We start from the raw sequence: 54,438 nt of genomic DNA on the forward strand, positions 1-54,438 counted from the left end.
CCTCCCAGCTGAGGTGGCCGGGCTTGGGCATCAGCTGGTTGGACTTCACCAGCGCGATCTCCGCGAGGCCGCCGAAGTTGGTCTCGAAGCCCCAGATCCGCTGCTCCGGGTCGAGCATGGTGTCGTTGTGACCGTCGGAGGACTCCAGTTCGACCGACAGGCAGTGCGCGACGACCTCGTCGCCCGGCTTCCAGACGTTGACGCCCGGGCCGGTGCGCAGGACCACGCCCGCGAGGTCCGAGCCGATGACGTGGTATGGCAGGTCGTGCCGCTTGGCCAGTTCGTTGGTGCGGCCGTAGCGCTCCAGGAAACCGAAGGTCGCCAGCGGCTCGAAGATCGAGGTCCACACCGAGTTGTAGTTGACCGAGGAGGCCATGACGGCCACCAGGGCCTCGCCCGGGCCGAGTTCGGGCAGGGGGACATCGTCGATGTGCAGGGACTTGCGGGGGTCCCTGTCACGGGTGTCGAGCCCCGCGAACATCTCCGTCTCGTCCTTGTGGACGGTGACCGCGCGGTACGACTCGGGCAGCGGGAGAGCGGCGAAGTCGGCGGATGTGGCGGTCCCCGACTGGATCGCGTCCAGGATGTCCTTCACGGTATCGCCTCCGGCGGAAGAGCGTCTTGGGTGTCTTGGGCGAGACGCTGGGATACGTCGGTGGTGCTCCTGCTGGGTGCTGGGTGCGGGGTGCCGTCGGTTCGGCGGAGGGGTGCTGCGGCAGCGCCGGGTGGCGCGGGAGGGTGCCTGTGACGCAGGCGTCCGGGCGCGCTCGCCTGGGGTTTCCCGGGGGTGCCCGGGTGAGGCTTGCGGGGACAGCCGACGTACGAAGGTGCTCTGCACGCCGGCCGCCCGGACATGACCAACGTATGGCACTGTGTGTCACTCCGCAAGGCACTGGGTGCCAGATCGGGGGCCTCAAATGAAATCTTTACGTAACAAATGAGCGATGATCGATCGTGGCTACCGGTGAGTACGCGTAGAGGCGCGCGGGCGCGGGGAGGGGACGCGGGCGATCGGGCGGGGGCGGGCGATCGGGCGGACGCGCGGAGTGGGGGGGGCCGGGAGTCGGCGGGGGCGGCTGTGAGGCCGAAGTGGCTGCGAGGGCCACATGTGAGGGCCGCAAAGGGAAAGGGCCGGGAGCGGCAGTGGGTGCCGCGCCCGGCCCGCCGGAGCCGAGGGGAGGGGCGCTAGGAGTGTTCCTTGAGGGCCTGCTCGATGGTCCGCATGACCTCGTCGAGCGGCGCGTCGGTCCGGGCCACCGCGACCAGCACCTCGCCCTGGGCGGTCACGGCGGCCGGGGCGGTCCGGGGCGCGGTCGAGCGGCCGGCGCCGATCCCGGTGCCGAAGGTTCTGCGTACGATCGCGAAGGCGTGGTCGAGCTGGGCCTCCAGGTCGCCCTGGCCGCCGGCCCGCAGCCAGCGCCGCAGGACATGGTTGTGGGCGGTGACGACCGCCGAGGCGGCGACCTCCGCGAGCAGCGGGTCGTCGTTCGCCGCGTCGTCGTGTGCGTGCTCGTCGAAGTGGCCCAGCAGATAGCGGGTGAACAGCCGCTCGTAGCGGGCCACCGAGGCGATCTCCGCCTCCCGCAGGGTCGGCACCTCCCGGGTCAGCTTGTAGCGCTGCACGGAGATCTCCGGCCGGGCCGCGTACATCTTCATGACTTCTTTGATGCCGCGGCAGACGGTGTCCAGCGGGTGCTCGTGCGCGGGCGCGGCGTTGAGCACCGCCTCGGCCCGGACCAGGGTGTCGTCGTGGTCGGGGAAGATCGCCTCTTCCTTGGAGCGGAAGTGGCGGAAGAAGGTGCGCCGGGCGACCCCGGCCGCCGCCGCGATCTCGTCGACGGTGGTGGCTTCGTACCCCTTGGTGGCGAAAAGTTCCATCGCAGCGGCCGCCAGTTCTCGGCGCATCCTGAGCCGCTGGGCGGCCGAGCGGGTGCCTGCGGCACTCTCCGGTGCGTCGGGCGTAGCTGGTGTACGTGCGGACTTGGCGGGCTGGGACATGACCTGAACGTACTGCATGTGTGAAGGATGGTGCGCATGTCCCGGGATTCCCCCGCCCTGCCCGGGCGGGGGGTCGTCCGGCGGACCGAGCAGTCCGCCCCACCCGGCGCCGCCCGGGAACCGGTCGCCGGACCGGTCAGCGCTTGGCATACTCGCGGAATCCCCGGCCGGTCTTGCGGCCCAGACAGCCTGCGGCCACCAGATGCTCCAGCAGCGGCGCGGGGGCCAGACCGGGGTCGCGGAACTCGTGGTGCAGGGCCCTCTCGATGGCGAGCGAGACATCCAGACCGACCACGTCGAGCAGTTCGAACGGCCCCATCGGGTAGCCGCCGCCCAGCCGCATCGCCGCGTCGATGTCGTCGGGGGACGCGTAGTGCTCCTGCACCATCTTCACCGCGTTGTTGAGATACGGGAACAGCAGCGCGTTCACGATGAACCCGGCGCGGTCGCCGCAGTCCACCGGGTGCTTCCCGATCGCGGCGCACAGCTCGCGGACCGTGCGGTGTGCCTCGTCGGAGGTCAGCACGGTGCGGACCACCTCGACCAGCTTCATGGCCGGGGCCGGGTTGAAGAAGTGCATGCCGATCACGTTCTGCGGGCGCGAGGTGGCGCGGGCGCAGACGATGACGGGCAGCGAGGAGGTGGTGGTCGCGAGCACCGCCCCGGGCCCGCACACCTTGTCGAGCGTGGTGAACAGCTGCCGCTTGGCGTCCAGGTCCTCGGCGATCGCCTCCAGGGCCAGGCCGACGTCGGCGAGGTCGTCGTAGCTGCCCGTAGGGCGGATCCGGTCCAGGGCCCGCCCGGCCGCCTCTGCGGTCGTCCGGCCCCGGTCGGCCGAGCGCGCCAGTGAGGCGCCGATCCTGGCCTTCGCGGCCGCCGCCTTCTCCTCGGTGCGGGCGGCGAGGACCACCTCGTGCCCGGCCCGGGCGAAGACCTCGGCGATGCCGCACGCCATGGTTCCGGACCCGGCGACCCCGACCGGGCGGACCGGGTGGGCCGGGGCCTGCGCGGCGGTCCCCTCGGGCGTGAGCGTGTCCCGCACCGCGGCGGGGCTGCCGGGCGCCTCGTAGGTGTAGAAGCCGCGCCCGGACTTGCGGCCGGTCAGGCCCGCCTCGCTCAGCTGCTTGAGGACCGGCGCGGGTGCGTGCAGACGGTCGTGGGAGGCCGCGTACATGGCTTCGAGCACGGTGCGCGCGGTGTCGACGCCGATCAGGTCGAGCAGGGCGAGCGGGCCCATGGGCAGACCGCAGCCCAGTCGCATCGCGGCGTCGATGTCCTCGCGGGAGGCGTATCCCGACTCGTACATCGCGGCCGCCTGGTTGAGATAGCCGAACAGCAGTCCGTCGGCGACGAAACCGGGCCTGTCGCCCACCGCGACGGGCTCCTTGCCCAGGTCGAGGGCGAGGCGGGTGACCGCGGCGACGGCGGCGGGCGCGGTCAGCACGGAGGAGACGACCTCGACCAGCTTCATGGCCGGGGCCGGGTTGAAGAAGTGCAGTCCGAGCACCCGCTCGGGGCGGGCGGAGTCGGCTGCGAGCCGGGTGACGGAGAGGGCGTTGGTGCCGGTGGCGAGAATGGCGTCCGGGCGCACGATCCCGTCGAGAGCGCGGAAGATCTGCTGCTTGATCTCGTACGACTCCGGGGCCACCTCGATGACCAGGTCGGCGTCCGCGGCCGCGCCCAGCTCGGTGGAGGTGCGGAACCGGGCGAGGGCTGCCTCGCGCTCCCGCCCGGTCAGGCGTCCGCGGCGCACGGCGCGGGCGGTGGCGGCCCGAAGGGTGGTGACGGCGCGCGTGGCGGCGGCCTCGCTGATGTCGATGCCGGTGACCCGGCGGCCGTTCCGGGTCAGCACTTCGGCGATGCCGGTGCCCATGGTGCCGAGACCGACCACGGCAATGGTCCTGAGCGGGGACAGCGGAATGTCGGAGCGGGGAGTGGCCATCGCGGGACTCCAGGAGAAGAGGTGACGACTGCGGGAGGGCGCGGCTGGATGCGCCGGGGGCGCACACCGTGCGGAGAACGCGGATGTCCGTCACGCCGAAGGGCGCACACGCCCGGGGCGGCCGCGGACAGACACGTCCGGGAGCGGTGGTCCGGCCGGCCCTGTCCCGGAGCCGGGTCGTGCGGAGATACGCGATGTGCCGAACCGGCGGCCGTCCGCCCGGCCTTGAACGGCGCGGGGGCTGCCTTCTTGCGGTGGCCGCGTCACCAGACCACCGCACGCCGCGAGGGGTCACCTCGCTCGACTGAGCTTAACCCGTGGGTAACGGGCGTGCCACTCCCCGAGTTTGTGATGTGGGTCCCGAGGTTCCCCCGGCCGCCATAGTCTCGGCTCATGGACGAAGCGTTGCGATCACTCACGGAGCGTTTACGGACCGAGGCGGGGAACTCGCCGCTGTACGGGCGGCTCGTGGCCGTGGACGGCCCCGATGAGCTGGCCGCCGTGCTGACCGAGCCCGCACAGCCGCTGTGGGCCCGAGAGCTGGCGGCCTTCCGGCTGGGCGTCGCGGGGGACCGCAGGGCGTTCGAGACGCTGGTCCTGCTGCTCAACCACCGCGATCCGCCGCGCTGCGCCTCGGCCGCGTACGCCCTGGCCCGGCTCCGCGACCCCCGCACCGCCCGCGCGGCCGCCGCCCTCGCCACCAATGAACTCCGGGTCGCCTACGCGCTCCACCCCGTACGCCTGCTCGTCGCACTGCGCGCCCCCGAGTCCGTGCCCGCGCTGATCACCACCCTCCGGCGCAGACTGGGCCCCCACGATCCCTACCGGAAGGTGGCGCTCGCCTGCGTGGAGGGACTCGGCGAACTGGGGGACGCCCGGGCCGGAGCCGTCCTCAACGAGGCACTCGCCCACCCCGCCCTCGCCGAGGCCGCGGTACGCGCCCTCGCCCGCATCCCCACCCCACGCTGACGCACCCTCAGCCGGACAGCGGCAGCGCGACCGTGTACCGCACCTCGGGCACGGCCGCACCATCCATCTCGTACGCCTCCTCGGCGCCGTCGGCGCGGAATCCGGCCCTCTCGTAGAAGTGCCGCGCGCGGGTGTTCTCCTTGAGCACCCAGAGCCGCATGCGCGGACGCCCGTCCCCGGCGCACCCACGGACCGCCTCCGCGAGCAGCGCCCGGCCGATCCCGCCGCCCAGTAGACCGGAGTCCACATAGAGGGCGTACAACTCCCCGTCCTCGGCGTCGGTTTCGCCGTCCCGGTAGGGTCCGTACGCGGCCCAGCCCACCGTCTCGCCGTCCAACTCCGCGACCAGATTCACCACCCGGCCATCACCCTCCGCCAGCCGGGCGCGGCGCGACTCGGCGTCGGCGTCCACGTCGAGTCTGTCGAGATACGACCGGGGGATCAGCTTCCGGTACGCCGTCCGCCAGCCGCCGATACGGATCTCACTGACCCGTCGGCAGTCGGCGGACGACATGGCGCGGATGAGCGGTCGGCTGTCCATGGCGGAACCGTAGGTGGACTCGGGCCGCCGGTCCACGGGTTATTCCGGGAGTACCGCGAACGCCTCGACCTCCGTGCGGGATTCGGGGGCGGGAATCCTGGGCGGCTCACTCATGGGGCCAGGGTGGACCATGGGTGTGGCAACGCCCCCGACGGGCCGCGTGGGCCGTTCAGCCCCGGAAGCCGAGCAGGCCGTGCAGGGTGGAGCCGTGTCCGGGGGCCCGGGCCGCCTTGGTGGTCGCCGGTTCGGGGTCGGGGAGTTTCGGGCACACCGCGTCGATGCCGCCGTCGCCGTGCGGCAGGGTGCCGTCGGTGAGGTAGGCCGCGAGGTACGTGTCGAGGCAGGCGTTGCCGCTCAGTGAGATGCCGTGGTTGCCGCCGCCCTGCTCCACCACCAGACGGGAACCGCGCAGCAGATGATGGACCGTCACACCGCCCTGGTAGGGGGTGGCGGCGTCGTCGGTCGCCTGGAAGAGGAGCGTCGGCGGGAGGGCGTCGTTGGCCACGTCCACCGGCCGCAGTCCGGTCGTGGGCCAGAAGGCGCACGGCGCGTTGTACCAGGCGTTGTTCCAGGCCATGAAGGGCGCCTTCGCGTACACCGCCCAGGTGTCCCGGCGCCACCGCGCCCAGCCGCGCGGCCAGGAGACGTCACGGCACTGCACCGCCGCGTAGATGCTGTAGCCGTTCTCGCCCGAGGCGGGGACCGCGCCCAGGGTGCGGTAGGCGTCGACCAGCGGTGCGGGATTCCCGTCGTTGCTGTAGGCCGCGAACGCGGTGGCCAGGCGCGGCCAGTAGCCGTTGTAGTAGCCGCCCGGCATATAGGTGTCCTCCAGTTCGGAGGCACCCACCGTGTTCTGCGCGGGATTCCTGGCCAGGGCAGCCCGCATCGCGTACCACTTGGCCTCCACCGCGGCGGGGTCGGTGCCGAGCCGGTAGGCGCTGTCGTGCCGGGCGACCCAGGCGAGGAAGGCGCGGTGGCGGTCGTTGAAGGCGTAGTCCTGGTTGATGTTGTCGTCGTACCAGACGCCCGTGGGGTCCACGATGGAGTCCAGCACCAGACGGCGCACCCGCTGCGGGAACAGCTTCGCGTAGACGGCGCCCAGATAGGTGCCGTAGGAGTAACCGAAGTAGCTGACCTGCTCGGCGCCCAACGCCCGGCGGATCATGTCCAGGTCCCGCGCGGCGTTGATCGTGTTGATGTACGGCAGCACGCTCGCGTACTTCAGGGCACAGGACCGGGCGAACGCCGTGGCGCGGTCCAGGTTGGCCCGCTCCAGGGCGTGTGTCGCGGGCACCGAGTCCGGGCGCACCGGGGTGAAGTGGCCCGGGCGGCAGTTCAGGGCCGGTTCGCTCTTGCCCACGCCCCGCGGGTCGAAGCCGATGACGTCGTACTGCGCGGCCACCGCCTTGGGCAGCGCGGACGCCACGAACCCGGCGAGCTTCAGACCGCTGCCGCCGGGCCCGCCCGGGTTGACCAGCAGCGGTCCCTGAGAGATCGCCGCGGTGTGCGGGACGCGTGACAGCGCCACCGTGATCTGCCGTCCGCGCGGGTCGGCGTAGTCGAGCGGCACCGTCACGGACGCGCACTGGAGCGTCGGATGCGTGGCGGTGGCGCAGTTCTTCCAGGCGGGTCCGGCCACTTGCGCGGTGTCCGCGGCGGTGCCCGGAGGGCTCGCACCGGCCGGGACCGCGGTGAGCATCCCGGCCACCATCACGGCAGCGCCGCACAGCGCGGCTGCGCCTTTTCTCATGTCAGTCCTCCCAGGACGGAGGGGGTGGACCACGGCTGTCGGGTCCTCGCCGCATCGTCCAGGAAGGGGCGGCCGGGAAGGGTGTGGTCGGGCGGTGCTTGAGCCGATCGGGTCGCCGGAAGCCCTCGGATGCCCGGATGCCCGGATGCCCGGATGCCGGGATGCCGGGGTGCCGGGATGCCCGGATGCTTCGATGTGCGGCTGCGCGGCCGGAATCAGAGCAGGGAGAGCTGGGTCGGGCCGGTCACGGCGGGTGCGGGTGCGGGTGCGGGTGCGGGTGCGGCGGCCGGGGGCTCGGGGCGCCGGAGCCTGCGCGGCATCCCGGCGGCCGCGGGCCCGATGCCGTACTCCCGTGCCAGTTCGTGCACCTGACGGGTGATCCGGCGCTGGTACCACTTCGGGGCGTACGCGCCGTCCGCATACAGCCGCTCGTAACGGCGTACGAGCCAGGGGTGCCGCTGCTCCAGCCAGGCCATGAACCACTCGCGGGCGCCGGGGCGCAGATGCAGCACCAGCGGGGTCACCGAGGTGGCCCCGGCCGCGGCGATCCCCCGTACGGTGGCGCGCAGTTGGTCCGGCTGGTCGCCGAGGAAGGGGATGACGGGGGCCATCAGCACACCGCAGCCGATGCCGTGCTCGCCCAGGGTGCGCACCACGTCCAGACGGCGCTCGGGGGCGGGTGTGCCCGGCTCGACGGTGCGCCACAGCTCAGGGTCGACGAATCCCACCGAGACGGAGATCCCGACGTCGGTGACCTCCGCCGCCTGCCGGAGCAGTTCGAGGTCGCGCAGGATCAGTGTGCCCTTGGTGAGGATGGAGAACGGGTTGGCGTGGTCGCGCAGGGCCGAGATGATGCCCGGCATCAGCCGGTAGCGGCCCTCGGCCCGCTGGTAGCAGTCGACATTGGTGCCCATGGCGATGTGCTCCCCGTGCCAGCGCCGGGAGCCGAGCTGGGCCCGCAGCAGCTCGGGGGCGTTGACCTTCACCACGATCTGGCTGTCGAAGCCGAGGCCGGTGTCGAGGTCCAGATAGCTGTGCGTCTTGCGGGCGAAGCAGTAGACGCAGGCGTGGCTGCACCCGCGGTAGGGGTTGACGGTCCATTCGAACGGCATCCGGGAGGCGCCCGGCACCCGGTTCACGATCGACCGGGCCCGGACCTCGTGGAAGGTGATGCCGCGGAACTCCGGGGTGTCGACGGTGCGGGTGGTCACCGTGTCCGCGTCGAACAGGGTGGTGTCACGGGCCGTGGCGTCGTTTCCCGCCAGATGGTCCCAGCGCATGGGCACCTCCTCGGTAGCACTGGCCACAGAATAGAACACATGTTCCCATGATCGCGAGGTCGATTCGATTGGGAGTTCGAGTTCATGGGATATCGGCCCTGACCTGCGGCTTTCCCCCCGGGGCGCCCCGCTCGGGGAGCGCACGGCCGCCGAGTCGGCGCGTCCCGCGTCCCTCCCGCCGCTGTCTGCGTCATAACGGACGGGTGGAAACGTCGACACCGCCGCAACCGCCGCAGCCCCCGTCCACGGGCGTGCGCCCCCTCACCCTGGACGCCGCCGGCGTCACCCTGTCCTGTCTGCTCGCCGAGCCGCCGGACGGACGGCCCCGGGCCACCGTGGTCGCCGTGCACGGCGGCGGCATGACGGCCGGCTACTTCGACGGACAGGCGCACCCCGACCTGTCCCTGCTGACGCTCGGTGCGCGCCTCGGCTTCACCGTGCTCGCCCTCGACCGGCCCGGCTACGGCCTCTCCGCCGGACAGCTGCCCGCCGGACAGACCCTGGCCGAGCAGGCCGAGGTGCTGGACACGGTCATGGAGGACTTCGCCCGGCAGCACCCCACGGGAGCCGGGTTCTTCCTGCTGGCCCACTCCTACGGCGGCAAACTCGCTCTGGTCACCGCCGCGCACCACCCCCGGCTGCTCGCCCTCGACGTATCGGGCTGCGGCCACCGCTACGACATCGAGCCGGACGAACTGCCCCAGGTCCTCGGCCGCTCCTCCTGGGGCCGCAACTGGGGTCCGCTGCGGCTGTATCCGCCGGACACCTTCCGCTCGCTCGGTGCGCTGGTCGCCCCCATGCCGACCCGCGAGGCCGAGGAGGCGTCCCGCTGGCCGGGACTGTTCGAAGAGGTCGCGCCCCGCGTCCGGATCCCGGTGCGGATGACCTTCGCCGAGCACGAGGCATGGTGGCTGCACGGGGAGCGGGACATCGCGGAGATCACCGCCCTGCTGTCCGCGGCCCCCGTGCTCCGGATCGGACACCAGCCGGACGCGGGACACAACATCAGCCTGGGCTGGGCCGCCCGCGCCTACCATCTGCGCGCCCTCGGCTTCTTCGAGGAGTGCCTCGCGGCCCGCCAGGCCCGGCGCGGCCGGACGGTCCTGCACGAGAGCCCGGTGACGGCGGCCCCGTCCACCGTGCTCCCCGGGGTGTGATGGGATGGCGGACGCCCCATCACACGTACAGGAAGAGGATGGTCATGGCGCAGGTCGAGGCCACGACGGAGCGGATCGTCGCGGCGGACGCGGAGGCGGTGTTCGACGCCCTCGCCGACTACAGCGGCACCCGTGCGCGGCTGCTGCCCGAGCAGTTCAGCGAGTACGAGGTCCGCGAGGGCGGCGACGGCGCGGGCACCGTGGTGCACTGGAAGCTCCAGGCCACCAGCAAGCGCGTCCGTGACTGCCTGCTCGAGGTCACCGAGCCGACCGACGGGGAACTGGTCGAGAAGGACCGCAACTCCTCGATGGTGACCACCTGGCGGGTCACCCCGGCGGGCGAGGGCCGTTCCCGGGTCGTCGTGACCACCACCTGGAAGGGCGCCGGAGGCATCGGCGGCTTCTTCGAGAAGACCTTCGCCCCCAAGGGCCTCGCCCGTATCTACGACGCGGAGCTGGCGAAGCTGGCCGCCGAGGTGGAGAAGTGACCTCGGGGACGTGACCCCGCCCGGGCGCCCCGGTGCCCCCCGTGCACACCCGGTACGCCTTGTACGCTCCGGGGCGCGAAGCCCCCGTTCCGAGCTCCGGAGCGCACACCGTCAGTCCTGCGGATGAATCGCACGCTCACCGTTTCGGGTGGTTTTCCGCAGGGCACCGCTGTACGCCGTAGGGCTCCCACCGGCGGATACCTCCGGAACGCTACCCTCCGCGCCAACTCGCCGCGCTTGAACCGGTTGTCGCCCGATGCGAGAAATGGGCAGCGCAGCGGCGACGAGGGGAGCGGCAGTGGGCGGGACGACGGTGATGGACGTGGACAGCGAGCGGCTCGTGCCGCCCGTGGCCCTGGACGCGCCCCGGCAGCCGGCCGCCGCCGAACCCTCCGCGGCCCTCGGCCCCCGTCAGGTGCGCCTCGTCTTCGTCGGGCTGATGCTGGCGCTGCTGCTCGCCGCCCTCGACCAGATGATCGTGGCCACCGCACTCCCCAAGGTCGTCGGTGAACTGCACGGCCTGGACCGGATGTCCTGGGCGATCACCGCCTATCTGCTGACCTCCACCGTGGGGCTGCCGGTCTACGGCAAATGCGGCGACCTGTTCGGCCGCAAGGGCGTGTTCCAGTTCGCGATCGCCGCCTTCGTCCTCGGCTCCGCGCTCGCGGGCCGGGCGCAGAGCATGGACCAGCTGATCGCCTTCCGCGCCGTGCAGGGCATCGGGGCGGGCGGGCTGATGATCGGGGTGCAGGCGATCATCGCGGACATCGTGCCGCCCCGTGAACGCGGCCGGTACATGGGCCTGATCGGCGCCTCCTTCGGCCTCGCCTCGGTCGCCGGGCCCCTGCTCGGCGGCTACTTCACGGACCATCTCTCCTGGCGCTGGTGCTTCTACATCAATGTGCCCTTCGGCCTGATCACCCTGGTCGTGGTCACCGTGGTGCTGAAACTCCCCAGGCCCACCACCAAGGGCAGGCTCGACCTGCCCGGCACCCTGCTGCTGGCCGCCGCGTCCACCTGCCTGGTGCTGCTCACCAGTTGGGGCGGCACCGAGTACGCCTGGGGCTCACGCGTCATCCTCGGACTCGGCGCCGGATCGGTCGTCGCGGTGGCCCTCTTCCTGGCCGCCGAGCGCCTCGCCGCCGAACCCCTCATCCCGCTCCGGCTGTTCCGGGACTCCGTCTTCAACGTCACCGCCCTGGTGGGCCTGGTGGTCGGCGTGGCACTGTTCGGCGCCGCCAGCTATCTGCCCACCTTCCTCCAGATGGTCGACGGGGCGAGCGCCACCGAGTCCGGACTGCTGATGCTGCCGATGATGGCCGGGATCGTCGGCGCCTCCGTCATCTGCGGCCAACTGGTCAGCCACACCGGCCGGTACAAGCTGTTCCCGGCACTCGGCAGCGCGGTGTCCGCCCTCGGCATGTGGCTGCTCTCCCGGCTCGGCACCGACACGCCCCGGCTGGAGTACAGCATCTGGATGCTGGTCCTCGGGGCGGGCATCGGCATGGTGATGCCGGTGCTGGTCCTCGCCGTGCAGAACTCGGTACGCCCCTCCGACCTGGGCACCGCCACCAGCGCCAACAACTACTTCCGGCAGATCGGCGGCAGTGTCGGCGCCGCCGTCTTCGGCACCCTGTTCGCGAACCGGCTCACCGACGCGCTGGAGCAGCGCCTCCCGCCGAACGCCGGGAGCCGGCTGCCCGACCCGGAGTCCATCACCCCGCAGCTGGTCCACGCGCTGCCGCCCGCCCTGCGCGACCCGTACATCGAGGCGTACGCCGACGCCATGCCGAGGATCTTCCTCTACCTCGTGCCGGTGCTTGCCCTCGGCCTGTTCATCGCCTTCTTCCTCAAGGAGAAACCGCTGGTGTCCCACAACGCCCCCGTCGAGAGCCCGCCCGCCTCCCAGGTCCCGCAGGCGCGTTCGCCGTACGCCGCGGGAGTGCCCGTCTGCGGCACGGTCCAGCACCCCGACGGCACCGTGGTGCCGCGGGCCGCGCTCACTCTCATCGATGTCGCGGGACAGCAGATCGGGCGCGGCGCGAGCGGCGAGGACGGGCGGTACGCGCTGTCCACGCCGGGATCCGGGTCCTACGTCCTGATCGCCGCGGCCGGCGGCCACCAGCCCCAGGCGGTCTCGGTGACCGTGGGGGAGCGCCCCGTGGAGCTGGACGTGGTGCTCGGCGGCGCGGGCCGGCTGGCGGGCAGCGTCCTGACGGCGGACGGCACACCGGTGCGCGACGCCTCCGTCACCCTCACCAATGTGCACGGGGAGGTCGTCGCGAGCACCCGCAGCGGACGCGAGGGGAGCTATGTCATCACGGAGCTGGTGGCGGGGGAGTACACCCTGGCCGCCAGTGCGCCCGCCTTCCGCCCGGCCGCGCTGCCCGTGACCGTCCAGGCCTCCCGGGAGACCCGGCAGGACGTCGAACTCGCGGGCGGTGCGGTGCTGCGCGGCACCGTGCGGGCGAGCGGCGGACGGGCCGTCGAGGACGCCCGGGTCACCCTGCTGGACGCGGCGGGCAATGTCGTCGACACCCTGACCACGGGCGCCGACGGAACGTTCCGGTTCGTCGATCTGTCGTCCGGTGAGTACACCGTGATCGCCGCGGGTTACCCGCCGGTGGCCACCGTGTTGCAGGTCGCCGGGGGCGGCCGCACCGAGCGCGATCTGCAACTGGGGCACGAGGACTGAGGGAGCGCGGGCGGGGCCCCCGAGGCATCCCGCCCTCCGCCGATGCGTCCCGTCCTCCCGGCGGGGCGCGTCAGCGCTCCGGGGCGGCCGTCGTCCCCCGTACCTCCAGCGCGGGTGTGGTGAGGACCAGTTCGGCGGTTCTGGCGGGCTCGGCGAGGCGGTCCAGCAGGCACTGGGCGGCGCGGCGGCCCACGTCGTGGCTGCCGTTGTCCACGGTGGTGAGCCACAGGTGCCGCAGCCGGGAGACCGAGGTGTTGTCGTAGCCGACCACGGAGAGGTCGCGGGGGACCCGCAGGCCGAGCTGCCCGGCCGCCGAGAGGGCGCCGACGCAGGCCATGTCGTTGAAGGCGAAGAGGGCGGTGGGGCGTTCGCGGGCCGTGAGCAGGCGGACCGCCGCCCGGTAGCCGCCCTCCTCGGTGAGGTCCCCCTGCTCCACGACCGCCGTGTCCGTGAGGCCGTGCTCGCGCATGACCGCTTCGAAGCCCTGTCGGCGCAGCTCTCCGACCACCCCCTGCCCGGCGATGTGCGCGATACGGCGGTGACCGAGGCCGACCAGGTGTTCGGTGGCGAGCCGGGCGCCATGGGTGTCGTCGCCCGCCACGATGTCCACCGCGGGCAGTTGCGGCTCGCGGGCTCCCGCGACCACCGTGGGGATGCGCACCGCGGCCGTCACAAGCGCCTCGGAGGACGGCAGGGTGCCGACCGCGACCAGCCCGTCGACCCCGAGGTCGGTGAAGGCGCGGGTGAGGTCCTCGCCGAGGCGCCGGTTGAGCCGCCCGTCGGCCATCAGCATGCGCAGCCCGGCGTCGTGCAGGCGCCCGTTGAGACCGTCGAGCAGCTCCACGAACCAGGGGTTGCGCAGGTCGTTCAGGAGGACGCCCACGGTGCGGGTGCGCCGTTCGCTGAGGCTGCGGGCGGCGGCGTTGGGCCGGTAGCCCAGCTCCTCGACGGCTGCCAGCACGGCCCGCCGCTTCTCGGGGCGCACCTGGTCGGAGCCGCGCAGCACCAGGGAGACCAGGGATTTCGACACTCCGGCCCGCTCGGCCACATCGCGGATCGTGGGCGGTCTCATGGCCTGGACCGTTCCATACGGCCCGGGCCCCTGTCAAAGGATTGACAACCCCATTCAGGGCCCGCAGGGTGAGGCCGGAAGGCTTCTGGACCGGTCCAAAAGGAGGCAGTCATGGCACAGGCGCTGGGCGTCGCCGTCGTGGGGTTCGGCTGGATGGGACGGGTGCACACCCAGGCGTATCTGCGCCTGCCGCACCACTTCCCCGGGCTGCCGCTGCGGCCCGAACTGATCGCCGTCGCGGACGAGGTGCCGGGCCGGGCCGAGGAGGCCGCCGGGCAGTACGGCTTCGCCACCGCGGTCCGTGACTGGCGGCAGATCGCCGCCGACCCCCGCGTCGGGGCGGTGAGCGTCGCCGCGCCGAACTTCCTGCACCGGGAGATCGGCACGGCCATGGCCCGGGCGGGCAAGCACCTCTGGATCGAGAAGCCGGTGGGGCTGACCGTCGAGGACGCCCGGGCGGTCGCCGAGGCCGTCGCCGGGGCCGGGGTCCAGGCCGCCGTCGGCTTCAACTACCGCAACGCACCGGCCGTCGCCGCCGCCCGCGAGCTGATCGCCTCCGGCGGGATCGGCACCGTCACCCATGTCCGCATCCGGCTCCTCAGTGACTACGCCGCCCACCCCGAGTCCGCCCTGACCTGGCGCTACGAGCGGACCCGGGGCGGCAGCGGGGTCCTCGGCGACCTCGCCTCGCACGGGGTGGACCTGGCCCGCTTCCTGCTGGGCGAGATCGCGTCACTGGCCGCCGACACCGCCGTCTTCATCCCCGAACGGGCCCGCCCCGCCGCGGCCACCGCGGGCCATGCGCGCGCGAGGGGCGGCGCGCCCGGGCCGGTGGAGAACGAGGACTACGTCAACTGCCTGCTGCGCTTCGCGTCCGGGGCCCGGGGCGTGCTGGAGGCGAGCCGGGTCGCCGTGGGCGAGCAGAACGCCTACGGCTTCGAGGTGCACGGCACCGAGGGCGCGGTCTTCTGGGACTTCCGGCGCATGGGCGAACTCGGCGTGAGCCGGGGCACGCTCTATCAGGACCAGCCCGTGAGCACCCTCCACGTCGGCCCGGGCCACGGCGAATACGCCGCCTTCCAGCCCGGGGCCGCCAACGCCATGGGCTATGACGACCTGAAGGTCATCGAGGCGTATCACTTCCTGCGCTCGGTCGCGGAGGGGACACCGTACGGCCCCACCCTGGACGACGCCGTGCACAGCGCCCTCGCCCTGGACGCCATGACCCGGTCCGCGCACCGGCGCGCCTGGGTGGACCTCGGCTGATCCGCGGGGCTGCCCGGAGGCTCTCCCGAGGAGTCGGGGCCCGGCACGCTGCACCCCGGTCGGAAGTGGGTAGGGATCGGCCCCGGGCGCGTCCCGCCGTGACCGGATCGGAACAAGGGACGGGCGCGGGGCACGTGCGCCGTTTCCGCCGCACTTCCGCCCGTACTCGCCGTACTTTGTACTTACATTCGGACCTGCTTCTGAAATGATGTCTTAACAAAGTATTGACAGTGGGGTGCGGGAGGGACTTGTATCCCGTCCCAGCGAAACAGCCGGTTTCCCCGGCGACACGACCCGGACACCGTGCCCGGGCCCCGCGTGGGGCTCCCGCCCGGCGCCGTCCCTCTCCCTTTCCCCTTCCCCGGCCGCACAGTGAGGTGCAGGAAAGATGGACCGCACGTTCCACCCCCGCCGCTCCCGCAGCATCGCCCCCCTCGTCGCGGTGGCGGCGGCGTCCGCCCTCCTTGTCGCAGGCTGCTCCAGCAGTACGGGCGGGAAGAAGGCCGAGGAGAAGGCCTCCGGGATCGCCGCAGGCAAGGCCACCACCCCCCGGATGACGGTCGCCCTGGTGACCCATCAGGCACCGGGCGACACCTTCTGGGACATCGTCCGCAAGGGCGCCGAGGCGGCCGCGGCCAAGGACAACATCAAACTCGTCTACTCCAGCGACCCCAACGCGGGCAACCAGGCCAACCTGGTGCAGAACGCCGTGGACCAGAAGGTCGACGGCATCGCGATCACCCTCGCCAAACCGGACGCCATGAAGGACGTGGTCGCCAAGGCGACCAGGGCCGGCATCCCGGTGGTCGGCCTCAACTCCGGTGTCAGCGACTGGAAGAAGCTGGGCCTGCTGGAGTTCTTCGGGCAGGACGAGAGCGTCGCGGGAGAGGCGTTCGGCAAGAAGCTGAACGAGGTCGGCGCCAAGAACGCGGTCTGTGTGATCCAGGAGCAGGGCAACATCGGACTCACCCAGCGCTGCGACGGGGTCAGGAAGACCTTCCGCGGCACGACCCAGATCCTCTACGTCAACGGCACCGACATGCCGTCCGTGAAGTCCACCATCACCGCGAAACTCAAGCAGGACAGCTCCCTGGACCATGTGGTCACCCTCGGCGCGCCCTACGCCCTGACCGCCGTGCAGTCCGTGGACGACGCGGGCAGCAAGGCGAAGGTCGCCACCTTCGACCTCAACAAGGACCTCGCCCGCTCCATCCAGAAGGGCGACATCCAGTTCGCCGTAGACCAGCAGCCCTATCTCCAGGGCTATCTGGCGGTCGACTCGCTGTGGCTGGAGAAGAACAACGGCAACTACAGCGGCGGCGGCGAGCAGCCGGTGCTGACCGGCCCCGCCTTCGTCGACAAGTCCAATGTCGACGGCGTCGCCGCCTTCGCCGCCCAGGGCACGAGGTGATGACCATGAGCCGGCAGGCCACCGGGGCGCCGGCCGCGCCGCCGTCCTCCGGCCCCGGGGAGCGCGACGGCCGGACCGCGCGACGGCCCCTGGTGCTCCGGATGCTCGCCCGGCCCGAGGTCGGCGTCCTCCTCGGCGCCGTGGCGGTGTTCGTCTTCTTCTGTGCCGCGGCGCCCACGTTCCGCACCGGCAGCGCGATGGCCACGGTCCTCTATCAGTCGTCCACCATCGGGATCATGGCGCTGCCGGTGGCGCTGCTGATGATCGGCGGCGAGTTCGACCTCTCGTCCGGCGTGGCGGTGATCACCTCCGCGCTGACCGCGAGCATGGTCAGCTACCAACTGACCATGAACGCATGGGTGGGTGTGATCGTCGCCCTGGTGGTGTCCCTCGGGATCGGGGCGTTCAACGGCTGGCTGGTGATGCGCACCGGACTGCCGAGCTTCCTGATCACTCTGGGCACCTTCCTCGGCCTCCAGGGCGTGAACCTCGCGGTCACCAAGCTGATCACCGGCAATGTGGCCACCGATGACATCAGCGACATGCAGGGCTTCGGACAGGCCAAGGCGCTGTTCGCCTCCTCCTTCACCGTCGGCGGGGTCCAGTTCAAGGTCACCGTGCTGTGGTGGCTCGGCTTCGCCGCCCTGGCCACCTGGGTGCTGCTGCGCACCAAGTACGGCAACTGGATCTTCGCGGTCGGCGGCAACCAGGACAGCGCCCGGGCGGTCGGCGTGCCCGTCCGGTTCACCAAGATCACCCTTTTCATGCTGGTCGGCTTCGGCGCCTGGTTCGTGGGCATGCACCAGCTGTTCGCCTTCAACACCGTGCAGTCCGGGGAGGGCGTCGGCCAGGAGCTGATCTACATCGCCGCCGCGGTCATCGGCGGCTGCCTGCTCACCGGCGGCTACGGCTCCGCGATCGGCCCGGTCTTCGGCGCGTTCATGTTCGGAATGGTCAGCCAGGGCATCGTCTACGCGGGCTGGAACCCCGACTGGTTCAAGGCGTTCCTCGGCGTGATGCTCCTCGGTGCCACCCTCATCAATCTGTGGGTCCGCCAGTCCGCGACCCGGAGGTGATCCCCATGACCCAGGCCGACCCCGGCAACGACCGCACGACACCCGCCCCCGCCGACGGGACACCCCTCGTCGAACTGCGCGGCGCGGGCAAGTCCTACGGCAACATCCGCGCCCTGCACGGCGTCGACCTCGCCGTCCACCCCGGCAGGGTCACCTGCGTCCTCGGGGACAACGGCGCGGGCAAGTCCACCCTGATCAAGATCATCTCGGGACTGCACCGGCACACCGAGGGCGAATTCCTCGTCGACGGCGAGCCGGTGCGCTTCTCCACGCCCCGTGAGGCCCTGGACCGCGGCATCGCCACCGTCTACCAGGACCTCGCCACCGTCCCCCTGATGCCGGTGTGGCGGAACTTCTTCCTGGGCTCCGAGCTGACCCGGGGACCCTGGCCGGTCCGCCGCCTGGACATCGCCCGGATGAAGCAGACCGCGGACGAGGAACTGCGGAACATGGGCATCGTCCTCGACGACCTGGAACAGCCCATCGGCACCCTCTCCGGCGGCCAGCGCCAGTGCGTGGCCATCGCCCGCGCCGTCCACTTCGGTGCCCGCGTCCTCATCCTGGACGAGCCCACCGCCGCGCTCGGCGTCAAGCAGTCGGGTGTCGTCCTCAAGTACATCGCCGCCGCCCGTGAACGCGGTCTCGGCGTCATCTTCATCACCCACAACCCGCACCACGCCTACATGGTCGGCGACCACTTCGGTGTGCTGCGCCTGGGCACCATGGAACTCAGCGCCGACCGCAGCCGGGTCGGCCTGGAGGAGCTGACCAACCACATGGCGGGCGGCGCCGAACTCGCCGCGCTCAAGCACGAACTGGCGCAGGTCGGCGGCGTCGACGTCGGGGGACTCCCCGAGGCGGCGGACCTCCCGGCACCCGCGGCCGCGACTCCCGAAGGGAACTCCTGACATGACCCCTGCCCTGGACCGCATCCGGGTCGGCTCGGCCCCGGACTCCTGGGGCGTCTGGTTCCCCGACGACCCGCAGCAGGTGCCCTGGGAACGCTTCCTCGACGAGGTCGCCGACGCCGGCTACTCCTGGATCGAACTCGGCCCCTACGGCTACCTCCCCACCGACCCGGCCGAGCTCACCGACGAGACCGCCAGGCGGAACCTGAAGGTGTCGGCGGGCACCGTCTTCACCGCACTGCACCGGGGACCCGCCGTCTGGGACTCCACCTGGGAGCACGTCGCCCAGGTCGCCGCACTCACCCGGGCGATGGGCGCGCGGCACCTGGTGGTCATCCCGTCCTTCTGGCGCGACGACAAGACCGCCGAGATCATCGAACCGTCCGAACTCACCGCCGAACAGTGGACCCACCTCGCCCGCGGCATGGAGCGCCTCGGCCGCCGGGTCAGGGACACCTACGGCCTCGACATCGTCGTACACCCGCACGCCGACACCCATATCGACACCGAGGAGCACGTGGGGCGCTTCCTCGACTCCACCGACCGCGACCTGGTCGGCCTCTGCCTGGACACCGGCCACTACGCCTACTGCGGCGGCGACAGCGTCAAGCTCATCGAGACCTACGGCGAACGCATCGGCTATCTGCACCTCAAGCAGGTCGACCCGGAGATCCTCGCCGACGTCGTACGCGACGGGGTGCCCTTCGGACCCGCGGTGCAGCGCGGTGTGATGTGCGAACCCCCCGCGGGCGTCCCCGACCTGGAGCCGGTCCTCGCCGCAGCCCAGCGCCTCGGCGTCGACCTCTTCGCCATCGTCGAGCAGGACATGTACCCCTGCCCGCCGGACCGCCCCCTGCCCATCGCCACCCGCACCCGCGCCTTCCTCCGCTCCTGCGGCGCCTGACACCCAGGGCGGCCGACCGCCCCCGAGCGTCCCCGGCCCGGCCTCCGCTCCCGGCGGGCAACCGGGCCGGGGACACTTGTCCACAGGGCTGGTCACGCATCGTCACGAGCGCGTACGGTTTCGTGCCATGAAGATCCTCATCAGCGCCGACATGGAGGGCGCCACCGGTGTGACCTGGCCGGCCGATGTGCTGCCCGGGACGCCGCAATGGGAGCGGTGCCGGGCGATGTTCACCTCGGACGTGAACGCCGCCGTGCTCGGCTTCCTCGACGGCGGCGCGGACGAGGTGCTGATCAACGAGGCGCACTGGACCATGCGCAATCTGCTGCTGGAGCAGCTCGACGAGCGGGCGCAGATGCTCACCGGCCGCCACAAGTCCCTCTCCATGGTGGAGGGCGTGCAGCACGGGGACGTCGACGGGATCGCGTTCATCGGCTATCACGCGGGTGCCGGTATGGAGGGCGTGCTCGCGCACACCTATGTCCCCAACTCCATCACCGGAGTCTGGCTGGACGACGTCCGCGCCAGCGAGGGCCTGTTGAACGCACATGTCGTCGCCGAATACGGAGTGCCCGTCGTCCTGGTCACCGGAGACGACGTGGCCTGCGAGGACGCGCTCGGATACGCGCCGGAGGCGCTCAAGGTCGCCGTCAAGGACCATGTCTCCCGGTACGCGGCCGTGTGCCGCACCCCCGCCAGAACCGCCGCCGACATCCGCGCCGCCGCCAAGGAGGCGGCCCGGCTCGCGGTGCGCCACGATCCGGTCGTCGGCGGACCGCACACCGTGGCGCTCGAATTCGACGCCGAACACCTCTCGATGGCCGCCACCGTCGTCCCGGGAGTGGACCGCATCGGCGAGCGGAAGGCGGCGTACACGAGCGCCACCATGTACGAGGCCATCCGGACCTTCAAGGCGGTCACCACGATCGTCTCGGCGGCGGTGGAGGAGCAGTATGGCTGACGCGCAGGCGCTCGACGAGGTCGTGCGCTTCACCTCGGACCTCATCCGCATCGACACCACCAACCGCGGCGACGGCGAGTGCCGGGAGCGGCCCGCCGCCGAGTACGCGGCCGCCCGGCTGGCCGAAGCAGGCCTGGAGCCCGTGCTCCTTGAGCGCACCGAGGGCCGGACGAATGTCGTCGCCCGGATCGAGGGCACCGACCCGGCCGCTGACGCCCTGCTGGTGCACGGCCATCTCGACGTGGTGCCCGCCGAGGCCGCCGACTGGAGCGTCCACCCGTTCTCCGGGGAGGTGCGCGACGGCGTCGTCTGGGGGCGCGGCGCCGTCGACATGAAGAACACGGACGCGATGATCCTCGCGGTCGTCCGGGCCTGGGCCCGCGAGGGAGTACGGCCCCGGCGCGATGTCGTCGTCGCGTTCACCGCGGACGAGGAGGCCAGCGCCCAGGACGGCGCGGGCTTCCTGGCGGACCGGCACGCGGACCTCTTCGACGGATGCACCGAGGGCATCGGGGAGTCCGGGGCGTTCACCTTCCACGACGGAGCCGGGCGGCAGTTCTACCCCATCGGGGCGGGCGAGCGCGGCACCGCCTGGCTCAGGCTCATCGCCCGCGGCCGCGCGGGGCACGGCTCCCGGCCCAACCGCAGCAACGCCGTCACCCGGCTCGCCGCCGCCGTGGCCCGCATCGGCGACCACGAGTGGCCGCTGCGGCTCACCCCGACCATACGGGCGGCACTCGTCGAACTGGCGGCCGTCCACGGCCTCGACACCGACCCTGCGGCCCTCGACGACCCCGCCGCCGTGGACGACCTCCTGGACCGCCTCGGACCGGCCGCCGCTCTGGTCCGGCCGACCCTGCGCAACAGCGCCAACCCGACGATGCTGCACGCCGGTTACAAGGTCAATGTGATCCCGGGGGAGGCCGTCGCCCAGGTCGACGGCCGCTGTGTGCCGGGCGGCGAGGACGAGTTCCGCGCCACCCTCGACGCACTGACCGGACCCGATGTGGACTGGGAGTTCCAGCACCGCGAGGTCGCCCTCCAGGCGCCGGTGGACTCGCCGACGTACGCCCGGATGCGCGCCGCCGTGCAGGAGTTCGCGCCCGAGGGGCATGTGGTGCCGTACTGCCTGTGGGGCGGCACGGACGCCAAGCAGTTCTCGCGCCTGGGGATCACCGGATACGGCTTCTCTCCGCTGAGACTGCCGGAGGGCTTCGACTACCAGGCCCTCTTCCACGGCGTCGACGAACGCGTACCGGTCACGGCCCTGCACTTCGGGGTCAGAGTTCTCGACCGCTTCCTGCGGTCGGCCTGAGGGGGAATGAGGAAGATGGAGCAGACCCTGTCCTACGGGGAATGGCCCTCGCCCATCGACGCGCGGCTCGCCGCCGTGCACGACGGGCAGCCGGAGTCGGTGGACTTCGTGGGCGAGGAGGCGTGGTGGACCGAGCCGCGCCCCCTGGAAGGCGGCCGCCGCACCCTGGTGCGGCGCACCGCGGACGGCACGGAGGAATCGGTGCTGCCCGCGCCGTGGAATGTGCGCAGCCGGGTCCTGGAGTACGGCGGCCGGGCCTGGGCCGGAGTGGCCCGCCCCGAGGGCCCGCTGCTGGTCTTCGTCGACTTCGCCGACCAGCGGCTGTACGCGTACGAGCCGTCGGCGCCCGGGGACGGCCCCCGCCCGCTCACCCCCCTCTCACCGGTGGGCGGCGGACTGCGCTGGATCGACCCCCTGCTGCACCCCGGCCGCGGGGAAGTCTGGTGTGTCCTGGAGGAGTTCACCGGCGAGGGACCCAGCGACGTGCGCCGGGTGGCGGTCGCCGTCCCCCTGGACGGCTCCGCCGCCCAGGACCGGGGCGCGGTGAGGGAACTGACGGAGGAACGGCACCGCTTCGTCACCGCGCCCCGCCTCTCCCCGGACGGACGGCGTGCCGCGTGGATCGCCTGGGACCACCCCCGCATGCCCTGGGACGGCACCGAGCTGATCGTCGCCGAGGTGGCCGCAGACGGGACCTTCCGGGACCCGCACACCGTCGCCGGAGGCCCCGAGGAGTCGGTCCCGCAGGCCGAGTGGGCGCCCGACGGCTCCCTGCTCCACGCCGGTGACCGCGGCGGCTGGTGGAATCTGTACCGGGACGGCGAGCCGCTGTGCCCCCGCGAGGAGGAGTTCGCCGGGCCGCTGTGGAAGATCGGCCAGCGCTGGTTCGCGCCCCTGGAGAGCGGACTGATCGCCGTGCTGCACGGCAGGGGCGCGAACAGGCTCGGCATCCTCGACCCGGAGCGGGGCGAGCTCGTCGACGCGGCCGGACCCTGGACCGAGTTCGCCGCCACACTCGCCGCGCACGGCAGCCGCGTCGTCGCCGTCGGCGCGAGCCCGCACAGCGCCTACGAGGTGGTCGAGCTGGACGCCCGCACCGGCCGGGCCCGGGTCATCGGCGCCGCCCACGAGGACGTGGTGGACCCCGGGTACTACCCCCGGCCGCAGATCCGCACCTTCACCGGTCCGGACGGCCGCGAGATCCACGCCCAGGTGTACCCGCCGCACCACCCCGGCCATACCGGGCCCGACGACGAGCGGCCGCCGTATGTCGTCTGGGCGCACGGCGGCCCCACCGGCCGGGCCCCGCTCGTCCTCGACCTGGAGATCGCCTACTTCACCTCGCGCGGAATCGGCGTCGTCGAGGTGAACTACGGCGGCTCGACCGGCTACGGGCGCGCCTACCGCAACCGGCTGCGCGGACAGTGGGGCGTCGTCGACGTCGAGGACTGCGCCGCCGTCGCCGCGGCCCTCGTCGAGGAGGGGACCGCCGACCCCGGGCGGCTCGCCGTGCGGGGCGGCAGCGCGGGCGGCTGGACCACCGCCGTGTCCCTGACGGCGACGGACGTCTACGCCTGCGGCACGATCCTCTACCCCGTCCTGGACCTGAAGAGCTTCGGCTCGGGGGAGACCCATGACTTCGAGTCGCGGTATCTGGACTCCCTGGTGGGCTCCTACGACGAGGTGCCCGACCGGTACGCCGAGCGGTCCCCGATCGAGCACGCCGACCGGATCAGGACCCCCTTCCTGCTGCTCCAGGGACTGGACGACCCCATCTGCGCGCCCGCGCAGTGCGAGCGGTTCCTCGCCCGGCTGAAGGGCCGAGGGGTGCGCCACGCCTATATCGCCTTCGAGGGCGAGGGGCACGGCTTCCGCCGGGCTGACACCATGGTGCGTGCGCTGGAGGCCGAGCTCTCCCTGTATGCGCAGGTCTTCGGCCTCAACCCGCCCGGAATACCCACCCTGGAGCTGACCACGTGATCCCTCTGGTACGGCCACCGAGACTCGCACCCGGCGCCCGGGTGGCGGTTGTCGCGCCCAGCGGGCCCGTGGTCGAGGAACGGCTGGCCGCCGGACTCGACCTGTTGCGCGGCTGGGGGCTGGACCCGGCCGTGGCCCCGCATGTCCTCGACCGGCATCCCGACTTCCCCTACCTCGCGGGCACGGACGCCGACCGGGCCGCCGACTTCCAGGCCGCCTGGTGCGACCCGGACGTCACCGCGGTCCTGTGCGCCCGGGGCGGGTACGGTGCGCAGCGCATGATGGACCTGCTGGACTGGGACGCGCTGCGGGCCGCCGGGCCCAAGGTGCTGGTCGGATACAGCGACATCACCGCGCTGCACGAGGCGTTCGCGGTCCGCCTGGGCCTGGTCACGCTGCACGGCCCGATGGTGTCGGCCCTGGACTTCCTGAAGAACTCCCGGGCGCAGGAGCATCTGCGGGCGACGCTCCTGGAGCCGGAGTCCGTCATGGCCATCCGGGCCGTCGGCGCCGGGACGGCGCTCGTACCCGGGCGGGCCCGGGGCGTCACCCTCGGCGGCTGCCTCAGTCTGCTCGCCGCCGGGCTGGACACCCCGCACGCCCGATCCGGTGCCCGGGGCGGACTGCTGATGATCGAGGACATCGGTGAGGAGGCGTACCGCCTGGATCGGCTCCTCACCCAGTTGCTCCGCTCCGGACGGCTGGACGGGATCGCCGGGATCGCGCTCGGCTCCTTCAAGGACTGCGGCTCGTACGAGCTGCTGCGGCGGGTCCTCGTCGACCGGCTCTGCGGGCTCGGGGTGCCGGTGGTGGAGGAGTTCGGCTTCGGGCACGGGGACGGGGCGCCGACCGTCCCCCTGGGCGTGCGGGCCGAGCTGGACGCGGACGCGGGGACCCTGACACTGGAGGAACCGGCGCTGGCTTAGGCACCTCGCGGGCTGCGGCGCGGGGGACGGGCGGCCGGTCCCATAAGGTGGCGAGGTGGCAGTGACCTCTGGATATCTCGCCGAAGGCTCCCGTGTCGGGATCCGTTCCTACACCCTCGCGGACGCGGCCGAGTTCACCGCCGCGGCGCGGGAGAGCAAGAGCCTGCACCATCCGTGGCTCTTCCCGCCGGACACCGCGGAGGCCTACGCGGTGTACGCGGCGCGGGTGATCGGGGACCCCGCCAAGGCCGGTTTCCTGGTGTGCGAGAAGGGCAGCGCGGCCCTGGCCGGATTCATCAACATCAACAACATCGTCGAAGGCGGGTTCCTGTCCGGAGCCCTCGGCTACGGCGCCTTCGCCCATGCCGCCGGGCGAGGTCTGATGACGGAGGCCCTCTCCCTGGTGGTGCGGTACGCCTTCGGGCCGATGGGGCTGCACCGGCTGGAGATCAACGCGCAGCCCGGCAACACGGCGTCGATCGCCCTCGCCCGGCGCTGCGGTTTCCGCCTGGAGGGCTACTCACCCGACATGATCCGCATCGACGGAGCCTGGCGCGACCACGAACGCTGGGCCATCACCGCGGAGATGGTGCGCGCCCAGGACCTCTCGTCGGGGCCGGGCCGCCCGGCCTGACCCCGACGAAAGTCCCAGGAGCGAGGACGCAGACGACAAGGCGGGACTCATCGCCTCGCCGGGAGCACGGAAGCGCCGGAGCCGAGTGAACCGGCCGGTCCGCTCGGTCCACCTGGCCCGCCCAGTCCGCCCAGTCCGCCCAGTCCGCCCGGCCCGCCCGGATCGCTCGGTCCGCCCGGCACGGCCGGACCGGGCGACGGCGAGCGGGTGAAGGTGCGGCGGTAGGCCGTGGGGGTGGTGTTCAGTGTGCGGCGGAAGTGCAGCCGCAGGTTGGCTGCCGTGCCCAGGCCGCAGTCCCGTGCCACCTGCTCCATCGAGCGGTCCGTGGTCTCCAGCAGTTCCCGCGCCCTGCCGAGCCGGGCGTTGAGCATCCACTGCAACGGGGTCGTGCCCGTCTCCTCGGTGAACCGGCGCATGAAGGTGCGCTGCGAGAGGCCCGCGTGCCGGGCGAGCACCCGCAGGGTGAGCGGCTCGCCGAGCCGGTGCAGGGCCCATTCACGGGTACCGGACAGCGACGCCTCACCGGTCACCGCGACGGGAGCGGGCACGTACTGCGCCTGGCCGCCGTCCCGGTGCGGGGCGGCGACCAGGCCGCGGGCGATCTGGTTGGCGACCTCCGCGCCCAGGTCGCGGCGCACGATATGCAGGCACAGGTCGATGCCGCAGCACACCCCGGCCGAGGTGAGCACGTCGCCCTCGTCGACGTAGAGCACGTCGCGGTCGACCGTGACGGCCGGGAAGTCCCGTTCGAACTCGTCGATGTGCTTCCAGTGGGTCGTGGCGTGCAGCCCGTCCAGGACGCCTGCCGCGGCCAGCGCGAACGCGCCCGTGCAGATCGACACCACACGTCTGCCCCGCTCGTGTGCCTCGGCCAGGACGCCGAGCACGGCGTCCGGCAACGGGCGGATCGGTTCGGATCCCGGCACGATCACGGTGTCGGCGTTCCGCACCTGTTCCAGGTCCCCGTCGGCGAGCAGAGCGAACCCCGCGGTGGTGGCCACCTTCGCGTCCAGCGCGCACAGGGTCATCTCGTAGGGAGTTTCCGGCCGGTGGGTGAAGATCTGCGCCGGGATCGCCAGGTCGAGCGGGGTGACCCCGTCCAGCGCCAGGACTGCGACTCGATGCACTGTCATGGCAAGATCCTAGCGAAGTAAGGAAATTTTGCCTCTCGCCAGGTCAGGGGGGTCGCGGCCAGGCTGAGGACATGACCGGAACTGCCCACGAGACGACCGCCGACCCGATCGCACTGCCCGGCACACCGCTTGCCGAGGCCGTCGTCAACCTCGTCCGACCGTTGGAGACACCGTCCGTCTTCAACCACAGCATCCGCAGCTATCTGTTCGCCCGGGTGGTCGCCGGCCGCCTCGGCCTGGCCGCCGGCCGCGACTACCACGACGACCTGTTGTTCGCCGCGTGCGCGATGCACGACATCGGCGTGGCGCCGGACGGCCCGCACCGCCAGCGGTTCGAGGTCGAAGGCGCCGACCGGGCCGCCTCGTTCCTGGTCGAGCGCGGAGTGTCCGAGGCCGACGCCGACCAGGTCTGGCAGGCCATCGCCCTGCACACCTCCCCGGGCATCGCGGAACGCCGCGGCACGCTGTGCTCACTCGTCCGAGCGGGTGTCGCCGTCGACTTCGGCGACGCGGTGGGCACCGACCACGTCGGCTCCGTCACCGACGAGCAGGCCGACGCCGTGCACGCCGCCTATCCCCGGCTGGACATGGCCCGCTCACTCATCGACGCGATCGTCGCGCAGGCCGCCAAAGACCCGAAGAACGGCGCCCGCTACACGATCCCCGGCGAATTCCTCCGCGAACGCCAGACCTACGGCCGGACCCGGATGGAGCACGCCTGCCGTGCGTCCCGCTGGGGCAACTGACTCCCCGGACTCCGCGGCCCCTGCCAACGTCCCCGCCAACACCCCTGTCAACTGTCAACAAGGAAAAGGAAGCACCGCAATGACCGTCCACGCCGTCGAGCCCGTCGAAGTCCCCGAGGGCAACGCAGTCTTCGGAGAGACCACCAGCGCCTTCGCGAGCTTCGGCTATTCCGCCGCGGTCCGCGCCCACGGCCTCCTGTTCATCGCCGGAACCATCGGGCGCCGCGCCGACGGAACCATCCCGGACACCATCGAAGAGCAGACCGAGATCGCCATCCGGAAGATCGAGGAGATCCTGCGGCTGGAGAACCTCGACCCCTCCGCCCTCGTCGACGTCACCAGCTACCACGTCGACATCCGTGAGCACTTGACCGGCTTCATCGAGGTCAAGCAGCGTCTCGTCAAGGCGCCCTACCCGGGCTGGACGATCATCGGGGTCAGCGGCCTCGCCAGCCCGGGACTCCTCGTCGAGATCCGCGCGACCGCCGCCTACCCCGGCACCTCCCGGTAGACCGTCCCTCCCGGGCCCGTTCACGGGCCCGGGAGCCCACCATCCCGGCGGCCCCCGGCCAGGGGTCCACCGCCCCCGCTCGTGCATGATGAGCCGACGACAGGCGAACTTCACCACGATCCGAGGGGCTCCGACATGAGCGGCATCGGGACATGAGCGGCCTCGGGGAGACGATCCTCGTCGCGGGCGGCCTGCTGGCCGTCGGCGGTGGTCTGCGCGAGAGCTGGGTCCTGTGGCGGATGCGGCGGTCCGGTGTGCGTGCCGACGGGGTGGTGCTGCGCCATGAGGTCACCGGCCACAACGACGGCCATGCCACCTACGCGCCCGTCGTGGCGTACGACGACGAACACGGCAGCCGCCGGGAGTTCCGCAGCAGACTGAGCGGCTCCGGGCGAAAGCCCGCGGAGGGCTCCCGGGTGCGTGTCGTCCATCTGCCCGGGCGCCCGGAGACGGCACGGCTGGACACACTGCACTACAAAGTGACCGCGCTGAGCCTCCTCTTCGGCGTGGGCGCCGTCTTCCTCGCCGTCGCGCTGTACCTCTGGTAGGCGCGGGCGCCGCCCGGCGCCATGAGCCGCTACGCGGGCGCCCGACGGTCCACGTACTCGTACACCGCCCCGTCCGGATGCACCGCGAGCAGATTGCGCCCCACCGGCGTCGCGACGGGACCCGCGATGACATGGGCACCCAGACCGGACAGCACCCGGTGGGCCTCGTCGACGTCCTCGACCGCGATCGTCGCCGCCACCTTGCGCAGCAGCTCAAGTTCCGCTTCCGGGCCGCTCATCAGCAGGAAGCAGCCGACGGCGGCCACCTGTACCCCGCCGCGTTCGAAACGGGAGGCTGGCACGCCCGCCAGGCGTTCGTAGAAGTGGACCGCGGTCTCCAGATCGTCGACGCAGACCCGTAGCGAGGCTCCCAGAATCTCCATGCGCACGAGCCTAGTTGGGGACCCCCGGGCGGGGAGATCGTTTCCGCCCGATCCACGCCCCGCTTCCCCGGAACGGGGGTGTGCAAGCCCGGGCACACCGCGTTATCCGCGTCCGCGTCCGGGTACCCGGCGGACATGAAGCCCATGGATCTGGAACATCTGGACAAGGATCTGGTCGACGAACTGGCACAGGTGGCACGGGAGGCCGTGCGCGACGAACTGCGCGAGCAGACCCGCAAGCAGCGCCGTACGGCCGCGCTGTACGCCGCGTCCGGCGCCGTCGGTCTCTACGCGGGAGCCGCACTCGCGCTCGCCGTGGGCCTGGTCCTGGCCCTCGGTCTGCCCGGCTGGGCCGCCGCCCTGATCATGGCGGCGGTGCTGGGCGCGGCCGCCTATCTGCTGCGGGGTGCGGCGCGCTCCGGCGGCGGTCACCACCACCATGCGGCCGGGGCCCACGCCCCCGGGCGGGTCCTCGGCGGTACGCCGCCCGCCGGGCCGCCGAGCGGACTCGGCATGCCGTACCCGCCGATGCCGCCCGCCACGCCGGACGCGGGCACCCATGTGCCGGGCCTCCCGGATCCGGCCGTACCGCAGACGGACACCGACGGACCCCGCCACCGGGTCCGGTAGACGACGAGCCGTGCGAGGCCGACGGTGCCTCGCCACCGACGCGTCGCACCCCGTCCGCGGCCGCTGCCGCCCCCGGCCCAGGAGAGGCGCCCGCCGCCGCTCCTGGGCGCGGAACGCGGAGAGCAGTGAGAGGCCCGGCAGGAGACCGGGCAGCGGGTACCAGAGGTCCGGCGGAACCGGGGGAGGGCCGACGCCTCACCCGAAACACCTGGAGTGTCGGGTTTGGTCGCGTCCGCCCGGGAAACGTGGAAGGTCTCCGCGGGCGGCAGGCGTGGGCCCGGCGGGCAGACGACATGCACGCGACCTCGTCGGAGGAGAAACGTGAGTCGACCTCGCATTCTCGTCGTCGGAGCCGGATTCGCCGGCTACCGGACGGCCCGCACCCTCGCCCGGCTGACCCGGGACCGCGCCGAGGTCACCCTGCTGAACCCGACGGACTACTTTCTGTATCTGCCCCTGCTGCCCCAGGTCGCCACGGGCCTCCTGGAGCCCCGGCGCGTCACCGTCTCGCTCCCCGGCACCCTGCCCCGGGTCCGCATGGTGCTCGGGCAGGCCGACGGCATCGACCTCGACGCGCGCACCGTCCACTGCACCGGCCCCGAAGGGCAGGGCAGCACCCTCGGCTACGACCGGCTGGTGCTCACCGTCGGCAGCGTCAACAAGCTGCTGCCCGTTCCCGGAGTCGCCGAGAACGCCCATGGCTTCCGCGGGCTGCCCGAGGCGCTCTATCTGCGCGACCATGTGACCCGCCAGGTGGAGCTGGCCGCCGCGTCCGACGACCCCGCCGACCGTGCCGCCCGCTGCACCTTCGTGGTGGTCGGCGCGGGCTACACCGGGACCGAAGTGGCCGCGCAGGGGCAGTTGTTCACCGATGCGCTGGTGCGCGGACGGCCGCTGCGCCGGGGCATGCGCCCGCGCTGGATGCTCCTGGACATCGCGCCCCGGGTGCTGCCCGAGCTGGACGAGCGGCTCTCCCGCACCGCCGGTCACGTCCTCGGCCGACGCGGGGTCGAGGTGCGGATGGGCGTCTCGGTGCGGGAGGCGACGCATGAGGGAGTCCGGCTGACGGACGGGGAGTTCATCGGCTCCCGCACCCTGGTCTGGTGCGTGGGCGTACGGCCCGACCCGCTCGTGGAGAGCCTCGGCCACCCCCTGGAGCGCGGACGGCTGCTGGTCGACCCCTGCCTTCAGGTCCCGGGCCGTCCCGAGGTGTTCGCCTGTGGTGACGCCGCCGCCGTGCCCGACCTCGACCGCCCCGGCCACTACACCCCGATGACCGCCCAGCACGCCTGGCGCCAGGGCCGGGCCGCCGCCGTCAATGTCGCGGCCTCGCTGGGCATCGGAAGCAAACGCCCCTACCGCCACCGCGACCTCGGCTTCGTCGTGGACCTCGGTGGCGTCCAGGCCGCCGCCAACCCGCTCGGCGTCCCCCTGTCCGGCCCCCTCGCCGGTGCCATCACCCGCGGCTACCACCTGGCCGCCCTGCCCGCCAACCGGGTCCGGGTGGCCGCCGACTGGCTCCTGGACGCCGTACTGCCGCGCCAGGAAGTCCAGTTGGGCCTGGTCCGCGCCTGGAACGTACCCCTCGACACGACCGCACCCGAACTGGCCCGAGTGCCCGGAACCCCCGACACATCCGGTACGGAGGATGAACAGTGAACACCCGTCAGCTCACCGAACTCGCCCAGCAACTGCGCGTCGACAGCGTCCGCGCCGCCGCGGCGGCCGAGTCCGGGCACCCCACGTCCTCCATGTCCGCCGCGGACCTGATGGCGGTCCTGCTGGCCAAGCACCTCCGCTACGACTTCGACCGCCCCGCCCACCCCGGCAACGACCGGTTCATCCTCTCCAAGGGCCACGCCTCGCCCCTGCTCTACGCGGCCTACCGGGCCGCCGGGGCCCTCAACGAGACCGAACTGCTCACCTTCCGCAAGCTCGACAGCCGCCTCGAAGGGCACCCCACACCCCGGCGGCTGCCCTGGGTCGAGACGGCCACCGGCTCCCTCGGCCAGGGGCTGCCCGTGGGCGTCGGCATGGCCCTGGCCGAACAGCGGCTCGACCGCACCGGCTACCGGGTCTGGGTGCTGTGCGGGGACAGCGAACTGGCCGAGGGATCCGTGTGGGAGGCCGCCGAGCACGCCGGGCACGAGCACCTCGACAACCTGATCCTGATCGTCGACGTGAACCGCCTGGGCCAGCGCGGACCGACCCGCCACGGCCACGACCTCGACGCCTACGCACGCCGCTTCCGGGCCTTCGACTGGCACACCGTCGAGGTCGACGGACACGATGTAGAGGCCGTCGACCGCGCCTTCACCGAGGCCGAGTCCACCACCGGGCAGCCCACCGCGATCCTCGCCCGCACCCTGAAGGGCAAGGGCGTGGCCGCCGTGGAGGACCGCGAGGGCCACCACGGCAAGCCGCTGCCGGACGCCGAGGAGGCCATCGAGGAACTCGGGGGCGTGCGCCATCTGCACATCGAGGTCCAGCCGCCGCCCGCCGCCCGGGTGCTGCACGCCGTGCAGGGCGGCCATCTGGAACTCCCGCGCTACGACCTCGGCGAGCAGGTCGCCACCCGGGATGCCTACGGAGAGGCCCTCGCCGCGCTCGGCAGCGCCCGCGGCGACGTCGTCGCCCTGGACGGCGAGGTCGGCGACTCCACCCGCACCGAGTACTTTGCCAAGGACCACCCCGACCGTTACTTCGAGTGCTACATCGCCGAACAGCTGATGATCGGTGCCGCCGTCGGCATGGCCGCACGGGGCTGGGTGCCGTACGCCTCGACCTTCGCCGCGTTCCTCACCCGCGCCCAGGACTTCCTCCGGATGGCCGCCATCAGCGGCTCAGGACTCAATGTCGTGGGCTCGCACGCCGGTTGCGCCATCGGCGAGGACGGCCCCTCGCAGATGGGCCTGGAGGACCTGGCGATGTTCCGCACGTTGTACGACTCCACCGTGCTCTACCCGTGCGACGCCAACCAGACGGCCAAGCTGGTCGCCGCCATGGCGGGCCGCGAGGGCATCCGCTATCTGCGCACCTCCCGCGGCAAGACACCGGTCCTCTACGGCCCCACCGAGGAGTTCCCGGTCGGCGGCAGCAAGGTGCTGCGCGCCAGCGCCGAGGACCGGCTCACCCTGGTGGCCGCCGGGATCACCGTCCATGAGGCCCTGAAGGCCGCCGACGCCCTCGCCGGAGAGGGCATCCGGGTCCGGGTCGTCGACCTGTACTCGGTCAAGCCCGTCGACCGCGAGACACTGCGCGAGGCCGCCGAACGCACCGGCTGCCTGCTGACCGTGGAGGACCACCGGGAGGAGGGCGGTCTCGGTGACGCGGTGCTGGACGCCTTCACCGACGGGCGGCCCGTACCGCGTCTGGTGCGCCTCGCGGTCCGTACGATGCCCGGCTCCGCAGCGCCCGCCGAACAACTGCATGCCGCGGGCATCGACGCGGAGTCCATCGCCACCGCGGCCCGGCTGCTGGTGGAGCACGCGGTGGCTCCCTGACCAGCGGATCGCCGCTCCCTCGCAGCCACAGGTTTGGCCAACGCCTTTGCGGCCAAACGAGGGGGAGAGGTGGCCATGACCAATACATCCCGTACACCGAAGAAGCAGGATTCTTCAGACGACGACAACCGGGCAGGAGGCAGGCCGAGCACCATGGAGGTGCTGCGCCAGGCGCGAGCCCAGTTCACCGAGCTGACCGGCCTGACCGCCGAGTCCGTCTCGTCCTTCGAACGCACCGAGAACGGCTGGTCTCTGCTGATCGAGGTCCTGGAACTGGCCAGGGTCCCCGACACCATGAGCCTGCTCGCGAGCTATGAGGTGGAACTCGACGCGGACGGCGAACTGACCGGCTACCGCCGTGTCCGCCGCTACGAACGCGGCCGCGCCGACAGCCGCTCCTGACATCCCGCCACAGAATCCGCGGCCGGACACCTGGCCGCCCCGACTTGTCAGTGCACCCGCACCCGTACCCATGACCGCAAGGAGGTCCGTTCGCCATGAGCGTTGTCCCGGCACAGCAGAGCGGAGGAGGCGGCAGCAGCGGCCTGTACGACGTTCTTGAACTCGTGCTCGACCGAGGGCTCGTCATCGACGCGTTCGTCCGCGTCTCCCTCGTCGGCATCGAGATCCTCAAGATCGACGTACGAGTCGTCGTCGCCAGCGTCGACACCTATCTGCGCTTCGCCGAGGCCTGCAACCGCCTCGACCTGGAGTCCGGCCCGCACAAGAGCCCCGGACTGCCCGACCTGGTCGGCGAGATCACCGAGTCCGGTGCGCGCGGCAAGTCCAAGGGCGCCCTCTCCGGCGCCGCGGAGACCATATCCGACGCCTTCCGCCAGGCCCGGGAAGAGGGCCAGCCGCGCTCGCGCACCCGTAAGTCCACCTCCGCGCGGGAGAAGAAGGAGGAGCAGGAGTGACCACCTACGTCTACGGCATCGCCGCGGCCTCCCACCCCTCGCTGCCGGACGGCATCGGCGGGGTCGGCGACCCGGCCCGCCCGGTGCGCGTCGTCACCCGGGGCGAACTGGCGGCCATCGTCAGCGACGCGCCCGAGGGACTGCGCCCCAAGCGCCGGGATCTGCTCGCCCACCAGAGCGTGTTGAGCGAGGCGGCCGCGGGAGGATCCGTGCTGCCCATGCGGTTCGGCAGTGTCGCGGCGGACGACGAGGCCGTCGCGGGTGTCCTCACCGAGCGCGTCGACCACTATCTGGAGCGGCTGGACGCACTGGGCGGGAAGATCGAGTACAACGTCAAGGCCAGCCACGACCAGGATGCCGTGCTGCACCGGGTGATGGCCGAGAACCCGGACATCCGCGCCCTGGCGGAGGCCAACCGCGCGGCGGGCGGCGGAAGTCACGAGGACCGGCTGCGGCTCGGCGAGATGGTGGCCGGCGCGGTCCAGGGCCGGGAGGGCCAGGACGCCTCCGCGGTACGGGACTCGCTGGAGCCGCTCGCCGAAGCGGTGAGCGTGGGCCCCGACTCCACCGGATGGCTGGCCAATGTGTCCTTCCTGGTGGACCGCGACGCCTCCGCCTCCTTCCTGGACGCCGTCGAGGAGGTCCGCAAGGCCCACCCGCACCTCGATGTGCGGGTCAACGGCCCGCTCCCGCCGTACAGCTTCGTGGAGCCGGGACCGGCCGAACCCGCGGCCGCCGCGGCGGACCCGGAGTGAGCGATGGGGCTGATCTCGGAGGTGCTGCTGCTGCCGTTCGCGCCTGTGCGCGGTAGCTTCTGGGCCGTGAGACAGGTGCTCACCGAGGCCGAGCGCCAGTACTACGACCCCTCCGCCGTACGGGCCGAACTGGCCCGGCTGGAAGAGCGGCTGGACGCGGGCGAGATCGACGAGCAGGAGTTCGACCGCCTGGAGGATCAGCTCCTGGACCGGCTCCAGATCGCCATGGAACGCGGCGGCGGTACGGCGCCATGAACCGAGTGGAATTCGGCCTCGCCCTGGGCATCGCCTATGCCCTCGGCCGCAGGAGCGGCAGGTCGAGCCGGCCCCTGGCGGCCCGCGTCCCGGCATCCGCCCACGATCCGTCCGTCGAGAGACTCAAGGCGGAGGCATGGGCGTATCTGGTGACGCGGGCCCAGCCCCTGTTCGCGGTGATGGGCCGGGGGCTGGGCCGCGTCAGCCTCCGGCTCGGCGCCGTCGCCGACGGCGAGAGCCCCGCCTTCGCCCGCGCCGCCCTGGCCCTCGGCCGCCATGTCGTCCGGAGCAGCCCCCCGGCGTACGCCGAGGAGGAGTACGAGGACGCGTACGAAGCTGAGGATGCGTACGAAGCCGAGGGCGCGGAGGAGTACGTAGACGAGGACGGGTACACGGAGGACTTCGAGGACGAGGAGTTCGAGGAGTTCGAGGACGCGCCGCCGCCCGAGGACTTCGAGGACCAGGAGTTCGAGGACTACGACGACGAGGACCCGGAGGCCCTGGAGGAGACCGAGGCCGGGGAACCGGAGGAAGAGGAGGGCGGTCGTTCATGACCACTCCCGCACGACTGCCCGATCCGTACGCCCAAGGCGGCGCCAATCTGGCCGACATTCTCGAACGCGTCCTCGACAAGGGCGTGGTGATCGCGGGTGACATCCGGATCAACCTGCTGGACATCGAGCTGCTCACCATCAAGCTCCGGCTGGTCGTCGCCTCCGTCGACCGCGCCAAGGAGATGGGCATCGACTGGTGGGAGCACGACCCCGCGCTGTCCTCCCGGGCGCGGGACCGGGAACTCACCCGTGAGAACGAAGAACTGCGGGCCCGGCTGGCCGAGCTGGAGGCCGCGCCCGCCGAGAAGGAGGGGTCATGACCGGACTGCGGTACGTGTACGCCGTCTGCCGTCCCTTCGAGGCGACGGCCGAGGACGGCCCCGCCGGCGTCGCCGGGGTGCCGCCCCGGCAGCTTCCGCACGGCGGCCTGATCGCCATCGTCGGCACGGTCCCCGAGGAGGACTTCGCCGAGGAGCCTCTCCGGGCCCGCCTGGAGGACCTGGACTGGCTCACTGCCACCGCCCGCGCCCATCAGGGCGTCATCGACGCGCTCACCTCCGTCACCACCCCGCTGCCCCTGCGGCTCGCCACCGTCTTCCGGGACGACAGCGGCGTACGCGCGATGCTGGAGGAACGCGAGCAGGACTTCCACCGGGCGCTCGACCGGCTCGAAGGGCGGGTGGAATGGGGCGTCAAGGTCTACGCGGAGGCGGAACGGACGGAACAGAAGGACCGCGCGACGGAGTCCGCCGCGGCCGGGAAGGCGGCCTCGGGCCGTGACTATCTGCGGCAGCGGCGTCTGCGCCACCACGCCCAGGAGGAAATGCGGGCCACCGTCGACAGGTTCGCCGGACAGTTGCACGACACCCTTTCCGGCTGCGCCGAGGATTCCCTCCTCCATGCCCCGCAGAATCCCGCGCTCTCCGGGGTGTCCGCCCGCAATGTACTCAACGCGGCCTATCTGGTGCCCCGTTCGGATTCCGAGTCGTTCGTGGAAAGGGTCGAGCGGGAGAAGAGCGGCATTCCCGGTGTCCGTGTCGAACTGACGGGGCCCTGGGCCGCGTACTCCTTCAGTGCTGTCGAGGGGCGGTCCCACTCGTGACCGTGCTCGAGAACCGGCAGGTCGCCCTGGTCGACCTCCTGGACCGGCTGCTGGCCGGAGGGGTCGTCATCACCGGCGACCTCACCCTGCGCATCGCGGACGTCGACCTCGTCCGTATCGACCTCAACGCGCTGATCAGCTCGGTCGGCGAACAGGTGTCCGCACCGTGGGCGGAGGAAGAGTGAGCAGCCAGGAGACCCAGCGGAAGCGACTGGATCTGGAGCCCGACACGGTGGAGCGGGACCTGGTCAAGCTGGTCCTGACCGTCGTGGAACTGCTCCGCCAGCTCATGGAGCGTCAGGCGGTGCGCCGCTTCGACACCGGTGAGCTGAGCGAGGAGCAGGAGGAGCGCATCGGGCTCACCCTGATGCTGCTGGAGGACCGCATGGCCGAACTCAGGAACCGCTACGGACTGCGGCCCGAGGACCTCAATCTGGACCTCGGGCCGCTGGGAACACTGCTTCCGCGGGACTGACCGCTTGGTGTCAGCGGGCGTACGGACGGCGGGCGGAGACGCTTCTCCGGGCCGTCACCAGCGATACCACCGGCTCCTTCCTCCGGCTGCGGTCGTACCGCGCACCAGGAACCCCAGAAGCCAGATCACAAGCACCGCGAGCGCGATCCACCAAAGGATTTTGACCGCGAATCCGACGCCGAACAGAATCAGGGCCAGCAGAAGAACCAGCAGAATGGGAACCATGGTGTGACCTCCTTCACACCGAGTTTCCCGAAAACTTGGAATTATACGCCTTTTCGGCACAGGATTTCTCCGTGCAGCACGGCGAACCAGCCGTCCTCCTGCTGCCCCCACTCCCGCCAGGCCCGGGATACGGCCGCCAGTTCCGCCGTCGACGCATGGCCGCCTGCCATCACCCGTTCGGCGTAGGCGGAAGCCACGGTGCGGTCCGCCCACAGCCCGCTCCACCAGGCCCGCTCCTCGGGCGAGGCGAAGGTCCAGGTGCCGGATGTCGCCCTGATGTCGTGGAGACCGGCCCGCAGGGCCCAGGAGCGCAGCCGCCGCCCGGCGTCGGGCTCGCCCCCGTTGGCGCGGGCGACCCGCCGGTAGAGGTCCAGCCAGTGGTCCAGGCCCTCGGCGGCCGGATGCCAGGTCATCGCGGCGTAGTCGGCGTCGCGTACGGCGATGAACCCTCCCGGCCGGGTGACCCGGTGCATCTCGCGCAGCGCCTGCACCGGGTCGCCCACATGCTGGAGCACCTGATGCGCATGGACCACGCAGAAGGTGTCGTCCGGGTAGTCCAGCGCATGCACGTCCGCGACCGCGAAATCGGTGTTGCCGAGCCCGCGGGCCGCGGCCGTGGCCCGGGCCCGGTCCAGGATCCCCGGCGCCATGTCGACGCCGGTGACCTGGCCGCCGGGGACCAGCTCCGCCAGGTCCGCGGTGATGGTGCCCGGCCCGCAGCCGATGTCCAGGATCCGCATGTGCGGTTCGAGGGAGTCGAGCAGGTATGCGGCGGAGTTGGCCGCGGTCCGCCAGGTGTGCGAGCGCAGCACGGATTCGTGGTGGCCGTGCGTGTAGACGGCGGTCTCCTTCGGCATGCCCGGCTCCTTGTCCTCGGTACGCATCACCGTAGGCGCTCATGCCGAATGGTGAGACCCGTGTCTTGCCATGCGGACGGTCGTGTACCGGGGGCACCGCGTGTGCGGGGGGTGCGGGACGCCGTCAGTGGACGGGGAGCGGGCGGTAGACGGTGAGCGCCTCGGGGAGCTTCTCCAGGGTCACCGGGCCCTCCGCCTCGATGACTTCGCCGTCGTAGGCGAGCAGGGTGCCCGGCGCCACGCCGTCCAGGCGCAGTCGCCGCACCCGGAGCGCCGAATGGACGGGCGAGCGGGAGAGCGGGCCCGCGAACGCGGCCGCGAGCAGCCGGGGCGCGGGATGGCTGCCGCCGCGCACCACCCGGACGTCGAGCATCCCGTCCGCCAGGTCGTGGCGGCGGCCCGGGGCGAGGCCCCTGCGATGGTAGGTGCCGTTCCCGGCGAAGAGCATCCACAGCGGGCGCGGGCGTCCGCCCACCCCGATGCGCACGGGACGGGCGTCGCCGCGCAGCACCCGCAGGGCCGCGAGCACACCCGCCGGCCAGCCGCCGATCCGCGGGGACCAGTGCTCCCGCAGGCGCACCAGTTCGGGATAGACGCCCACGCTGAAGGTGTTGAGGAAGTGGCCCCGGGTCTCCCCGGAGGTGAACCGGCCCACGTCCACACGGACCGCGTCGCCCCGCCGAAGGGCCTCCACCACCTCGCCGACCCCCTCGATACCGAGGTCGAGCGCGAAGTGGTTGAGCGTGCCGCCGGGGATGACCGCGAGCGGCAGACCGTGGCGCAGGGCGATCTCGGCGGCCGTGTTCACCGTGCCGTCGCCGCCGCACACCCCGAGCACGCGGGCCCGGGTGGCGGCCTTCTCCAGCCCGGTGCGCACATCGGCGGGCTCGCACTCCACCATCTCCGCGGCCGGCAGGACGTCCTGGAGGGCGCGGGCCCGCTCCGGGGTGCCCGAACCCTTGTTCACCACGACCACCAGGCCCTCCCCGTCCGGCAGCGCGGGCACATCCGGCCGCGGACGGCCGGGCGGCGACTCCGTCTCGCGCGTCGGCACCAGGCCCCGGACGGCGTAGGCCGCGCCCACGCCCAGGGCCGCGCCCGCCAGGACATCGCTCGGGAAGTGGACACCGGTGTAGACCCGGGAGAGGGCGACCGCGGCCGCGGCCGGTGCCACCGCCGCGCCCAGACCGCGCGACTCCAGGGCGACACCCGCGGCGAAGGCGGCAGCCGAGGCGGCATGGCCCGACGGGAAGGAGGTGGTGATCGGCTGGCGCTTCAGCCGCCGGACGGCCGGGACCGGGTCCAGGGCGGGCCGGGGGCGGCGCACCGAGCGCTTGCCGAGGGTGTTGATGGTGGCGGAGGCGAGGGCGAGGGAGGCGACACCGCGCACCGCGGCCCGGCGGGCCCGGGGGCTCCGGGTGGCGGCGAGGGCCGCGGCCGCGCCGAACCACAGCACTCCATGGTTGGCGGCGCGGCTCAGACGGGGAAGCAGCGGGTCGGCCCCGGGCCAGTGCCGGGCGGCCACGGCCTCGAACAGCCGGCTGTCCAGGGAGAGGAGCCGGTCGCGGAAGGGGTGCGGGCCCGGCAGCGGGGTGGTGAGGTCGACATCAGGACTCATGGCTCGCGCATACCCCGAGACGGCCGAACCGTGCAGGGGTCTCCCGGGACCGGCGAAGCGCCGGGCCGGAGGCGGCCCGGACGGTAATCGGCTTGCCCGGTTCCGGTGCGGCCGCCCAGAATGCGCGGCATGGGTCATCTGGAAGCCGCACACCTCGAGTACTACCTCCCGGACGGGAGGACGCTGCTCGGCGATGTGTCCTTCCGGGTCGGCGAAGGCGCCGTCGTCGCGCTCGTCGGGCCCAACGGGGCCGGGAAGACCACCCTGTTGCGGATGCTCTCCGGGGAGCTGAAACCGCACGGCGGGACCGTGACCACCAGCGGCGGCCTCGGCGTGATGCGCCAGTTCGTGGGGTCCGTACGGGACGAGACCACGGTGCGGGACCTCCTGGTCCAGGTCGCGCCGCCCCGCATCCGCGAGGCCGCCCGCGCGGTGGACGCCGCCGAGCATGCCGTCCTGACGGTGGACGACGAGGCCGCCCAGCTCGGGTATGCGCAGGCCCTCGCCGACTGGGCCGAGGTGCGCGGCTACGAGGCGGAGACACTGTGGGACATGTGCACCACCGCGGCACTGGGCGTCCCCTACGAGAAGGCCCAGTGGCGCCAGGTGCGCACCCTCTCCGGCGGTGAGCAGAAGCGGCTGGTCCTTGAGGCGCTGCTGCGCGGCACCGACGAGGTGCTGCTCCTCGACGAGCCCGACAACTACCTGGACGTACCCGGGAAGCGGTGGCTGGAGGAGCGGCTCGCGGAGACCCGCAAGACCGTGCTGTTCGTCTCCCACGACCGGGAGCTGCTGGCCCGCTCCGCCCAGCGGATCGTGTCCCTGGAACCGGGTCCCGCCGGTGCCGACGCCTGGGTGCACGGCGGCGGTTTCGCCACCTACGACCAGGCCCGGCGCGAACGCTTCGCCCGCTTCGAGGAGTTGCGCAAACGCTGGGACGAGAAGCACGCCCAGCTCAAGAAGCTCGTACTGACACTGCGTCAGGCGGCCAGCGTCAGCCATGAGATGGCCTCCCGCTACCAGGCCGCCCAGACCCGGCTGCGGAAGTTCGAGGAGGCCGGGCCGCCGCCGGAGCCGCCGCGGGAGCAGGACATCCGGATGCGCCTCAAGGGCGGCCGGACCGGCGTGCGGGCCTTCACCTGCCAGGAACTCGAACTGACGGGCCTGATGAAACCCTTCGACCTGGAGGTCTTCTACGGCGAACGGGTCGCGGTCCTCGGTTCCAACGGCTCCGGCAAGTCGCACTTCCTGCGGCTGCTCGCGGGCGGCGAGGTGGCCCACACGGGGCAGTGGCGGCTCGGCGCGCGCGTGGTGCCCGGGCACTTCGCCCAGACCCATGCCCACCCCGAGCTGGAGGGCCGCACCCTGCTCGACATCCTGTGGCGGGAGCACGCCCAGGACCGGGGCGCGGCCATGTCCCGGCTGCGCCGCTACGAGCTGACCGCGCAGGCCGAGCAGACCTTCGACCGGCTGTCCGGCGGACAGCAGGCCCGCTTCCAGATCCTGCTCCTCGAGCTGGCGGGGTCGACGGCCCTGCTGCTGGACGAGCCGACGGACAACCTGGACCTGGAGTCCGCCGAGGCCCTCCAGAAGGGCCTGGAGGGATACGAGGGCACGGTCCTCGCGGTCACCCACGACCGCTGGTTCGCCCGCTCCTTCGACCGCTATCTGGTCTTCGGCAGCGACGGCCGCCTCCGCGAGACCCCGGAACCGGTCTGGGACGAGCGCCGGGTGGAGCGGACGCGCTGAGCCCGCAGGGGGCTGTCACTCCTCCCGGCGCAGCAGTGCCCCCACGCCGCCCGCCGGGGCCGCGTCCGGTGCCGCCGCCATCAGGGACACGGCCTCGGCGCGCGTCTCCACCACGGAGCGGACCAGGGCGTCGTCGGCGCGGGCCGGCCAGGCGTGCCGCTCACCCCGCGCGCCGATGTCCTTGCGGCGCATCGCCAGCTGGTCGGGGTCCTCGCCCACCCACACCTCACGGCGGGTGTCCGGACCGTCGGGTCTGAGCAGGAGTTCGTCGATCCGGTGTGCGCGTGCGGCGTCGACCACCGCGGGCACCCCCTCGACCGCACGGTCCTCGCCCTCCTCGTCCGGCACCCGGGCCGACCGGAACCGCTCCAGCTCCTCGTCCGCCCGACGGCGTACGTGCTCGCTCCGGATCTGCTCCACGTCCTGGTCCTGAAGCCGCCCGCCCACCCCGTGCGGAGCCTCGATCACCCTGGTGCGCAGCCGCCCCGGCAGCCGCTCCCGCACGGTCCGCCGCTCCCACCCCTCACCGGCCAGGATCACCAGGTCGGCCCGGGTCTCCTCCTGGCAGACGGCGAGCGCGTCCGCGATCTCCGCCGCGTTGTGCTCCCAGGTGTTCTCCACCCGCAGCCGGAAGTGCCGCACCGGCCGCTCACCGGTGCCCGTGCGATGCGGGGGCCACTGCTGCCCGCCCGCACGTCCGGGCTCCCGGCTGCCGACCGCCCCGCGCAGTTCGAATTCCGCGCCCCTGCGTTCGATGTAGGCCACCACGCACACCGGCTCCTGGGCGGCCAGCTCCAGCAGCGGCGCCGTGTGCGGCAGCGGTGTCCAGTGGGCCGAGGAGCCCCCGGGGGCGGTGGCCAGCGGCGGGTCGAGAACCACCGTGCCCGCCCGGGCGAACAGTGCCCGGCCGCAGGGCTCGGGGGAGTGGCGCAGGTCCTCGACCGCGTCCCGCACGGCCCGGCAGGTGGGTTCGTCCGCGCCCTGTCCGGCCAGCCACCGGGCGAGGGCCTCGCCGGTCTTGGACAGCTCCTGGGGAGCGGACTCGGCGTACCGGGAGGTGTCGACGTATACGGAGGCCCAGGGCCCGGGATGTTCGTACAGTGGATGGAGGAATGCGAGATCCATGGCTCCCTCCCGGATACCGCTCGGGGTAGTGCCTTTCCGGGCGGGTACCCGTGACCGTAGCGAGGAACACGACGAGCGGGGTACCACCATGACCGGAGTCGACCCGGGCCGGCTGACCGACCAGCAGCTGATGAAGGAACTCCAGACGATCCACCGCACCCGTCACGACACTCTGCTGCACGGCTCGAACGACGCACTGCGGGCGCACAACGCCCGTATGGCGCAGCTGGAGGGCGAGTATCTGCGCCGCCATCCCCGCCGCCCGGTCGTGGCGAGCCGGACCCGCAACGGCGCACGCGAACGCGGCCCGGCCGAGCTCGGCCCCTGCAAGGGGGCCGAACCGGCCCGGTGAGGCCGCGGGGCCCGGCCCCGAGTCGCGGCCGGACCCCTCGTCCTCGGTGTTCCGCGGCCCCTGCGGCCCGTCTCCCGGGCCGTCCTACGGAGCCCCGGCTCGGTCGGCGCCCCGCTCCGCTAGGCGCCGAACTCGCTCAGTATCGCCTCGTCGAACGCCTTCAGATCGTCCGGCTTCCGGCTGGTGACGAGGGTGTTCCGACCGCGGTCGATCCGCACCTGCTCGTCCACCCAGGTGCCCCCGGCGTTGCGGATGTCCGTCTGGAGACTCGGCCACGAGGTGAGGGTGCGGCCCCGCACGACGTCCGCCTCGATGAGGGTCCACGGTCCATGGCAGATCGCTGCCACCGGACGGCCCTGCTGGAAGAAGGACCGGATGAAGGACACGGCCCCCTCGTCCATCCGCAAGAGGTCCGGATTGGCCACGCCGCCCGGCAGGACGAGCCCGTCGAAGGACTCGGCGTTCACCTGCCCGACGACCGCGTCCACCGGGAACGTGTCCGCCTTGTCCAGGTGGTGGAACGCCTGGACATGGCCCGGCTTCGTCGACACCAGGACCGGATCGTGACCGGCGGCGGACACCGCCTGCCAGGGCTCGGTGAGTTCGACCTGCTCCACGCCCTCGGGCGCGGTAAGGAACGCTATACGCATTGTGTTCTCCGTCCTTGCACAGCAGCCTCCGCGGGCCGAGGGCGCCGGGTGCCGCGCTGAGCCGCGGCCCCGGCCCGATCGGCGTACCGCAGAGGCGGTTCGGCCTCATGGCATCGGCACGGTGCTCCTCACGGCTCCACCACGGCCCGGGCCAGTTCCTGGGCGTTCGCATAGCGCGCCGAGCGCGGAAGCCGCGCCACGGTGTCGACGAGCGTGTCCGGGGCGTGCTTGCGCCGCAGGGCCTCGACCAGGTCGTCCCGGTGTCCCGGGAAGGCCGTACGGCCCAGGATGCGCGCGAACTCGAAGCGCACATCGGCCACCGAGCCGCCCGGGGCGGACGCACCGGCCCAGACCGCCGGGTCGTCGTCGGCACTCGGCTCGGGGTCGTGCCATTCCTCGGTCCGTGTCGGGTGACCGGACCGCAGCAGTCCTTGCAGTTCGTGCTTCATCTCGTCGTCGCGGTACACGCTCAGCCGGTCGCTGCCACGCTGCATGGCTCCCTCCAATGTTCGGGGTTGCAGTCGCGTACCCGGTGGGTCGCGGTCGACACGGAAAACCGGCACCCGGTCGCCGTCCCGGGCGACTCCTACGGGCCATTCGGGTGACGCCGTCCTCCTGGGGTGTTTGCCGCGAAGGCGCAGGGGCAGGCGCAGTCCCAGTGCTTCGGACAGGAGGCACGTCCGTGGGAGCGGTGGACTGCCGCCACGGGTGTGCCCGTCCGGCCCCGGTGCCCTCCCACGCCGACCGTCCACCCAAGGCATCAGCTAGGGAGTTGCGACCCACCATGCCCCTTCGTGCGAGCGTGAAGCACCATCCCCACGACGACGCCCCCGAGACCGCGGACGCCTTCCGCAGGCTCGCCACGCTCCCCGACGGCCCTGAGCGCGAGGCGCTCCGCGACGAGATCGTCGAGGCCTGGCTGCCCATGGCCGACCGGCTCGCGCTGCGGTTCCGCAGCCGCGGCGAGAACCTGGAGGACCTGCGCCAGGTCGCCGCGCTCGGCCTGGTGAAGGCCGTCGACCGCTACGACCCGGAACGCGGCCACGCCTTCGAGAGCTACGCCGTCCCCACCGTCACCGGGGAGATCAAGCGGCACTTCCGCGACCACATGTGGACGCTGCATGTGCCGCGCCGGGTCCAGGAACTGCGCAACCGGGTCCGCCTCGCCTGCCAGGACCTGTCGGGAACCATTCCGGGCCGGGCGCCCACCGTCACCGAGATCGCCGAGCACGCCGGGATGACCGAGGACGACGTCCGGGAGGGCATGGAGGCCCTGGAGAGCTTCACGGCGCTGTCCCTGGACGCCGAGGTGTCCGGCAGCGAGGACGGCCACGCCCTCGGCGACTCCCTCGGCGCGCCTGATGCGGCCCTGGACACCGTCGTGGACCGCGAGGCCGTCAAGCCCCGTCTCCAGGCCCTTCCCGAGCGCGAACGCGCCATCCTCTACATGCGGTTCTTCGACGACATGACCCAGAGCAGCATCGCCGAACGGCTCGGCATCTCCCAGATGCACGTCTCCCGCCTGATCAGCCGCTGCTGCAACCGGCTGCGGGACCAGGTCATGCAGGACGCGGCGTAACGGGCGCGGCCGCGGGCCCCGGTGGGCGGCCGCGCCCCTGCGGCCGGGCGGCTCTCCACCCGGGCGGCGCCACTATGGCCGGGCGGCTCTCCACCCCGGCCGCGCCCCTGCGGCCGCGCCGGGAATCCGCCCGCGGCCGTCCAAGGGCCCGCGGGCGGGCGGGGGTCACCCGCGCGGAGGTCCCGGTCGCGCAAATGGGGCACGGCCGCGCGCGGGCCGGGTCCGGGCGGGCTGTGATGGGGGTGCGAGGGCACGGACACCGTGCCCGCCCACCCCCGAAGGAGCTCCCGTATGCGCCCTAGTGCCCGCGTCCTGTCCGTCACCGCCCTGGCCGGTGCGGCCCTGGGCGCGCTCGCTCCGTCCGCCGTCGCCCTGGGCGCACCCGCCGCCCCCGCCCGGCCCACTGCGATCCCCCTGACCTGCGACGCGGCCGACGGCTACGGAAGCACGGACGACGGCTACGACAGTGCTTCCGGCTCGGCCGGGGGCGGCACGGGCGTCGGGTACCGCGCCACGGCACGCACCGGGCAGCGGGGCGTGCAGGGGAGCTGCCGACCGGCGTCCGCCGGGGGCGGAGCGTGGCGGAGCGGGGTCCCGGACACCGGCGACGGCACCGGCGCCGAGGAGGAGGGCGGGGGCCGGATACGGAGCGGCACCCGGCCGTACGCCTGGCCGGGGCAGCAGGGCGACACCGGGACGGGACCGCAGGGGGAGGACCCGGAGCGGTCCGGGGGCGGGAGCCGGGGAACCGGACAGCAGGACGGGGAGGCCGTACGGCAGGGCGTGGACGAGGCCCCGCTCTACGGGCGGCAGCGGGACGCGGGCGGGGCGTCGCAGTACGACGACGGGGAGCAGGACGGCTCGCAGTACGGCGGGGACCAGGACGGATGGGGGCCCGGCGAGGAGCAGCGCTCCGAGGGCGCGGGTCGGCAGCCGGGTCAGGAGGGGTACGACGGCTCGGGGCAGGGGACCGGCGGGGACCAGAGCCCCGATGGCGCGTACCGGCAGCAGGAGGGTTCCGGCCGGTACGACGGCCCGGCACAGCGACTCGACGACGGCCGCTCCTACGGCGCCGGGCAGCAGGGGCGGGTACAGAGCTGGGGCCAGAGCCAGAATCAGAGCTTGGGCCAGGGTCAGGGCAGGCGCCCGGGAACGGCCGCCGGGTACGAGGGACAGGGCCGGACCCAGGATTCCGGCCAGGCGTGGGAGCAGCAGCAGGGCCAGGGTGCCCGGACCTCCGGCGGCCGCCAGGGCCAGGCCCGGACGGCGGGCGGCGGACACGGAATCCGGCAGGGACAGGACCAGAACCGCACCGGCGGGTCCGGGCGCAAGCAACAGCACGGGCGGCAGGACCAGCAAGGTCGGCAGGACCAGCAAGGCCGGCAGAACCAGCGAGGGCAGGGCGGCAAGGGCGGCCGGACACCGGCCCGCACCCCGCACGGGGGAGTGAACGCGGGCCTCGGCGGCTCGCTCACCGAATCCGTGCCCGCGCTCGTCCTGGGCTGCCTGCTGATCGCGGGCGCGCTCGCCGGAGCACTGCACCGGCTCTGGCCGCGCGGCGGCCGCGTCCGGCCGAACCCGTGATCCGGTGAACCCGGCCGAGCGCCCATGACCGGCCCGGAGCCTGGGTACTCAGAGCCCTGGGACAGCACCAGCACCGCGGAGGAACCTATGCGGCGGACGGATCCGGAAGGACACGGTCCGGTCCGCTTCGGCCCGTCCCTGCCCGGCCACGGACTGCCCCTGCTGCCCGGACTGTCCACCGCCCTCGCCGAGGCCGCGACCCAGGACGGCGCCCGCCCCGGCGGCGGTGCGGCCACACTGCCCGAGGCCGCCTGCGGCTACTTCACCCGCCGCGGACTGCCCGCCCGGCCCGGCACGGTCGCCGCCGCACCCGGCGCCCCCTCGCTGCTCCTCGCCGTCACCGCGGCGCTCGGCGGTGACGTGCTCGTCCCGCGACCCTGCGCCGCCTGGTGGGTTCCGGAGGCCAGGGTGCTCGGACGGTCGGTGTATCCGGTGCCGACACCCGCCGAGTGCGGCGGGGTCCCCGACCCGTACGCCCTGCTGGAGACCGTCCGCAGGATCCGTGCCGAAGGCGGCGATCCACGGCTGCTGGCGCTGGCCGTGGCCGACGACCCCACCGGCACGGTGGCGCCCCCCGAACTGGTGCACGAGACGGTGGAGGCCGCGGCCGGGGCGGGGCTCCACCTGGTCAGCGACGAGACCTGGCGCGACACCGTGCACCGGCCGCACGACACCGTGCTGCTCAGCCCCGCCGAGATGCTCCCCGAGCGGGTCACCGTGATCACCGACCTGGCCGGACCCTTCCTGCCCACCGGCTGGCCCGCAGCCCTCGCCCGCTTCCCGGCCACCGCCGAGGGCACCGCCCTGCGCGCCCGCGTCCTGGACGTCCTCACCGCCCTCGGCGCCCGGATCGCGGACCCGGTCGCCGCCGCGGCCGCGTACGCCCTGGACGAGCCGCCCGAGGTCACCCGCCGCCTCGCCGCCGCCGTGGCGCTGCACACCCGGGTCGCCGACGCCGTGCACCGGACCGTGGTGTCCGCGGGCGCGCTCTCCCGGCCGCCCCGGGCCGGGCGCCACCTCTACGCCGACCTTGCCCCGCTGCGCTCCGCGCTGGGTGCCTACGGCGTCGGTGACGCCCAGGAACTGGAGGACTTCCTGACCGACCGGCTCGGTATGCCCGTGCCGGGCGCCCACCGCTTCGGGGACGACCTGGCGGCGCTCCGCGTCCGGCTGTCCACCGGCCCCCTCCTCGGGACGAACACCGAGGAGCGGACGCAGTCCCTGCGGTCCGCCGAGCCACTGGAACTACCGCATCTCCACCGGGCGTTGAACCACCTGCGATCGGTCTTCGACGATCTACGCGACGTCGCTCAGCGATGGGAGCCTCCTCGATGACGCAGCAGTCCGAGCCGGTCTTCGACCCCGAAGCGGCCTACCGGGAGGCGGGGGAGCTGGTGGCCGCCTCCGTGCTGAGCCCGGACCCCGGTCCCGCCGCCCCGCTCCGGCCGCTCGCCGAACCCCGGCCGCTGGGCGAGCGCCGGATCTGGCCGCGCTCCTTCGCCGACCGGCTCACCGCGCCCCTGCCCGGTCTGCGGGGCCTGGCCCGCTTCGCCCGCGAGGGCGCGGTGCGGCCGGGACCCGAGGGTCTGCGGGACGTCCCGCTGATCCCGTACGCGCCGGGGCCGCTGCCCCCGGCCGACACGGACACGGTCGCCGTCTCCTGGGCGGGGCACGCCAGTTGGGTGGTGCGCATCGGCGGGCTGACCGTGCTCACCGACCCCGTCTGGTCCCGGCGCATTCTCGGGACACCGGCCCGGATCACCCCCGTGGGCATCCCCTGGAACACCCTGCCGCACATCGACGCCGTGGTGATCAGCCACAACCACTACGACCATCTGGACGCCCCCACCCTGCGCCGCCTCCCGGCCGGCACACCGGTGTTCGTCCCGGCGGGGCTCGCGCCATGGTTCCGCAGGCGCGGATTCAGCTGCGTCACCGAACTGGACTGGTGGGAGGGAGCCCGACTGGACGGGGTGCGCTTCGACTTCGTCCCCGCCCACCACTGGTCCAAGCGCACCCTCACCGACACCTGCCGTTCCCTGTGGGGCGGCTGGATCCTGACGGCGCCCGACGGACGGCGCGTCTATTTCGCGGGGGACACGGGCTACGGCCACTGGTTCGAGCGGATCGGCCGTCGCTACCCGGGCATTGACCTGGCGCTCATGCCCATCGGCGCCTACGACCCGCGGTGGTGGCTCAGCGATGTGCACTGCGACCCGGAGGAGGCGGTGCGGGCGGCGGCCGACGCGGGTGCGCGCCGGATGGCCCCCATGCACTGGGGCGCCTTCGTCCTGTCGGCGGAACCGGTCCTCGAACCGTTGACCCGGGTACGGGCCGCGTGGGAGCGGGCGGGGCTGGCCCGGCACGATCTGTGGGACCTGCCGGTCGGGGCGTCCCGGGTGCTGGAGTGACCCCGGCGTTCAGGAGGCGGTGGCGCGGCGCACCCGGCGCCAGAGCCCGGGCCCCGCACTGAGCACCAGGGTCAGCGCGACCGCCGCCACCACGCCCTCCCAGGGCTCGGGGAACAGGGAGCCGCCCAGGATGCCGATCACCTGGTAGGTCACGGCCCAGGCGAGGCAGGCCGGGGCGTCGCCGCGGGCGAAGTCCCTCAGCGGCATCCCGGCCAGCAGGCAGGCGAGCATCACCGGTATGCGGCCCGCCGGGACCAGCCGGGAGAGGGTGAGTACCGCGATGCCGTGGTCGCCCAGCTTCTCCTGCGCCTGCGTCAGCCGCTCCTCCGGGGCCCGCCGTCGGATCGCCTCCAGCCAGCGGGAGCCGTTCTTCGACCGCATGCCGCGCCGCCCCAGCCAGTAGAGCGCGATGTCCCCGAGGAAGGCGGCGAGCGAGGACACCACGAAGACCAGTGCGAGCGAGGAGGGCGCGGTCTGGTGGAAGGCCACCACCGCCGCCGAGCTGACCAGGGCCCCGGTCGGGACGACCGGGACCAGGGCACCGATGAGCACCAGCAGGAACAGCGACGGATACCCCACGGCCTGCTGGGTGGAGTCGGTGGGGACGGCACCACTGGTGACGGCGAGGAACATCACCGGCCGCCTTCCGGGAGCGGGACGGCGCACCGGCGGCCGGGGAGCCCGGGACCCCGGTGGCGGACGGCGCTCACCGGGCGGCCTTGCAGCGGACGCTCTCACCGTGCGCGAGCAGATGCACCACGGCCTCCGGTGCCGACCGCCCGGCCAGGCGCACGAACTCATGGCCCGGCGCATGGAATTCATGGGGGCGCACGGCATCCATTCCCATCGGCCAGTACGTGCCGTAGTGCACCGGAACAGCACTGCGCGCCCCGAGCGCCGCCAGCGCCTGCGCCGCGCGCCCCGCGTCCAGATGCCCCTCCCCGAGGAAGGGACCCCAGCCGCCGACCGGCAGCAGTGCCACATCGACCGGCCCGACCTCCTCGGCCATCGCCGCGAACAGCCCGGTGTCCCCGGCGAAATAGGTCCGCGCCTCGCCCTCCACGACAAACCCCAGCGCGGGAGAGCGGTGCGGTCCCACCGGCAGCCGCCGCCCGTCGTGCCGCGCGGACACCACCCGTACCACCAGGTCACCGACCTGCACCCGGTCCCCGGGCGCCACTTCCGTGACCCGCAGCCCGCCGAGCCGCCGCAGCCCCGGCACCTGCCCGAGGGCCCCGCGCGGCACCAGCAGCCGGGTGCCCGGCGCCAGCCGCGCAAGCGACGGCACATGGAGATGGTCGGCGTGCAGATGCGACACCAGCGCCAGATCCGCGACCGCGGCCCCGGGCGGCGGCGGGGCACCGCGCCGCCGCCGCAGATGCGCCAGCCGCCGGGCGAACAGGGGATCGGTCAGCACCCGCACACCCGAGTCCTCGACCGTGCAGGTGGCGTGTCCCCACCAGGTGATCTCCACCGGCACTCCCATGCCCCCTTCGCGCGACTCCCCCCGAGCCTACGGGCAGCGGTAGGGTCTGCGGCGAAACCCTGAGGTGAGGGGGAACCCCCATGGGAGATGCGCACGGCACCTCCGGCCCACGCGACGCACGCGACCGCCCGGCCACGATCCGGGTCACGGCGATCGCCAGCCTGACACCGCTGGAGGAGCTGGACGCGGACCCCTTCCTCGTCGACTCCCGCGGCCAGCACGCCATGTGCGCCCGCTGGGCGGCGGAGCGCGGCTACGTGGTGACGCGCGAGCTGCTCTCCGGAGGGCTCCGCCCCGACCACTGCGCGCTGTGGTCGGACGTGGACGCGGGCCTGGTCGACCTGTTCGTGGCGCCGAGCCGCCGGGTCCTGGAACGGGCCCTGTCCTCCGTGGAGGAGTTCACCGCCGAGTGCGCGCGGCGCGGTGTCCGCGTCGAGACGGTCGGCCACGCGGAACCGTCGTACGACGCCCAGATGAAGGCCCGAGTGCACCGCCGTCTCTCGATGCCCACGGCGGGCTACGACGGCCGCTGACCCACCGCCCGCCCCGGTGCCGCGCCCCGGCGGGCGCTCCCGGCCCCGCGAGGCACCCCCAAGCGTTGTGACAGGGTGGGGGCAGCCCCGGGGGTTGCGGACGGCGGGGGCGGAAGACGAGGTGCGGTGTGGGTCGCGGGCGGTGGCGAAGACTGATCAGCGGAGCGGGGCGGAGCATCACCGTATGGGCCGCCTCCACCGCCACCATGCTGGTGCTGGCCGCACTGCTGCCGGACTTCCGGCTCCAGTCCGCGGGCGGTGACAGCGCCACCCGGATCGCGGTCACGGCCGCCGCCGGAGCCGGTGTCTTCGGCCTGCTGTCGTCCCTGGTGTGGCCCCTGCTCGTCCGGCTGCTGCTGCTCGTGCCCGCCCTGGTGCTCGGGCTGCTCGTCTTCTTCCTCAACGGCTCCCTGCTGCTGCTCGCCCTGCGCCTCAACCCCTCCGGACGCGGTGCCGTCGCGCCCGAGACCGCCGTGGTGGTCGCCGCCGCGATGTCGGCCGTCGCCTCGGCCACCGGCGCCGCCCTGGCCGTGCGGGACGACGACGCGTACCGAAGACGGCTCTACCGGCTCGCCGACCGGCGGCACGGAGGCCCCCGCGGGCAGGCCGGGACCGCCACCCCCGGAGCCGTCTTCGTACAGCTCGACGGCGTCGGACACGAGGTGCTGCGGGCCGCCGTCGACCGGGGGCTGATGCCCACGGTCGCCTCCTGGCTCGCGCCGTCCGGCGGGGACGCCCCCACCCACCGGCTCACCGCCTGGCGCACCGACTGGTCCAGCCAGACCGGCGCCAGCCAGCTCGGCATCCTGCACGGCTCCAACCACGACGTACCCGCCTTCCGCTGGTACGAGAAGGAGAGCCGCGAGGTGATGGTCTGCAACCGGCCGACCGGCGCGGCCGAACTCCAGCGCCGCGCCATCGAGCGGACCGGCGACGGCGGCCTCCTCACCGTCGACGGAGCGAGCCGCGGCAACCTCTTCAGCGGGGGCGCCGACCAGCTGGCCCTGGTGCTGTCCGTCGCCGCGCGGCGCGGCCGGGAGAACCGCTCCCGGGCCGGGTACTTCGCCTACTTCAGCGATCCCGCCAACGCCGTGCGCACCGCCATGTCCTTCGTCGCCGACGTCGGCCGGGAGATCGGCCAGTCCACCCGGGCCCGGCTCGCCCGGCGGCGGCCCCGGGTCGGCCGCGGCGGGCTCTACCCCCTTGTCCGCGCCTTCGCCACGGTCGTCGAACGGGACGTGGTGGTGGCCGCGGTGATCGGCGACATGCTCGCCGGACGCAACGCGGTCTACGCGGACCTGGTGGCCTATGACGAAGTGGCCCACCACTCCGGCCCGCACAGCCGCGACGCCGAGGACGTGCTGCGCAGACTGGACCGCTCGCTGGCGCTGCTGGCCCAGGTCGCCGAGCACGCCCCGCGCCCGTACCGGATCGTCGTGCTGTCCGACCACGGCCAGAGCCCCGGCGAGACCTTCCGTAGCCGCTTCGGGCTCAGCCTGGACAACCTGGTGCGGGCGAGCTGCGCCCTGCCCGTGCCGCGCCGCGTGGAACGCACCCACAGCGGAGCCGAGGCGCGCACAGCGGTACGAGCCGCGCTGCGCAGGCCGGAAGTGGAGAACGGCGGGGGGCACCCGGCCGGGGGCCGCCGCTCCGAACCGGTCGTGCTGGCCTCCGGCAACCTCGGCCTGGTCTCCTTCCCGGACGTGCCGCACCGGATGAGCAAGGAGGAGATCGACCGGCGCCACCCGGCGCTGCTGCGGACGCTCGCCGAGCATCCCGGCGTCGGCTTCGTCCTGGTCCGCAGCGAGGAGTGCGGCGGGGTGGTGGTGGGGGCGCACGGCGCGGAGGTCCCGGTCGGCCGGCTCACCGACGGGACCGGTCCGCTGGCCGCCTTCGGCCCCGGCGCCGCCGACGCCGTACGCCGTACCCATGGGTTCCCGCACACCGCCGACATCATGGTCAACTCCGCGTACGACCCGGACACCGGCGAAGTACTGGCCTTCGAGGAGCAGATCGGCTCGCACGGCGGGCTCGGCGGCGCCCAGGGCCGGCCCTTCCTGCTGTGGCCGGTGACGCTGTCCGAACCGGCCGGGGACGGTGCCGAACTCGTCGGCGCCGAACGGCTCCACCAGGTCTTCCGCCGCTGGCTGCGCGAGTGCGACGGCCCCCAAGTGCCCTTGAGCGGGCGCGCGGAGGAGGGCGAGCGCGCCGCCTGAGCGCCGGTGGGCCGGAGTGTGATCGGATAGGGCCCGGCACCCGGGACCGGGACCGCCATGACGAGAAGGCGCACGGCCTGCGAAAGGACGCATCGTGGCAACCACGCGTACCGCACACACCGTCTGGGACGGCAACCTGCTCGAGGGCAGCGGGGTCGTCTCCTTCGACTCCTCCGGCATCGGGCAGCAGCCGGTCACCTGGGCCTCGCGCGCCCAGGACGCGAACGGCAAAACCAGCCCCGAGGAGCTGATCGCCGCCGCCCACTCCAGCTGCTTCTCCATGGCGCTGTCGCACGCCCTGGCCGGCGCCGGGACCCCGCCCGCCAAGCTGGAGACCAAGGCCGACGTCACCTTCCAGCCCGGTGAGGGCATCACCGGTATCCACCTCACCGTCGAGGGCGACGTCCCCGGTATCGACAACGATGCGTTCGTCGCCGCCGCCGAGGACGCCAAGAAGAACTGCCCGGTCAGCCAGGCCCTGACCGGTACGACCATCACCTTGGACGCCAAGCTCGCTTGACCGCACGGGATTCCGGGTGCCGTGCCTGCCGTACCCGCCCACGGCAGGCACGGCACCACGGCCCGGCCGTCTGCCCGGCCGCCAGGCGGTGTGCGGTTCAGTAGGAGTCGCGGTACTCGCGCAGGATCCCCCTGGTCCGCTGGACCGAGGCCGCCTTCGCGGACATATGGTCCAGGACCTCCAGATGCATGGCCACCTCGGCCCGTGAGTCGAGGTAGAGGGCGCCGGTCAGATACTCGCTGTAGACCATGTCCGGCAACTCCTGCTCCCGGAAGCGGAACAGCACGAACGGTGTGTACGTCCCCGGATGCGGCCCGGAGTCGAATTCGGCCACCTGCAAGGTGATCACCGGGTTCTCGCTGGCCCGAAGGAGCCGGTCGAGCTGCTCCCGCATCACCCCGGAGCGGCTGCTCACCGGCCGCCGCAGCACGGTCTCGTCCATGATCACCCACAGCCGCGGCGCGTTCTGCCGTTCGAGCAGCTCCTGCCGGGCCAGCCGCAGCGCCACGTGCCGCTCGATGTCCTGGGGGCGGACCTGCCCGACGGTCCCCGCCTCCAGTACGGCGCGGGCGTAGTCCTCGGTCTGGAGCAGCCCGGGCACGAAGTGGGGTTCGTAGGACCGGATGAGGTGTGCCGCCCCCTCCAGGCTGACGTGCAGGGAGAACCAGTCCGGCAGCACATCGTGGTACCGCTGCCACCAGCCCGGCTGATTGGCCTCCTCGGCGAGCCGGACGAAGGCGGCGATCTC

Annotated in this window: 56 protein-coding genes (2 of these 56 cut by a window edge); 38 read left to right on the forward strand and 18 right to left on the reverse strand. The window is 72.8% G+C overall.

Going from position 1 to position 54,438, the window contains the following annotated elements:
• The 3 genes from ccrA to ACIHAA_RS02855 form a co-directional block, all read right to left on the reverse strand.
• Positions 1-595, reverse strand: the beginning of a protein-coding gene (ccrA, locus tag ACIHAA_RS02845; protein WP_399812150.1) for a crotonyl-CoA carboxylase/reductase. It extends 743 nt beyond the left edge of the window; the window shows 595 of its 1,338 coding nt (coding positions 1-595); the start codon lies at positions 593-595; the stop codon falls past the left edge of the window.
• A 590-nt stretch (positions 596-1,185) separates the two neighbouring features.
• Positions 1,186-2,016, reverse strand: a complete 831-nt coding sequence (locus ACIHAA_RS02850) for a TetR family transcriptional regulator (RefSeq protein ID WP_399812153.1) — start codon at positions 2,014-2,016, stop codon at positions 1,186-1,188.
• Between the two features lie 118 nt (positions 2,017-2,134).
• Complete coding sequence (locus tag ACIHAA_RS02855; RefSeq protein ID WP_399812156.1) at positions 2,135-3,940, reverse strand: 3-hydroxyacyl-CoA dehydrogenase family protein; 1,806 nt, start codon at positions 3,938-3,940, stop codon at positions 2,135-2,137.
• A 393-nt stretch (positions 3,941-4,333) separates the two neighbouring features.
• Here ACIHAA_RS02855 and ACIHAA_RS02860 point away from each other — a divergent pair, with 393 nt between their 5' ends.
• Complete coding sequence (locus ACIHAA_RS02860; protein ID WP_399812159.1) at positions 4,334-4,909, forward strand: adenylosuccinate lyase; 576 nt, start codon at positions 4,334-4,336, stop codon at positions 4,907-4,909.
• A gap of 7 nt (positions 4,910-4,916) precedes the next feature.
• On the opposite strand, the gene ACIHAA_RS02865 is transcribed toward ACIHAA_RS02860, so the two are convergent.
• From ACIHAA_RS02865 to ACIHAA_RS02875, 3 genes are all read right to left on the reverse strand, one after another.
• The gene (locus ACIHAA_RS02865; protein ID WP_399812162.1) at positions 4,917-5,450 is read right to left on the reverse strand and encodes a GNAT family N-acetyltransferase; all 534 of its coding nucleotides are present in this window, start codon (positions 5,448-5,450) and stop codon (positions 4,917-4,919) included.
• 169 nt (positions 5,451-5,619) lie between these two features.
• The gene (locus tag ACIHAA_RS02870) at positions 5,620-7,200 is read right to left on the reverse strand and encodes an alpha/beta hydrolase (RefSeq protein WP_399812165.1); all 1,581 of its coding nucleotides are present in this window, start codon (positions 7,198-7,200) and stop codon (positions 5,620-5,622) included.
• 215 nt (positions 7,201-7,415) lie between these two features.
• Positions 7,416-8,480, reverse strand: coding sequence for an Rv2578c family radical SAM protein (locus ACIHAA_RS02875; RefSeq protein ID WP_399812167.1), 1,065 nt, complete (start codon positions 8,478-8,480; stop codon positions 7,416-7,418).
• A gap of 251 nt (positions 8,481-8,731) precedes the next feature.
• Between ACIHAA_RS02875 and ACIHAA_RS02880 the strand changes: the two genes are divergently transcribed.
• The 3 genes from ACIHAA_RS02880 (at position 8,732) to ACIHAA_RS02890 (ending at position 12,820) form a co-directional block, all read left to right on the forward strand.
• Positions 8,732-9,637 carry an alpha/beta hydrolase gene (locus ACIHAA_RS02880; protein WP_399812170.1) on the forward strand — a complete coding sequence of 302 codons (906 nt, stop codon included), beginning with the start codon at positions 8,732-8,734 and terminating at the stop codon, positions 9,635-9,637.
• Between the two features lie 44 nt (positions 9,638-9,681).
• Complete coding sequence (locus ACIHAA_RS02885; protein WP_399812173.1) at positions 9,682-10,125, forward strand: SRPBCC family protein; 444 nt, start codon at positions 9,682-9,684, stop codon at positions 10,123-10,125.
• Between the two features lie 298 nt (positions 10,126-10,423).
• Positions 10,424-12,820 carry an MFS transporter gene (locus ACIHAA_RS02890; RefSeq protein WP_399812175.1) on the forward strand — a complete coding sequence of 799 codons (2,397 nt, stop codon included), beginning with the start codon at positions 10,424-10,426 and terminating at the stop codon, positions 12,818-12,820.
• Between the two features lie 70 nt (positions 12,821-12,890).
• Here ACIHAA_RS02890 and ACIHAA_RS02895 read toward each other — a convergent pair whose 3' ends face one another.
• Positions 12,891-13,892 (reverse strand): LacI family DNA-binding transcriptional regulator, encoded by a 1,002-nt coding sequence (locus ACIHAA_RS02895; RefSeq protein ID WP_399812178.1) that lies wholly within the window; start codon positions 13,890-13,892, stop codon positions 12,891-12,893.
• A gap of 111 nt (positions 13,893-14,003) precedes the next feature.
• On the opposite strand from ACIHAA_RS02895, the gene ACIHAA_RS02900 reads away from it, so the two are divergent.
• From ACIHAA_RS02900 to ACIHAA_RS02945, 10 genes are all read left to right on the forward strand, one after another.
• Positions 14,004-15,158, forward strand: coding sequence for a Gfo/Idh/MocA family protein (locus tag ACIHAA_RS02900; RefSeq protein ID WP_399812180.1), 1,155 nt, complete (start codon positions 14,004-14,006; stop codon positions 15,156-15,158).
• Between the two features lie 388 nt (positions 15,159-15,546).
• Positions 15,547-16,569 (forward strand): sugar ABC transporter substrate-binding protein, encoded by a 1,023-nt coding sequence (locus ACIHAA_RS02905; RefSeq protein WP_399812182.1) that lies wholly within the window; start codon positions 15,547-15,549, stop codon positions 16,567-16,569.
• Positions 16,569-17,645 (forward strand): ABC transporter permease, encoded by a 1,077-nt coding sequence (locus ACIHAA_RS02910; RefSeq protein ID WP_399812184.1) that lies wholly within the window; start codon positions 16,569-16,571, stop codon positions 17,643-17,645. Before ACIHAA_RS02905 ends, ACIHAA_RS02910 begins: the two co-directional genes overlap by 1 nt.
• A 5-nt stretch (positions 17,646-17,650) precedes the next feature.
• Positions 17,651-18,553 carry an ATP-binding cassette domain-containing protein gene (locus ACIHAA_RS02915; RefSeq protein WP_399812187.1) on the forward strand — a complete coding sequence of 301 codons (903 nt, stop codon included), beginning with the start codon at positions 17,651-17,653 and terminating at the stop codon, positions 18,551-18,553.
• Between the two features lies 1 nt (position 18,554).
• Entirely contained in the window at positions 18,555-19,457 is a 903-nt protein-coding gene (locus ACIHAA_RS02920; RefSeq protein ID WP_399812189.1) for a sugar phosphate isomerase/epimerase family protein, read from the forward strand.
• Positions 19,458-19,584: 127 nt separating this feature from the next.
• On the forward strand, positions 19,585-20,418 hold the full coding sequence (locus ACIHAA_RS02925; RefSeq protein ID WP_399812192.1) for a M55 family metallopeptidase: 834 nt from the start codon (positions 19,585-19,587) through the stop codon (positions 20,416-20,418).
• A complete protein-coding gene (locus tag ACIHAA_RS02930; protein ID WP_399812194.1) occupies positions 20,411-21,733 on the forward strand; it encodes a M20/M25/M40 family metallo-hydrolase in 1,323 nt (440 codons plus the stop codon). Before ACIHAA_RS02925 ends, ACIHAA_RS02930 begins: the two co-directional genes overlap by 8 nt.
• Before the next feature lie 6 nt (positions 21,734-21,739).
• Positions 21,740-23,713: an LpqB family beta-propeller domain-containing protein gene (locus ACIHAA_RS02935; RefSeq protein ID WP_399812197.1), complete on the forward strand. Its 1,974-nt coding sequence runs from the start codon at positions 21,740-21,742 to the stop codon at positions 23,711-23,713.
• Entirely contained in the window at positions 23,710-24,639 is a 930-nt protein-coding gene (locus tag ACIHAA_RS02940; RefSeq protein WP_399812199.1) for an LD-carboxypeptidase, read from the forward strand. The genes ACIHAA_RS02935 and ACIHAA_RS02940 overlap by 4 nt, the downstream gene beginning before the upstream one ends.
• 55 nt (positions 24,640-24,694) lie before the next feature.
• The gene (locus ACIHAA_RS02945) at positions 24,695-25,273 is read left to right on the forward strand and encodes a GNAT family N-acetyltransferase (protein ID WP_399812201.1); all 579 of its coding nucleotides are present in this window, start codon (positions 24,695-24,697) and stop codon (positions 25,271-25,273) included.
• A gap of 47 nt (positions 25,274-25,320) precedes the next feature.
• Here ACIHAA_RS02945 and ACIHAA_RS02950 read toward each other — a convergent pair whose 3' ends face one another.
• Positions 25,321-26,406, reverse strand: a complete 1,086-nt coding sequence (locus ACIHAA_RS02950) for a GlxA family transcriptional regulator (RefSeq protein ID WP_399812203.1) — start codon at positions 26,404-26,406, stop codon at positions 25,321-25,323.
• Positions 26,407-26,477: 71 nt separating this feature from the next.
• Here ACIHAA_RS02950 and ACIHAA_RS02955 point away from each other — a divergent pair, with 71 nt between their 5' ends.
• The 3 genes from ACIHAA_RS02955 (at position 26,478) to ACIHAA_RS02965 (ending at position 28,211) form a co-directional block, all read left to right on the forward strand.
• On the forward strand, positions 26,478-27,152 hold the full coding sequence (locus tag ACIHAA_RS02955) for an HD domain-containing protein (protein ID WP_399812205.1): 675 nt from the start codon (positions 26,478-26,480) through the stop codon (positions 27,150-27,152).
• 79 nt (positions 27,153-27,231) lie between these two features.
• A complete protein-coding gene (locus tag ACIHAA_RS02960) occupies positions 27,232-27,663 on the forward strand; it encodes a Rid family hydrolase (RefSeq protein WP_399812207.1) in 432 nt (143 codons plus the stop codon).
• Between the two features lie 152 nt (positions 27,664-27,815).
• The gene (locus ACIHAA_RS02965; protein WP_399812210.1) at positions 27,816-28,211 is read left to right on the forward strand and encodes a DUF3592 domain-containing protein; all 396 of its coding nucleotides are present in this window, start codon (positions 27,816-27,818) and stop codon (positions 28,209-28,211) included.
• Positions 28,212-28,240: 29 nt separating this feature from the next.
• Here ACIHAA_RS02965 and ACIHAA_RS02970 read toward each other — a convergent pair whose 3' ends face one another.
• Positions 28,241-28,594, reverse strand: coding sequence for a VOC family protein (locus ACIHAA_RS02970; RefSeq protein WP_399812214.1), 354 nt, complete (start codon positions 28,592-28,594; stop codon positions 28,241-28,243).
• Positions 28,595-28,729: 135 nt separating this feature from the next.
• Here ACIHAA_RS02970 and ACIHAA_RS02975 point away from each other — a divergent pair, with 135 nt between their 5' ends.
• The 12 genes from ACIHAA_RS02975 to ACIHAA_RS03030 all read left to right on the forward strand — a co-directional run bounded on the left by ACIHAA_RS02975 (position 28,730) and on the right by ACIHAA_RS03030 (position 36,785).
• Positions 28,730-29,224, forward strand: coding sequence for a phage holin family protein (locus tag ACIHAA_RS02975; protein WP_399812217.1), 495 nt, complete (start codon positions 28,730-28,732; stop codon positions 29,222-29,224).
• Positions 29,225-29,545: 321 nt separating this feature from the next.
• Positions 29,546-30,883 carry an NAD(P)/FAD-dependent oxidoreductase gene (locus ACIHAA_RS02980; RefSeq protein WP_399812220.1) on the forward strand — a complete coding sequence of 446 codons (1,338 nt, stop codon included), beginning with the start codon at positions 29,546-29,548 and terminating at the stop codon, positions 30,881-30,883.
• Positions 30,880-32,727, forward strand: a complete 1,848-nt coding sequence (locus ACIHAA_RS02985) for a transketolase (RefSeq protein WP_399812222.1) — start codon at positions 30,880-30,882, stop codon at positions 32,725-32,727. Before ACIHAA_RS02980 ends, ACIHAA_RS02985 begins: the two co-directional genes overlap by 4 nt.
• Positions 32,728-32,802: 75 nt before the next feature.
• Positions 32,803-33,129 carry a gas vesicle protein gene (locus tag ACIHAA_RS02990; RefSeq protein ID WP_399812224.1) on the forward strand — a complete coding sequence of 109 codons (327 nt, stop codon included), beginning with the start codon at positions 32,803-32,805 and terminating at the stop codon, positions 33,127-33,129.
• Between the two features lie 95 nt (positions 33,130-33,224).
• On the forward strand, positions 33,225-33,644 hold the full coding sequence (locus ACIHAA_RS02995; protein ID WP_399812227.1) for a gas vesicle structural protein GvpA: 420 nt from the start codon (positions 33,225-33,227) through the stop codon (positions 33,642-33,644).
• Positions 33,641-34,399 carry a GvpL/GvpF family gas vesicle protein gene (locus ACIHAA_RS03000; RefSeq protein ID WP_399812229.1) on the forward strand — a complete coding sequence of 253 codons (759 nt, stop codon included), beginning with the start codon at positions 33,641-33,643 and terminating at the stop codon, positions 34,397-34,399. Before ACIHAA_RS02995 ends, ACIHAA_RS03000 begins: the two co-directional genes overlap by 4 nt.
• Before the next feature lie 3 nt (positions 34,400-34,402).
• On the forward strand, positions 34,403-34,654 hold the full coding sequence (locus ACIHAA_RS03005; protein WP_399812231.1) for a gas vesicle protein GvpG: 252 nt from the start codon (positions 34,403-34,405) through the stop codon (positions 34,652-34,654).
• Positions 34,651-35,208 carry a hypothetical protein gene (locus ACIHAA_RS03010; protein ID WP_399812234.1) on the forward strand — a complete coding sequence of 186 codons (558 nt, stop codon included), beginning with the start codon at positions 34,651-34,653 and terminating at the stop codon, positions 35,206-35,208. The genes ACIHAA_RS03005 and ACIHAA_RS03010 overlap by 4 nt, the downstream gene beginning before the upstream one ends.
• Positions 35,205-35,528, forward strand: a complete 324-nt coding sequence (locus tag ACIHAA_RS03015; protein ID WP_399812237.1) for a gas vesicle protein — start codon at positions 35,205-35,207, stop codon at positions 35,526-35,528. The genes ACIHAA_RS03010 and ACIHAA_RS03015 overlap by 4 nt, the downstream gene beginning before the upstream one ends.
• Entirely contained in the window at positions 35,525-36,310 is a 786-nt protein-coding gene (locus ACIHAA_RS03020) for a GvpL/GvpF family gas vesicle protein (RefSeq protein ID WP_399812240.1), read from the forward strand. Before ACIHAA_RS03015 ends, ACIHAA_RS03020 begins: the two co-directional genes overlap by 4 nt.
• Positions 36,307-36,495: a gas vesicle protein gene (locus tag ACIHAA_RS03025; protein ID WP_399812242.1), complete on the forward strand. Its 189-nt coding sequence runs from the start codon at positions 36,307-36,309 to the stop codon at positions 36,493-36,495. Before ACIHAA_RS03020 ends, ACIHAA_RS03025 begins: the two co-directional genes overlap by 4 nt.
• The gene (locus tag ACIHAA_RS03030) at positions 36,492-36,785 is read left to right on the forward strand and encodes a gas vesicle protein K (protein ID WP_399812244.1); all 294 of its coding nucleotides are present in this window, start codon (positions 36,492-36,494) and stop codon (positions 36,783-36,785) included. Before ACIHAA_RS03025 ends, ACIHAA_RS03030 begins: the two co-directional genes overlap by 4 nt.
• A 54-nt stretch (positions 36,786-36,839) precedes the next feature.
• On the opposite strand, the gene ACIHAA_RS03035 is transcribed toward ACIHAA_RS03030, so the two are convergent.
• From ACIHAA_RS03035 to ACIHAA_RS03045, 3 genes are all read right to left on the reverse strand, one after another.
• Complete coding sequence (locus ACIHAA_RS03035; protein WP_399812247.1) at positions 36,840-37,010, reverse strand: hydrophobic protein; 171 nt, start codon at positions 37,008-37,010, stop codon at positions 36,840-36,842.
• Positions 37,011-37,051: 41 nt separating this feature from the next.
• On the reverse strand, positions 37,052-37,867 hold the full coding sequence (locus tag ACIHAA_RS03040) for a methyltransferase domain-containing protein (protein WP_399812249.1): 816 nt from the start codon (positions 37,865-37,867) through the stop codon (positions 37,052-37,054).
• Between the two features lie 124 nt (positions 37,868-37,991).
• Positions 37,992-39,485, reverse strand: coding sequence for a bifunctional phosphatase PAP2/diacylglycerol kinase family protein (locus ACIHAA_RS03045; RefSeq protein ID WP_399812253.1), 1,494 nt, complete (start codon positions 39,483-39,485; stop codon positions 37,992-37,994).
• Between the two features lie 129 nt (positions 39,486-39,614).
• Here ACIHAA_RS03045 and ACIHAA_RS03050 point away from each other — a divergent pair, with 129 nt between their 5' ends.
• Positions 39,615-41,234: an ABC-F family ATP-binding cassette domain-containing protein gene (locus tag ACIHAA_RS03050; RefSeq protein WP_399812255.1), complete on the forward strand. Its 1,620-nt coding sequence runs from the start codon at positions 39,615-39,617 to the stop codon at positions 41,232-41,234.
• Positions 41,235-41,249: 15 nt separating this feature from the next.
• Here ACIHAA_RS03050 and ACIHAA_RS03055 read toward each other — a convergent pair whose 3' ends face one another.
• Positions 41,250-42,359, reverse strand: a complete 1,110-nt coding sequence (locus ACIHAA_RS03055; protein ID WP_399812258.1) for a Vms1/Ankzf1 family peptidyl-tRNA hydrolase — start codon at positions 42,357-42,359, stop codon at positions 41,250-41,252.
• Positions 42,360-42,447: 88 nt separating this feature from the next.
• On the opposite strand from ACIHAA_RS03055, the gene ACIHAA_RS03060 reads away from it, so the two are divergent.
• On the forward strand, positions 42,448-42,711 hold the full coding sequence (locus ACIHAA_RS03060; RefSeq protein ID WP_399812260.1) for a DUF6158 family protein: 264 nt from the start codon (positions 42,448-42,450) through the stop codon (positions 42,709-42,711).
• A gap of 119 nt (positions 42,712-42,830) precedes the next feature.
• Here ACIHAA_RS03060 and ACIHAA_RS03065 read toward each other — a convergent pair whose 3' ends face one another.
• Positions 42,831-43,361, reverse strand: coding sequence for a type 1 glutamine amidotransferase domain-containing protein (locus tag ACIHAA_RS03065; protein ID WP_399812262.1), 531 nt, complete (start codon positions 43,359-43,361; stop codon positions 42,831-42,833).
• Between the two features lie 128 nt (positions 43,362-43,489).
• The gene (locus ACIHAA_RS03070) at positions 43,490-43,855 is read right to left on the reverse strand and encodes a DUF2795 domain-containing protein (protein ID WP_399812265.1); all 366 of its coding nucleotides are present in this window, start codon (positions 43,853-43,855) and stop codon (positions 43,490-43,492) included.
• Positions 43,856-44,145: 290 nt separating this feature from the next.
• Here ACIHAA_RS03070 and ACIHAA_RS03075 point away from each other — a divergent pair, with 290 nt between their 5' ends.
• The 4 genes from ACIHAA_RS03075 (at position 44,146) to ACIHAA_RS03090 (ending at position 48,935) form a co-directional block, all read left to right on the forward strand.
• Positions 44,146-44,940, forward strand: a complete 795-nt coding sequence (locus tag ACIHAA_RS03075; RefSeq protein WP_399812267.1) for an RNA polymerase sigma factor SigF — start codon at positions 44,146-44,148, stop codon at positions 44,938-44,940.
• Positions 44,941-45,231: 291 nt separating this feature from the next.
• A complete protein-coding gene (locus tag ACIHAA_RS03080; protein ID WP_399812270.1) occupies positions 45,232-46,524 on the forward strand; it encodes a hypothetical protein in 1,293 nt (430 codons plus the stop codon).
• Positions 46,525-46,611: 87 nt separating this feature from the next.
• A complete protein-coding gene (locus ACIHAA_RS03085; protein ID WP_399812273.1) occupies positions 46,612-47,859 on the forward strand; it encodes an aminotransferase class I/II-fold pyridoxal phosphate-dependent enzyme in 1,248 nt (415 codons plus the stop codon).
• Complete coding sequence (locus ACIHAA_RS03090; RefSeq protein ID WP_399812277.1) at positions 47,856-48,935, forward strand: MBL fold metallo-hydrolase; 1,080 nt, start codon at positions 47,856-47,858, stop codon at positions 48,933-48,935. Before ACIHAA_RS03085 ends, ACIHAA_RS03090 begins: the two co-directional genes overlap by 4 nt.
• Before the next feature lie 9 nt (positions 48,936-48,944).
• On the opposite strand, the gene ACIHAA_RS03095 is transcribed toward ACIHAA_RS03090, so the two are convergent.
• Positions 48,945-49,568, reverse strand: coding sequence for a DedA family protein (locus ACIHAA_RS03095; protein ID WP_399812280.1), 624 nt, complete (start codon positions 49,566-49,568; stop codon positions 48,945-48,947).
• Positions 49,569-49,641: 73 nt separating this feature from the next.
• Positions 49,642-50,415: an MBL fold metallo-hydrolase gene (locus ACIHAA_RS03100; RefSeq protein WP_399813700.1), complete on the reverse strand. Its 774-nt coding sequence runs from the start codon at positions 50,413-50,415 to the stop codon at positions 49,642-49,644.
• An 86-nt stretch (positions 50,416-50,501) separates the two neighbouring features.
• Between ACIHAA_RS03100 and ACIHAA_RS03105 the strand changes: the two genes are divergently transcribed.
• From ACIHAA_RS03105 to ACIHAA_RS03115, 3 genes are all read left to right on the forward strand, one after another.
• On the forward strand, positions 50,502-50,954 hold the full coding sequence (locus ACIHAA_RS03105; protein ID WP_399812282.1) for a hypothetical protein: 453 nt from the start codon (positions 50,502-50,504) through the stop codon (positions 50,952-50,954).
• 206 nt (positions 50,955-51,160) lie between these two features.
• On the forward strand, positions 51,161-53,170 hold the full coding sequence (locus ACIHAA_RS03110; protein WP_399813702.1) for an alkaline phosphatase family protein: 2,010 nt from the start codon (positions 51,161-51,163) through the stop codon (positions 53,168-53,170).
• A 94-nt stretch (positions 53,171-53,264) separates the two neighbouring features.
• The gene (locus ACIHAA_RS03115) at positions 53,265-53,690 is read left to right on the forward strand and encodes an OsmC family protein (RefSeq protein WP_399812285.1); all 426 of its coding nucleotides are present in this window, start codon (positions 53,265-53,267) and stop codon (positions 53,688-53,690) included.
• A gap of 97 nt (positions 53,691-53,787) precedes the next feature.
• On the opposite strand, the gene ACIHAA_RS03120 is transcribed toward ACIHAA_RS03115, so the two are convergent.
• Positions 53,788-54,438: the 3' portion of a helix-turn-helix domain-containing protein gene (locus tag ACIHAA_RS03120; protein WP_399812287.1), read on the reverse strand. The gene runs 213 nt beyond the window's last position; only the last 651 of its 864 coding nucleotides appear in the window; the start codon falls outside the window, past its right edge; its stop codon occupies positions 53,788-53,790.

It is taken from the genome of Streptomyces sp. NPDC052040, from assembly GCF_044548405.1.
GTDB lineage: Bacteria > Actinomycetota > Actinomycetes > Streptomycetales > Streptomycetaceae > Streptomyces.

What these genes read in the sequence shown, in the direction of transcription:
- ACIHAA_RS02925 (WP_399812192.1), top strand. Translation starts at nt 19,585, where the DNA reads ATGAAGATCCTCATCAGCGCCGACATGGAGGGCGCCACCGGTGTGACC.
- ACIHAA_RS02920 (WP_399812189.1), top strand. Translation starts at nt 18,555, where the DNA reads ATGACCCCTGCCCTGGACCGCATCCGGGTCGGCTCGGCCCCGGACTCC.
- ACIHAA_RS02905 (WP_399812182.1), top strand. Translation starts at nt 15,547, where the DNA reads ATGGACCGCACGTTCCACCCCCGCCGCTCCCGCAGCATCGCCCCCCTC.
- ACIHAA_RS02960 (WP_399812207.1), top strand. Translation starts at nt 27,232, where the DNA reads ATGACCGTCCACGCCGTCGAGCCCGTCGAAGTCCCCGAGGGCAACGCA.
- ACIHAA_RS03080 (WP_399812270.1), top strand. Translation starts at nt 45,232, where the DNA reads ATGCGCCCTAGTGCCCGCGTCCTGTCCGTCACCGCCCTGGCCGGTGCG.
- ACIHAA_RS03050 (WP_399812255.1), top strand. Translation starts at nt 39,615, where the DNA reads ATGGGTCATCTGGAAGCCGCACACCTCGAGTACTACCTCCCGGACGGG.
- ACIHAA_RS02870 (WP_399812165.1), bottom strand. Translation starts at nt 7,200, where the DNA reads ATGAGAAAAGGCGCAGCCGCGCTGTGCGGCGCTGCCGTGATGGTGGCC.
- ACIHAA_RS02990 (WP_399812224.1), top strand. Translation starts at nt 32,803, where the DNA reads ATGACCAATACATCCCGTACACCGAAGAAGCAGGATTCTTCAGACGAC.
- ACIHAA_RS02855 (WP_399812156.1), bottom strand. Translation starts at nt 3,940, where the DNA reads ATGGCCACTCCCCGCTCCGACATTCCGCTGTCCCCGCTCAGGACCATT.
- ACIHAA_RS03065 (WP_399812262.1), bottom strand. Translation starts at nt 43,361, where the DNA reads ATGCGTATAGCGTTCCTTACCGCGCCCGAGGGCGTGGAGCAGGTCGAA.
- ACIHAA_RS03055 (WP_399812258.1), bottom strand. Translation starts at nt 42,359, where the DNA reads ATGGATCTCGCATTCCTCCATCCACTGTACGAACATCCCGGGCCCTGG.
- ACIHAA_RS03040 (WP_399812249.1), bottom strand. Translation starts at nt 37,867, where the DNA reads ATGCCGAAGGAGACCGCCGTCTACACGCACGGCCACCACGAATCCGTG.
- ACIHAA_RS03035 (WP_399812247.1), bottom strand. Translation starts at nt 37,010, where the DNA reads ATGGTTCCCATTCTGCTGGTTCTTCTGCTGGCCCTGATTCTGTTCGGC.
- ACIHAA_RS03105 (WP_399812282.1), top strand. Translation starts at nt 50,502, where the DNA reads ATGGGAGATGCGCACGGCACCTCCGGCCCACGCGACGCACGCGACCGC.
- ACIHAA_RS03090 (WP_399812277.1), top strand. Translation starts at nt 47,856, where the DNA reads ATGACGCAGCAGTCCGAGCCGGTCTTCGACCCCGAAGCGGCCTACCGG.
- ACIHAA_RS02950 (WP_399812203.1), bottom strand. Translation starts at nt 26,406, where the DNA reads ATGACAGTGCATCGAGTCGCAGTCCTGGCGCTGGACGGGGTCACCCCG.
- ACIHAA_RS03010 (WP_399812234.1), top strand. Translation starts at nt 34,651, where the DNA reads ATGAACCGAGTGGAATTCGGCCTCGCCCTGGGCATCGCCTATGCCCTC.
- ACIHAA_RS02900 (WP_399812180.1), top strand. Translation starts at nt 14,004, where the DNA reads ATGGCACAGGCGCTGGGCGTCGCCGTCGTGGGGTTCGGCTGGATGGGA.
- ACIHAA_RS03005 (WP_399812231.1), top strand. Translation starts at nt 34,403, where the DNA reads ATGGGGCTGATCTCGGAGGTGCTGCTGCTGCCGTTCGCGCCTGTGCGC.
- ACIHAA_RS02895 (WP_399812178.1), bottom strand. Translation starts at nt 13,892, where the DNA reads ATGAGACCGCCCACGATCCGCGATGTGGCCGAGCGGGCCGGAGTGTCG.
- ACIHAA_RS03085 (WP_399812273.1), top strand. Translation starts at nt 46,612, where the DNA reads ATGCGGCGGACGGATCCGGAAGGACACGGTCCGGTCCGCTTCGGCCCG.
- ACIHAA_RS02935 (WP_399812197.1), top strand. Translation starts at nt 21,740, where the DNA reads ATGAGGAAGATGGAGCAGACCCTGTCCTACGGGGAATGGCCCTCGCCC.
- ACIHAA_RS02975 (WP_399812217.1), top strand. Translation starts at nt 28,730, where the DNA reads ATGAAGCCCATGGATCTGGAACATCTGGACAAGGATCTGGTCGACGAA.
- ACIHAA_RS02930 (WP_399812194.1), top strand. Translation starts at nt 20,411, where the DNA reads ATGGCTGACGCGCAGGCGCTCGACGAGGTCGTGCGCTTCACCTCGGAC.
- ACIHAA_RS03060 (WP_399812260.1), top strand. Translation starts at nt 42,448, where the DNA reads ATGACCGGAGTCGACCCGGGCCGGCTGACCGACCAGCAGCTGATGAAG.
- ACIHAA_RS02885 (WP_399812173.1), top strand. Translation starts at nt 9,682, where the DNA reads ATGGCGCAGGTCGAGGCCACGACGGAGCGGATCGTCGCGGCGGACGCG.
- ACIHAA_RS03070 (WP_399812265.1), bottom strand. Translation starts at nt 43,855, where the DNA reads ATGCAGCGTGGCAGCGACCGGCTGAGCGTGTACCGCGACGACGAGATG.
- ACIHAA_RS02970 (WP_399812214.1), bottom strand. Translation starts at nt 28,594, where the DNA reads ATGGAGATTCTGGGAGCCTCGCTACGGGTCTGCGTCGACGATCTGGAG.
- ACIHAA_RS02965 (WP_399812210.1), top strand. Translation starts at nt 27,816, where the DNA reads ATGAGCGGCCTCGGGGAGACGATCCTCGTCGCGGGCGGCCTGCTGGCC.
- ACIHAA_RS02955 (WP_399812205.1), top strand. Translation starts at nt 26,478, where the DNA reads ATGACCGGAACTGCCCACGAGACGACCGCCGACCCGATCGCACTGCCC.
- ACIHAA_RS02850 (WP_399812153.1), bottom strand. Translation starts at nt 2,016, where the DNA reads ATGCAGTACGTTCAGGTCATGTCCCAGCCCGCCAAGTCCGCACGTACA.
- ACIHAA_RS03020 (WP_399812240.1), top strand. Translation starts at nt 35,525, where the DNA reads ATGACCGGACTGCGGTACGTGTACGCCGTCTGCCGTCCCTTCGAGGCG.
- ACIHAA_RS02995 (WP_399812227.1), top strand. Translation starts at nt 33,225, where the DNA reads ATGAGCGTTGTCCCGGCACAGCAGAGCGGAGGAGGCGGCAGCAGCGGC.
- ACIHAA_RS03095 (WP_399812280.1), bottom strand. Translation starts at nt 49,568, where the DNA reads ATGTTCCTCGCCGTCACCAGTGGTGCCGTCCCCACCGACTCCACCCAG.
- ACIHAA_RS03045 (WP_399812253.1), bottom strand. Translation starts at nt 39,485, where the DNA reads ATGAGTCCTGATGTCGACCTCACCACCCCGCTGCCGGGCCCGCACCCC.
- ACIHAA_RS02860 (WP_399812159.1), top strand. Translation starts at nt 4,334, where the DNA reads ATGGACGAAGCGTTGCGATCACTCACGGAGCGTTTACGGACCGAGGCG.
- ACIHAA_RS03110 (WP_399813702.1), top strand. Translation starts at nt 51,161, where the DNA reads ATGCTGGTGCTGGCCGCACTGCTGCCGGACTTCCGGCTCCAGTCCGCG.
- ACIHAA_RS03075 (WP_399812267.1), top strand. Translation starts at nt 44,146, where the DNA reads ATGCCCCTTCGTGCGAGCGTGAAGCACCATCCCCACGACGACGCCCCC.
- ACIHAA_RS02910 (WP_399812184.1), top strand. Translation starts at nt 16,569, where the DNA reads ATGACCATGAGCCGGCAGGCCACCGGGGCGCCGGCCGCGCCGCCGTCC.
- ACIHAA_RS02915 (WP_399812187.1), top strand. Translation starts at nt 17,651, where the DNA reads ATGACCCAGGCCGACCCCGGCAACGACCGCACGACACCCGCCCCCGCC.
- ACIHAA_RS02865 (WP_399812162.1), bottom strand. Translation starts at nt 5,450, where the DNA reads ATGGACAGCCGACCGCTCATCCGCGCCATGTCGTCCGCCGACTGCCGA.
- ACIHAA_RS03015 (WP_399812237.1), top strand. Translation starts at nt 35,205, where the DNA reads ATGACCACTCCCGCACGACTGCCCGATCCGTACGCCCAAGGCGGCGCC.
- ACIHAA_RS02875 (WP_399812167.1), bottom strand. Translation starts at nt 8,480, where the DNA reads ATGCGCTGGGACCATCTGGCGGGAAACGACGCCACGGCCCGTGACACC.